The following is a 57,671-nucleotide window of genomic DNA, read 5'->3' as shown; positions in this document are numbered from 1 at the left end:
AATGGACGGCTGCACCGATGCAGGCATTTTGTTCCGAATCTATTTGCCTTTATCCAAGCCGGTGCTCGCGACGGTCAGTTTGTTTTATGCCGTTGGGTATTGGAATACTTTCCAGAGGGCCGTGCTGTTCATCCGTGATCCCAACAAATGGCCGTTGCAAATGAAGCTTCGCGCTTACTTGCAGTCACCGGAGGAGCTTACTGCTGTGAATCTGTTCCTTGGTGATTATGATTTCAATACGACAACATTGAAAGCGGCAACAATACTGTTCGCAACGGTGCCGATTATTTTAGTATACCCGTACTTGCAGAAGTACTTTGTAAAGGGTTCCATGCTAGGCTCGCTGAAGGAGTAAACAGAACCGATATAAAAGCCGCAATACGACTGGCTTCATATATGATGTGCTTAAAAAAGGGAGGATACATGCATGAAGAAACGTTTATTCGGTAAAAAGGGAGCGATTACGGCAGCGGTTTCGCTGCTTGCTGTTACAGTCCTTGCGGGTTGTGCGCAAACTGGTGACAAAACCCCAGTCGCGGAAGGCGGGGCTCAGAACGACAAGCTTGTACAGGTGAAGGTGTTCAAAAGCCATATGGGCGTTGGCACCATTCCGGATGCGAATAACGCGCACGTCAAATATGTAGCGGAGAAAACAGGCGTTGAATATCAACTGACGACTACACCTCCGGGCTCAGAACCAACAGAGTTCCTCAATCTGATGATTGCTTCGAACGATTTGCCTGACATCTTACGTCCGATTGGCGGCATCGAGCAGACGTTGATCAAACAAGGCGGAGCGCTGCCGTTGGAAGATCTTCTTCCGAAGTACGCACCTAATGTATGGAAGAACATTCCCAAGGAGGCATGGGACGTCGTTCGTTCGGCCTCGCCCGATGGCCATATTTATTATGTGCCAAAGGTGTTTCTCGTTCCCGAGCGTGCACCGATGATTCGGAAGGATTGGCTGGATAAGGTCGGACTGCCTATGCCGAAGACAGCAGCTGACTATAAGGAAGTGCTGAAAGCATTTCGGGATAAAGATCCGAACGGCAACGGATTAAAAGACGAGCTGCCGACCTCGGGGCGGGAATTCGGCAAATGGATGGATCACCTGTTTGGCATGTACGGTGTCGCCATGTGGGAAGGAAGTCCGGAGTGGGACCTGTATGACGGCAAAATTCAGTATGCGGGCGTTACCCCTAACATGAAGGCGGCCATCGGTTATATCCGGGAGTTGTATGCAGAGAAGCTGCTCGATAACGAGACGTTCCTTAACAAAGGCGACGTATGGCAGGCCAAAATCAACAATAATCTGGTTGGCAGCTGGTACCATCTCCCGGCGAGTGTGCGCGATCGCTATACAGCGATGCTGAAGGGGGCGCCTGATGCTTATATCGTTGGCATGCCGATGCCTAAAGTAGATGGTTTCCAAGGTTTTGTAACGATGAAAACGATGGGTGAGCCGGAATGGATCATTCCTGCAGCAGCAAAAAATAAAGCCGAAGCATCCCTGAAACTGCTCGACTTCTTCTATGATACAAGCAACGATGAGTTCATCCGGTTTGGGATTGAAGGACTTCAGCATCAAGTCGTGAATGGCAAAAAGGTCCTGCTTCCACCGGAGGACAGCCGACCGCTTGCTCTCGGTATGCGTAACCTGACAACCAAAGAGGATATGGATATTCGCATCAAGGAAACAATTCCAGAGAACATGCAGAAAATGGTGCAAGATATTTTCACCGTCAACACAGCGGATGCCCGCCGAATCGCAGGAGACGGACTGCCGAACACGGTATACGAGGGTTTCCCGGATATTCAATCGCATAAGCTTTTCCAAGAATATTTGACCAAAATCGTGATCGGTGAGTGGCCGATGGCGAAATTCGATGAGTTTGTGGACCGTTGGAACAAATCGGGAGGCGACAAGGTCACGCAGCGCGCCCAAGAATGGTACGCAAAGGTGAAGAAGTAACAACGTATCCGGCGTATGGTGCGCCCGCAGAGGCGGTTTCGCTTCTTGCGGGCACAAACGTGCTGAGAAGATAAATAACAGCAGGCATGGAAGGGGAATGCAACTCATGAAAAAGCGATATGCCATCTGCGGGGTAAGCGGTCGAGCGCTGGGAATGTTCGCCAAGCCCATTACGTCGACATTCTCCGCTAGAAGCGAGCTCGTCGGCTTGTTGGATCGCGACCAAGCTCGCTTCGAGCTATTTCGGACGAGATTCCCGGAGCAGCAGGAGATCCGTACATACGGCGAGCATGAATTTGACCGAATGGTTAAAGAGACGCGCCCGGACGTCATCATTGTCGCTGGGCGTGACGATACACATGCGAAATATATCATAGCGGCCCTTGAGCATGATTTAGACGTGATCACGGAGAAGCCGATGGTGACAACAGGAGAGGACGCAAGGCGCGTGATGGAGGCGGAGTCAGCAAGTAAAGGGACGGTCACCGTTACTTTCAATTACCGATATGCCCCTATTCATACGAAAATTAAGGAAATGCTCCTGGAAGGCAAGTTAGGCAGGATTACTTCGATTGACTTGAATTGGTATCTCGACACCTACCATGGTTCAAGTTATTTTAAACGTTGGAATCGGGTTAGGGAGCTGTCCGGAGGGTTATCTATCCATAAATGCACGCATCATTTCGATCTGGTGAACTGGTGGATTGGACAGCAGCCTGTCGAAGTGTTCGCATATGGCGCCTTGAATTATTATGGAGCTGAAGGGGAAGCGAACCCCAAGAAGGAGGATGGCCGTTTCTGTACGACCTGTGAGCTAACGAACGAATGTGATTATTACTCACGTTGGAACACACGGAGCAAAACTATTCAAGTGCAGGACGATCATCTCGGTTCGCTGGGTGCAGTGAAAAGCAAGTTTCCTTACTCGGACTATCGGCCTGATCAATGTATCTTCGATTCCCAAATTGATATTGAGGATACCTATGCAGCAACGGTCAAATATAACGGTGGCGCACTCCTCAGTTATTCAGTTAACTTCTCCCTGCCATACGAGGGATATCGATTGGCCATTAACGGTACGAAGGGGAGACTTGAATCGGTGGAGTACCATATGCCGAGCCGCACCCCTTTTCCGACGCCGGTGCAGACCATCGATTATTACCCGTTATTTGGCTCTAAGGAAACGATCCATGTCGTGCACCGAGAAGGCGGGCATGGAGGCGGAGATCCGTTATTGCTGGAGGATTTATTTATGGGCGAAGATCTCCGGAGGCCTTATCGGATTCTATCCGGAGCTGTGGATGGCGCATTCTCCGTGGCGACTGGGGAAGCGGTATGGCGCTCTGTGAAGGAACACCGACCGGTTACCATTGAGGAAGTGCTTAGCGGAGGATTCTCTGAGAAGGCTCTCAGTTTAAGCGGGAAAGGAGTGGCAGGACAATGACGACATCGTTAACCCGCTATATAGATTCAGAGGAAAGTATGGCCGCCCAAACGGACGGTACCTACATTCCCCATGTTCTGACCGTAATGGCCCAGCGTTACATCGGCGAGCATCCCCCCCACGGTCCAGTGTACAGAGTGACACGCGCTAGTGAAATCCGCAAGTTGGAAAATCACACATATTCGTTTCCGATTGAACGTATTTTTCCGGAGATGCATACGGGACAGCGGGTATATGCCTGGGCGAAACTGTGGATCGAAGAGCCGCAAGAGTTTATCTTTCTTCTTCGCTGTCTCGGGCCTGTCCGATTGTACCACAATGGGGAGCAGCGCTTTGGCTCTGCCCCTGAGGAGGAAGCGGAAGGGACGCCACCGCTGAAGCTGAAGATTGCGCTGGTGCGGGGCTGGAACCATTTTGTTATGGAGCTTGGCAAACGTGCGGATGGGCGATGCGGAGCGGAATTTGGCTCTGGCAATCGCAAGAATAAGCCCTATACCTTTCTTGCACCTTCACTAGAGCGTGAAGGGGAAGAGGGCTGGATCTATACGTCTCCGATGGATAGTCCGCTTACACAAATGCCAGCTGCGACGATGAGGGAACAGGTAGCAAGTGCGGTGTCTTGGCTGCCAAAGCGTGCAGACAGCAGTGACTGGCAAGGCCGGTTGGAACAACTCTATGGTCTATCCCCGGGTTTGAAGGCGATCTCATGGACGTCCGTCCGAGTTGACCCGGCGATGACCGGTCCTGTAACCGTGTCGGGGGTCGCTTATGGCCCTGTAACCTTCATTTGGAATGGACATAAAGTTTATGAAGCTGCCGGGGCAGGTTCGTTCAGTTTTAATTTAGAAGCGTGCCGGCGAAGTGGAAGCCTCGTGGCATACAGCACTTGCACTGAGGAGAGTTGGGGGTTTCAGCTGTTTGGGGACTTGTCCAATGTCGTGTTGAACTCGCCGGTTAAAGTCCATGGCTATGCAGGAAAGTGGCTGCATCTGGGGCCATTCGCTGCTGACGCCGAGCTGCGAGCCAATGACTATTTGAAGATGGATACGATTGCTGCCGGTTCTTCAGGTGAGGTATTCTGGATGACGAATGAGCCTGAAGCTTTCGTTAGACCCTTTCTGGAGAACGAGCTCTTCGGCCGTTGGAACTATCCGCTTGGCGTAACCTTATTCGGGCTGCTTGAGACAAGCCGTTTGCTAGCGCGCAGCGACATGACGGATTACGTAACTCGCCACGTGGAATTTGCAACGTCAACCTATGCGTACTCCCTTTGGGACCGGAAACAATTTGGAGCAGCAGGATTAAATAATCAGTTATCGCATATTGATAGCCTGGACGACTGTGGGTCCTTTGGAGCGCTCGCCATTCTAGCGAACAGGTTACGGCAGGTGAAGGGAGCGCGTGCGGTTTCAGATGACATCGCCCATTACATCATGAATGTACAGGACCGTCTGGAAGACGGAACACTTTACCGTCGTATCGGCGTATCTCCAAGCATGCATAATACGATGTGGTGCGATGATATGTATATGAGTGTGCCGTTCCTATGCCGTTATAGCGAGCTATCCGGGGATTTGCGATATGTAGAGGAAGCTTCCCGCCAACTGCTGTTATATAAAAAGTATTTATACATGCCTGAGCAGCAAATCATGTCTCATGTGTATGACGTAAGCAGCGGCAAGCCGTCATTGACGACTTGGGGACGGGGGAACGGCTGGGTCTTTTTCTCGCTCTCCGTGCTCTTGCAAGCGCTGCCGAAAGGGCACTCCAGCTACAAGGAGATTCTCCGTTTTTATCGGGAGTTGGCGGAAGGGTATCTCCGGCTGCAGGGCAAAAACGGCTTGTGGCATCAGGTACTGACAGATCCTGAGTCGTACGAGGAAGCATCGTGTACCTCTATGTTCATGTACGGCTTTGCACTCGGTGTGCGGCACGGTTGGTTGCTGGAGCCTCAAGCGTTCACTCGAGCAGTGATGTCCGGCTGGAATGGCTTGTGCGCTCGTGTCATTGATAAGCACGGGAACTTGTACGGCGTATGCAAAGGCTCTAGCTGGTCCTACTCGAATGCGTATTATAAGCATGAGCTTGGCTGGAACCTGAATGACACACACGGGATTGGCATTGTGCTTTTGGCTGGCATCGAAACGAACGCCATGATGAACAGCTTAGGTATGAAAAGCTGAGGTGTTCCAGAGTGAGAATGAGAGGCAACCGCCGGAAAGGATCGTGTCGCGAGGGAACAGATCGCGCTATAATAGTAAGATCTCCTAATAAGGTGGGAACCCTAACGTGACGCAATCCTTGAAGAAGTGGCTGAAATACAATTTAGCCCATACGCAAACCCGGTTTGTCCTCATTTTAACCATTTCGGTGTTTCTAATTATTCTTGCTGTCAGCCTGACATCCTACTATACGTCAAAGTCTGTCCTGCAGGAAGAACTCAGCGAGCCACAGCGCCAGATGCTTCAATTGAATATGAACGTCATTGATGACGCTATCAAAGAGAGTGATAAAGCCGCTATTCAGATTGCTTTGAACGCCAATATTTATAAGTTTCTGACCAGTGAGGTGCAGAATTCGTACGGCAACATATCGGACATTTATCAATTGTTGTCAACCCTAATAGGCAATTCGAAATATATCAAGAGCATCTATGTGTATGACATGACAAAAGGGAGCTTCATTGCGATTCCGCAGGGCTACAGCTCAAGCAAACTGAACTTTGACGATTCGGATTGGATTAACGTGGTGGACGAGTTCGGTGACGGAATGACGGTTATCAAAAAACGTCAGGTGCCGGAAGGCGCGGGTAGAAAAGGCTCCGAAGTTACGCTGTTTCGCAAAATTATGATTCAAGGACAGTTTAAGGGGATTGTCACTGTCAATCTCAAGGATGAGGAATTGTTTGCTAAGCTGAATCCTCCCGTCCTCAATAATTTAAATCGGATGCGCTACATCATCGACGAGCATGAAGAGATCCTGTACGCGGTCTCCAACTATGATTTCGATCAGGAGTCGATTCGGCAGGCACTGGCCCAACTGCGGGAAGATGGCAGCAGTGACATTACTCATCAGAACCGCAAACTGCTGGTTAATCAGCTTGTTTCGCCAGTAACGGGCTGGAAATACGTGTCCATTGTCGTGCAGGACAGTTTGCTGGCCAAGTCCAAGAAGGTGCGCAATGTTGTATTGACCGTTTCCGTGGCTGCACTGGCGCTTGGATGCGCGACGATTTTCTATATCAATGCCGCTGCTTTCCGACCGGTCCGCAGGTTGATGCAGCTGTTTAGCAGCTACGACCGCAAGTCCATGAATCCTGAAGGCATCGATTTGGAGAAGCTGGCCGGTGAACTGCTTAGCAACCATGCCCATCTGTCTCAGCTCGTAAGAGAGACAATGTCGGAGGCGTCATCCAAGCTGCTTTACGATATGTATACGGGGAACTTGACCGGCAAGCGGGATATCGAGGAAAAGTGGCATCGTTACTTTGGCGAATGGTCATCAGAGCCTGTTACGGTAGCGGTCATTTCAATCGACCGATATGAGGATTGGTCGCGGAAGTATACGGGCGACGATCAATCGTTGCTGAAATTCGCCATGGCGAACATTGTCGCCGAGCTGTTCGAGCAAAGATGGCGGGTCGTTTGCGCTGATTTTGGCAAAGACAAGATGGCGATATTGCTGCAACCACTTGAAGCGGGGATCGTGCTTGAGCGCAAGCTGGAGGAAGCGATTGAGGTTGTTTCCAGATTGCTCAAGTTCAGCGTTTCGGTAGGTGTAAGCACCCCTCAAACGGAAGTTGCCCGGCTGCGTCAGGCGATGCTGGAAGCGGAGAATGCGCTGAATTATCGGCTTTATCAAGGATATGGGCAAGTTATTCCGTTTCATGAAGTATCAGGACATGAAGTCAGGGAGACGGTCGTGGATGAAGGAAAGCTGGAAGAGCTTTCGCAATTGATTGAATCGGGGGACGAGACCGGATCGCTGGAAGCAGTTGAACGTCTAATCTCCGATGTTCGAAGCCAATATGGGTATCCATCAGCGGCTATAACCTTTTTACGGGCCGTGCTTGAACGCATAGAGCAGTTATGGCAGGCTGATGACGAATGTGCGGAGGGCAGCGCGTTAGAGAGATACGATACTTTTCATCTAGGGGATATTCAAGAGGATCTCTGTAAGCGGGTTCAGCCGTTGGTTCAGCGGTTCCATAAACTCGTTCAAAGCAAGGATTTTATTACATGCCACCGCATGATTGATTATATGAAGCAGCATTTGAGCGAGACCATCGGGATCCCGGAGATTGCTGACGACGTTGGAATTAGCAGCAGCTTGGCGAGTCAGATTTTCAAGCAAGAAACGGGAGAAACGATCTATAACTATTTAACGCGTCTGCGTTTGGAACGTGCGGCGGACCTGCTGCTGAAGACCGAAAACAAGATTTCGGACATTGCGATCATGGTTGGCTACCAGCATGAGAACAGCTTCATTCGAAGCTTCCGCAAATTCAAGAATATAACCCCGGGTAAGTACCGGGATATGATGAGAACACGTACGGACGCGATGCTGGAATAGACAAGCGGCGTCAGTCGAATCGGATAAGCAAACCTGGGAGGTACTATGGACAGACGGCAAATCATACAACGGCATAATCCCGAATTGAATAAATGGGACCCTTTGTCCCCATTTTCCGTGGGGAACGGTGAATTCGCCTTTAGTGCGGATCTCACCGGATTACAGTCATTCCCGAATCAATATGAGGTACCGCTGGGCACACAGTCCAATTGGGGTTGGCACTATACGGGCGGACGAAATCGATTTACGGATCAGGATGTTGAATACCAAATGTTCGAAACGCATGGCAGACTAGTCGGCTACCCCATGAAACCCGGTAGTACTGCGGAGGCTTATCACTGGCTGAGGATGAACCCGCATCGTCTGCAATTAGGACGAGTTTCTTTTCGCTTTCTGCTGGAATCGGGTGATGTGGCAGAAGCGGCCGATGTGGCGCCGATCAGCCAGCAGCTTAATCTCTGGTCGGGCGTGTTGACTAGTGCGTATGCCATTCAAGGCGTCCCGGTTCATGTTACCACGGCTTGTCATCCTTCCATTGACGCGATTGCTGTGCAAGTGGAATCCGGTTTAATTGCACAAGGCCGACTGCAGGTGTTCATGCGTTTCCCGGCACCCGATATGACGAATACAGGCTGGGCGAAGACGGTATTTCCTGACTGGGATAACGATGATAGGCACAGGACGGAACTGCGCGAAGGCAGCGGCAACGAAGCCCTGTTGGAACGTACGATGGATGAAGATAAATACGAGGTGCGCTGGGCTTGGAGTGCCGGCAGCCTTACACGGACAGGAGCGCATGAGTTCACACTGCTCCCTCCTTCAAAACAAGTTGATTTGATTGAATTTTCTGTAACTTTTACTCCGGAATCTGCACATACAGCGCCGTCATTTGAAGAGACGATTGCAGCAAGCAAGCTGCACTGGGAGACATTTTGGCTCGGCGGGGCGGCAATCGATTTCTCTGGCAGCTCGGATCCCAGAGCTTACGAGCTTGAAAGACGCGTTGTTCTGTCCCAGTTCTTGTGTGCTATGCACAGTGGCGGCTCCTTGCCGCCGCAAGAGACGGGGCTTATGTATAACAGCTGGTTCGGAAAGTCCCACTTGGAGATGCATTGGTGGCATGGAGCGCATTTTCCATTGTGGGGGCGGGAAAATATTCTGCTGAAAAGCATGGATTGGTACAGCCGTATCTTACCGGTTGCTCGCGAACTCGCTCAATCGCAAGGATATGAAGGCGCCCGATGGCCCAAGATGGTCGACTTTGAAGGAAAACCGTGCCCTTCGCCTGTCGCGCCCGGGTTGATCTGGCAGCAGCCGCACCCGATGACGCTTGCGGAGCTATGTTACAAAGCTCAGCCTACAAGGGAGCTGCTGGAACGATTCCGCGATATTGTCTATGAATCGGCGGATTTCATGGTCTCTTATGCTCACTGGGACGAAGCGAAGCAAGTTTACGATTTAGGCCCGCCATTAATCCCGGCGCAGGAGTGCCACTCGCTTGCAGGCAGTAAAAATCCTCCGTACGAGCTTGAGTACTGGAAATATGGCCTGGAGATTGCGATTCGCTGGGCGGAGCTTTTGCAGGAAACACCTCATGCGAAGTGGGTGCAGGTTGCCGGGATGATGGCCAATCCTCCGCAGGCTGAAGGGGTGTATTTGGCCCATGAGCTGTGTCCGGATACCTTTACAGCTAAGAATCATGATCATCCATCGATGCTCGGTGCGCTTGGCATTTTACCTGGCACGATGATTGACCGCGAAGTGATGCTTAATACCCTGTTGAAGGTGAAAGAGGTATGGAAATGGGGTTCCGCCTGGGGCTGGGATTTCCCAATGTGTGCCATGACGGCAGCGAGACTTGGTGAACCGGATCTGGCCGTTGACTTCCTGCTTATGGATGCTGCAAAAAACACGTATTTAACCAATGGCCATAACTATCAGCGACCTGGTTTGTCTGCGTATTTGCCAGGTAACGGAGGTTTATTGACAGCTGTTGCCATGATGGCTGCCGGCTGGGAAGGCGGCTCCAACTTGAATAACCCGGGTTTTCCGCAGGATGGCAGTTGGAAGGTGAGATGGGAAGGATTAAAGCCTTGGTTGTAGGTCAACTTGCAGGTTGAATGAAATGGATAATCAGGAGGAGAGCGTATGGGAAAAGGAACAATATGGCCCTCAGAACGCAAATCGGCAAGGGATCGATTCACTGGCCTTGAAGTGATACAACTGACGGATTACAAGTCACACAGCCATCATTTATATTTTACGGAAAGCGGTTGGTATGACGAGGAACAGCGTCTTATTTTCGTCTCGGATCGTGGCAACAGCACCAATTTGTACAGCATGCATGTGGAGAGCGGGGAGATTACGCAGCTGACTAATTACCCGGGAAATGATCATATCGATGCTTGTTTGCTGCCGGATGGGAGTGCTGTATACATTAAGCTAGGAACACGGATTATTCGCCTGGATTTACTCGGAGATTTGGATGAAAAAGTGGTGTATGAAGCGCCTCAGGGATATCACCTCGGTAATGTAAGCGCCAGCGCCGATGGACAGCATGTCTGTACTTGTGTTCAAGAAGACTTATCGCACCGGATTCGACTGGACCTGGGCAACGGTTATGTGGGTCATCGTGAACTCATGGAAGCTGCTCCACACAGCATGATCATACGCATTGACGCAGTGAATGGTGGCGCGGAAACCATTTATGAAGCACATCGTTTTATTACGCATATCAACGCGTCTCCCAAAGAGCCTTGGCTGATGACATTTTGTCATGAGGGACCTTGGCATTTGGTTGATCACCGCATTTGGGGACTGGATTTGCGCACCGGCAAAGCGTGGAAAATTCGTGAGCGTCTTGAGCCGGAGGAGAAGATCGGGCACGAATTTTTTTATCCCGACGGCGTAACGATTGGCTACCACGGGTTCCGTGCGAACGGAACGAATTTCTTCGGCAGCATCCGGTATAACAATACAGAGCTGGAAGAAACGGAATTTCATTTTGATACGTGGCATGGTTATGCAGACGGTTTGGGGCAAGCCATCGTTGACGGCAAAAGTGCGGTGAAGACGCTGAGCATTTGGCGAAAACAGGACGGGGTTTACGACGGACCTCGCATGCTGTGCGAGTTGCGCTGCAGCTTTCATTCGCAGAAAGTGCATGCCCATCCGCGTTTTGATGCGAAAGGCAAACGTGTGTTATTTACGAGCGATAAAAACGGGTACGGTAATTTGTATTTGGTTCATGTCCCGGAGGACTTTACCGTATTGCCGTTATTCACGCCATAACAAATGAAGCGAGAGGGGGCATAAGCCATGAAGGTTTCCATGCTGGATACGAAAATCGAACGAATGTCCGTCAAGGTCGGCGAAGCGATTTTGTCGCATAGTCAAGACGGTTACCACCCGAAAATGGCCAACCAATGGGGGTATGTCGCAGGAATGGCGCTTGCAGCCATTGATAAGCTGGGGGATTGGACGGGCGAGGCCAAATATCATGACTTCGTCAAGCGGCATATGGATGTGTTTATTCAAGAAGATGGCTCGATACGCGGTTACAAGCTTAACGATTATAACCTTGATCATATTAATAAAGGAAAAAACCTTTTCCGTTTATGGAGGGAAACAGGCGAAGCGAAATATGAGGCTGCGGCGCGGTTGCTGATTACGCAGCTTGTCGGTCAACCCCGCACGAGTGAAGGTGGATTTTGGCATAAAAAAATATATCCCTATCAAATGTGGTTGGACGGCTTGTATATGTCTTCGCCCTATATGGCTGAATATGCCCACACCTTCCAAGACAACAGCTGGTTTGACGAGGCAGCTCATCAGTTGCTGCTGGTCGAGCGGCATACGCGCAATCCGCAGACGGGTTTGCTGCATCATGCCTGGGACGAAACCCAAGAGCAGCGATGGTGCGTTAACGGAATAGGCCGATCGAGACATGTATGGGGACGGGCAATGGGCTGGTATGCCATGGCGCTGGTGGACGCGCTAGAGCATTTTCCAATTGGGCACCCGAAACGCGGGCAGCTCATGGGTATTTTTGAAAGGATGGTAAATAGCGTTGTACGAGCGCAGGATCAAGAAAGCGGCGTTTGGTACCAGGTCATGGATTGCAATGGCCAGCAGGGGAACTATCTGGAGTCGTCGGGCTCCTGCATGCTGACTTATGCAATTGCGAAGGGAATCAGGTTGCAATATTTGGCGGAAATCGACCGAAGCGTGGTAGAACGAGCTTATGAAGGTATTTTGCAGCGTTTCGTGACGGAAGATGAGCAAGGTGTGCACCTGCATCAGATCTGTCATGGTGCGGGCCTTGGCGGCCGTAAATACCGGGACGGCTCTTACGCGTATTATTTAAGCGAAGCGATCGTAAGCGATGTGTTGATGGGGGTTGCTCCGCTGCTGCTTGCCACACTTGAGATGGAGCAGCTGCGCGAGTCGTGTGAGGAATGAGATGCCGGATCAACTGGGAAATGCTAACGAAGATAAGCTGACGATGAGCTACCCGGCCTCCTGGTGGCGGAATATGTGGCGCGAGGCACTGCCTGCCGGCAACGGTGTGCTTGGCGCGTCTGTATTCGGTGGTGTTCAGGAGGAAACGGTGCTGCTCAACCATGCGAAGTTGTGGCATTGGGGACAGCGAGATGAGCTTCCCGATGTCAGCTTCACGCTTGAGCGGACGCGGAAGTTGATGGATGAGGGGCGCTATCAGGAAGCGAGTTGGCAGCTGGCGAATGCCCTGAAGGAGCAGGGGTACGGGACGAAGCTGGCCTCCCGATTTCCACTGGCAGCCATCCGTCTGACGATGCCCAGCAAGCAGGCTTTTCGCGGGTACAGCCGCACGCTTGATATGGATAGCGGCGAAATAACGGTGGCTTGGAAGGATGGGGACTGCCGGTATAAGCGGACGCTGTTCGTTTCCCGTGCCGATAATTGCATCGTGTATGCGATGGACAGAGAAGGGGGGAGCGGCATAACCGGCGAAATCGGTTTGCAGCTTCATCCAAGCGACCGCTGGGCGGACACGCCAGAGTATAAGGAGCTGGAACGCTCCGTGGAAACAGGGGCGGATGAAGCTTATGCGTGGTACTCGGCAGCTAACGATGACGGAACCGATTTTGGCGCTGTGCTGAGGGTTGTGCAGGAAGGTGGACAAACGGATGGCGGACAATCCGCTGGAGCAGAGGGCGCAATCCGTTTCATGGGAGCAAGTCGAGTGCTCGTGCTGGTTAAAGTATTTACACATGGGAAGCGAGCGGAAGACTGGCCTCGTTTAAAGTCGGAGCTTGCTGATCTGCTTCGTGATGAGGAAAAGGACGTTGGCGCTGTTTACGAACACTTGCTGGAACGGCATGTCGCGCTGCATCGGCCGCTTTATTACTCGGCGCAGCTTGTTCTGGGTGATGATGAGCCGGACTCGCGCTCTAACGAGCGGTTGCTGCTGGATGCTTATGAAGGAGAAGCTTCTGAGACCCTTATCCGGAAAATGTGGGCTTACGGCAGATATCTATTCCTTAGCGGCACCTCAACGGCGGAGGAGGCTGAGCCCTTCGGTTTGTATGGATTGTGGGGAGGCGACTATCGTCTGGTCTGGAGCCATAACATGGCAAACGAGAACATCCAGATGATGTATTGGCATGCGCATGTCGGTGGATTAAGCGAGCTGGCCCCTTCGCTATTCCGGTATTACGAGTCGCTGATGGAGGATTTCCGCGATAATGCAAGCAAGCTGTACGGCTGCCGGGGAATCTACATACCAGCAGGCACGACAGCAGGCGTCGGTGTACCCAGTCAGATCGTTCCGGTTATTTTAAACTGGACGGGTGCGGCTGGATGGTTGGCACAACATTATGTTGAGTACGCAAAGTTTACGGAAGAAGCCGGCTTCCTGGAAAAGCGAGCGCTGCCGTTCATGAGAGAAGCCCTACAATTTTATAAAGATTTCCTTATCCTCGACGAGAGTGGCCAATACAAGATCTACCCATCTGTATCACCGGAAAATACACCCCTCAATTACATGCCGAAGGACGGCAAGCCGCTGGCGCATCCGATGCCTACAGCGATAAATGCGACGATGGATATCGCCATTTTGAAGGAATTGTTGCGGCATTTGATAGAGGCGGTTCAAGCGGTTGGGGATCACCGGCAGGAAGTCGAGGAATGGCAGGAGATGTTGGATCGTCTGCCTGCCTATCGGGTGAACAGTGACGGAGCGGTGAGCGAGTGGGTGCATACAGACTTTGAGGACCGGTATGCTCACAGACATTTGTCACATTTGTATCCTGTGTTTCCAGGGCACGAAGTGACTAGGGAGACGGATTCCGCCCTGTTTCAAGCTTTTGAGACGGCAGTGAGAAAACGTGAAATTGGGGCGCAAACCGGTTGGTCGTTTGCACACATGGCTGCGATTTATGCTCGGTTTGGCGAAGGTGACAGCTCGCTGGACTGCCTGGATATGATGTCGAGAGCCAGCCTGCTGCCCAACTTGTTCACACTGCATAATGATTGGCGGGGGATGGGGCTGTCGATGAACATGCCCACGGCGCCCGTGCAGCTCGATGCCAATCTGGGTTGGGTGAACGCTATTCAAGAGATGCTGCTGCAGGTATCGCCGGGAATCATCAAGCTGCTGCCTGCACTGCCCGGAAGATTGAAGCGAGGGAAATTGTCCCACTGGAGATTTCATACGGGCAAAGTCACGTTGCAGTGGGACACTAGAACAGGGATGTTCCGAGCGGAGCTAACTGCTGACCGGGAGACGAATACTGTCGTCAAGCTTCCGGATTGGGTGCGCACCTGCACAGTTACCGGTGAGCACATTCAGAGGTCTCCGCTAGGAGAACATTATTATTTGGTTAAAATGAAGCAGGGAGATCAGTCGGTGATTTTTGAGACTGCGGGATGTTGATTCAATTTGCAATCACCGACGACGGGGGTTTATTAGGATTGCAATGATCCAACCGTTGACACCGGTTTATTCCTACAATAGAATGAATTTATATTCATTATTATGTATTAATATACAGGACGGTGATCGCGTGACTCCTCATTTATTGTCTTTAAAAGAACTCGATAAGAATGCTTTGTTAGCCATCATTCAAAAGGGGATTGAGATCAAGCGCAATCCAACGGATTTTTACCAATCATGCGAAAGAAAAGGGCTATTCATGCTTTTTCAGAAAACTTCGACCCGAACCAATCTTTCTTTCCAGTCTGGCATAAACCAAATGGGCGGTTACGCTGTAACCATGGATTGGGATTCGAGTAATTTTAGCCTATCCCCCATTCAGTATGAAGTTCGTTATGCCTCAAGAAACTGTGACGTTATCATGGCTCGCTTAAAGAAGCATGCTGATTTACTGGAGTTAGCTAAATATTCGAGTGTCCCTGTCATTAACGGATGCTGTGATAAATACCACCCGTGTCAGGCATTAGCTGATTTGATGACGATCTACGAAGTAAAGGGCAGCTTTGATGGCGTAACTTTAACCTATGTAGGGATCCATAATAATGTTGCCAATTCCCTGGTAGCAGGTTGTGTGACATTAGGCATTAAACTTTTCTTAGTAACTCCGATAGTGAATGAAGCTTCATGGGATGAGGAGCTGATGCTTACGGCTTATGCAAGTGGGTGCGTTGAAACCTTGAGCAGTATGGCTGAGGCTATTAGCAGCACGGATTTTGTTTATACGGACACTTGGGTTGATATGGAGCATTTTCATGAAACCGACTATCAGGAGGAGAAAAATAGAAGGATTCGCACCATGATGCCATTTCAAATTAATAAGCAAAATTTAAGAGGTTATTCTCCTTATATCATGCACGATATGCCCATCCATCCTGGATTTGAGATTGAAGAGGATTTGATTGAGTCGGAGCACTCTATTATTTATCAGCAAGCGGAGAATAGAATGCATGTTCAAAAGAGTTTGTTATGGCATTTATTAGAAGCTAAAACGTTGGTGGGTGCCTGACTTTGGAGCACCTGGGGGGACTGTCTTTCCTCAAGGATTTTTCGTAGGCGAGGGGAACTACAGGGCGATATTTATGGCAAATCTGCCACTTGGGCCAGAGAATGGGAACTAGCGGCCGCTATTTCGTTGTTTTGGAGGGAATGCAGTACGTTTGAGACGGAATAGGATCCTGTAGTTCCCCTGAGGCTCTGATTTGCTGCGTTTTGTCTTAAATAAGGGAGCCCAGTTCCCCTAATTGGGGTACCCCGAGTAGGGAATTCATAACAACTGTCGAATCAATAGAGGATCCTATCGAGATGGAGGAGTAGCCATGATTCATACGTTCGACCCTCAGCTTTATTATCATACAATGGGCAATCATCCCCCTGTATTGACGGTGCATGATGGGGATACGGTCATTACCTCGACAGTCGATGCGAGAGGCTGGGACCAAAATGGTGAAAGTGCAGCTGCCCGCGGGAATCCGATGACTGGACCTTTCTATGTAGAAGGGGCGATGCCCGGCGATACGCTAGCGATTCGATTCGAGTCCATAACACCGAACCGAGAGTGGGCGTGGACAACCAATATGCTTGCTCCAACCGTTATTGATCCAGCTGTTGCGGCTACTTTGCCGGCAGCGGATATCGTGCATTGGACAGTGGATCTATCCCAGGGGGTTGCTTATCTGAAGGAACCAACGCCGGGTCTGGCCCAATTGAAGCTGCCTTTGCGGCCTTTTTTAGGTTGTTTTGGTGTAGCGCCCTCCAAAGGACAGTTCATCTCAACGGCTACAAGTGGCGAATACGGCGGAAACATGGACTATAAAGGTCTGGTCGCAGGCACTACAGTCTATTTTCCGGTGTCGACTGAAGGCGCGTTGTTTTATTTGGGAGATGGTCATGCTTTGCAAGGTGATGGCGAAATCATCGGCACAGGTCTCGAAATATCCATGGATGTTCAGTTCACAGTCAGTGTTCAAAAGGGGAAAACGATAAGTTGGCCGCGGGGCGAAACCGACACACATTGGTTTTGTATCGGCAACGCACGGCCGCTTGACCAGGCGCTTCAACATGCAACGACCGAGATGTTACGGTTGCTGCAGGAAGATTGCGGCTTAACCTCATCGGAAGCCAGCTTGTTGATGGGGCAAGCCGTTGAATATGAAATTGCGAACATGTTCAATCCCGCTTACAGTGTAGTCTGCAAATTGCCGAAAGCGGTATTATCGTCATTGGTTTACTGAAAAAAAAGCCCTCAAACCTGGCCGTAAGCTAGGTTTGAGGGCTTTTTTAAATGAACTCTCGTCCACCATCAGTCTCTGTATAAATAGAAATAAGCACGATTGCCGTGTCATCTCCTATATTTCTCACCACATGAGGCGTGCAGGCGTTCCAACTGAACGAATCGCCTTCCCCGAATTCAGCCGCATCTTCACCCTGCTCCGCATGCACTCTTCCTTTGATCACGACATGAACCTCCTCGCCTTCGTGAGCATGAGGCAGCTCCCCCGTTGAGGCACCTACAGGAAATTCTACCAACATCATCCTGACATTTTTTGTAGAGCTCAAATGCTCCACTTTTAAATGGTCGGAACCGCTTGTCGTAATTCTTCGTTCATCCTTGCGGACAATATGCATGCGGTCCTCTTTCTTCAAGAGCAAATAAGCCAAAGGCACCTTTAGAACCTGTGCAATATTTTCAAGTGTAGCAATGGAGGGGGAAGTTTTGTTCGTTTCAAGCTGACTCATGAAGCCTTGTGATAAGCCGGTTTCTTCACAAATTTGGGCAATGGTAATATTCTTACGCTTTCGAATAGCCCGTATCGTTGAGCCGATGTCCATCCCGACAGCACCTCGCATCAAATATTAGTAATACAAAACTTAATTACATATTAGCAAAATTTCTATTGACATGCTAGAGCTCCTTGTATTAAATTACTTATATAAACATTAATTTTATATTACTTATATTTTGATGAAGAGGAGAGAATTAGAATGACAAAGACAGTACTTGTTTCAATGATCATGCGTGTGTTAATGGGAATTATTTTTATCTCCCACGGAATTGCCAAGTTTCAAATGGGACTAAGCAATGTAGAAGGATGGTTCAGTTCAATCGGTATCCCTGGATTTTTGGCTTATGCGGTAGCGGGGCTTGAGCTTGTGGGTGGGATTATGCTCGTTGCAGGATTGTTTACCCGTTATGTATCTGGCTTGTTCGTGGTGATGCTGATCGGCGCAATTATTACCGCGAAGCTTTCCGTTGGACTTCTTGGCAATGCACAGTCGCCAGGTTACGAGCTTGATCTCGGCTTTTTGTTGATTTCGTTATATTTAGTTGTCGCAGACACGTCTCCACTTTCAGTCGACAGATTTATTATGAGAAAACATAGCGCGTAACATACAACAGAGGAGGATTATAATGAATCCGACGTACCCATATGATGTGCATCTACCGGCGAATATAGACACAGACAAGAAATATCCGGTCATCTTTACTTTGCATGGCAAGGGCTCCAACGAGAAAAATATGTTTAGCCTGGTCGCTCCGCTAGCTGACGACTTCATTATTATCGGCATTCGAGGCAATCTGCCTCTTGGTTCCGGTTATCAGTACTATAGTTTGAAAAGTTTAGGTAATCCCATTCGGGAGATGTTTGACGAAGCGATAAAGAACCTTGAAGCATTCATTCAATATGCAACCGAGAAGTATCCGATCGACCAGAACAAGCGTTATTTGCTGGGCTTTAGCCAAGGCGCGATATTATCGATGTCGCTTGCACTTACGATGGGCGATAAGTTGAAGGGGATCGTTGCGTTGAACGGGTACATTCCAGACTTTGTGAAGACAGAGTATGTTCTGAAAAGCGTGAAGGAAGTATCCGTATTTGTCTCGCATGGCGAGTACGATTCTGTTTTTCCTGTTCGGATCGGCCATGAGTCGGCAGCGTATTTCAAAGATCAGACGCCGCGCTTAACGTTTAATTTATATCCTACGGACCATGGCGTATCGGAAGAAAACCAGCTTGATTTTCTAAATTGGCTTAAACAAGATCTTGAATTAATAACTACGAAGGAGCGTGAAGAGGCATGATGCCTTCCTATTTTTTCGCGCATGGCGCGCCGTCCATTGTGCTTGAGGATAACGCATATACACAACTGTTAAAGCATTTTAAGGAGCATGCACCTAAACCTAAAGCGATTGTCCTCTTTTCCGCTCATTGGGAGGAAACCGTGCAGAACGTAAGTGCTGCTGAAACGTATGAAACCATTTATGATTTTGGCGGGTTTCAGGATGAACTTTACCAAATGACGTATCCGGCCAACAGCGACCGCTCTCTGGTTGAACAGATTCAAAAGCTGTTTGAACAGCAAGGTATTCAAAATGTTCGAAATGAAGAGCGAGGTCTGGACCACGGAGCATGGGCTGTATTGAAGCTGCTGTATCCTGATGCGGACATCCCGGTCGTCGCTTTATCCGTGAACAGGAATTTGCCTAACGAGCAGCAATATCAAATCGGCAAGGCATTGGCAGCGCTCAGAGAGCAGGACGTTCTCATTATCGGCAGTGGCGGCACCGTCCACAATTTAAGGAAATTGAATTGGCGGTCTGGTGGTATTGATGAGTGGGCAGAGCAGTTCGACAGCTGGCTCCAAAACAAGCTCGAGGCATGGGACACGGAGGCGCTGTTTCGTTATCGCGAACTTGCTCCTTTCGCCCAGGAAGCCGTGCCGACGAGCGAACACTTTATCCCGTTGCTTCTCGCGATGGGAACCGGCGATTCCAATCGTCAGGCAAAGCTGCTTCATCGCAGCTATCAATATGGCAACTTGAGTTTAAGTTGCTGGCAGTTTAATTAAAGCAGGAAGGCAGTCGACGATAAATCGGCTGCCTTTTCTCAGTTAAGCCGCGCTCCCATCCGGATCAGGTTTTATCGTGAATAGAGCCAAAACAGCAGCAAGCACACAAAAACCGGTAATCGTATAGAACATAAAGTGAGGTGAGATTTTCACAAGGATTGCAGCAAGCGGAGGACCAATCGCCACACCGATAAATCGCATGGAGCTATAAATCGAAGTGATGGTTCCGCGCTCACTCTTATCAATGCCTTCCGTAATCATGGCATCCATACATGGCAAGGTTACACCGATTCCGATTCCTCCCACACTAATTAAACCTATCAGCCAAGAGATGCCGTGCAGCGTACCACTTATGATAAAAGTAACGGCAGCTAATGTGATTCCTCCAAATGTGATCCATTTCATCAGCATTTTATTTCTACCAATTCGTTTACCGGTAATGAATGAGGCTATGCACAAGGCCGCCGAGGGGATTGCTAAAATACAGCCTTTGACGATCCCTTTCACATGGTATTCATCCTCAAGCGTGTCAGACAGATAAAACAACGTTCCGAAGATTGCGAGCATACATATACATCCGATAGCAAAAATGGCCGATAACCATTTCCCGTTATGAATGAAAATTTGTTTCAGATGGGTTCGAAATTGGGTAAAGGTGACCTTTTCGTCCTTCTTTTTAGCTGGCGATTTGACCAGAAATGCCACTAATACAGCGGAAATCACACAAAGAACCGGAATGGCAAGAAAAGGAGCAAACCATACCATTAAAGCAAGAGCCGACCCTAGTATGGGGCTAAGAACTTTGCCAAAGGTATTCGCGGTCTCCACGACGCCCAGACTGCTGCTTACATCACTTTCTTTTTTGAAAATATCACCGACAAGCGGCAGTACGATTGGAAAAGCACCTGCTGCACCTATGCCTTGCAAGAATCGGCCCAGCATGATAACGAAGTAAGGATTTTCGATCCACCAAGCGCCCAATCCACATATTAGCCCGCCAATTCCATTAATGATCAGACTCGGGATAATAATGATCTTCCTGCCAAAGCGATCGGAGAGATAACCGGCGACAGGGATAAGCAGGATGGCTACGGCGGAGTAGATCGTTATCAATAAGCTCACCTGGAGAGACGTTATTCCTAATTTGCTGCGAATGGAAGGCAGCACTGGGATAAGCATTGAATTTCCTAGTGTCATAATAAGTGGTATAGAAGCAATTGATACAAGGTCCCACTTTTTATTTTCCACCTATCACACCTAGCCTTCTTATTTGATTGCTTTTATGAGATGAGTACGACCAACTTACTATTCCCCTATTTATATGCCCAAACCAAAACTCATTTATCCCACTTGTATAATCAGAATAACTATTGTAAAATTATGAGAATTATTGTTATCTGCCCATTGGTCAACCAAAGGCTTCTAGCATAAGGTCATCGTACAAGTTCCATGTGCGGTTGTCCTTAGCCGGGAGCCTTTTCTAATTTCACACACAAGGTGGTATCGTTATGATCAAAAAACAACGTCAACTTCATCTGAACTTGTTCGTTTCCCCGATGGGACACCATGAGGCTGCATGGCGGCATCCGCAGTCGAATCTCGATCAGCTGCTTGATTTCTCTTTGTATCAGCGTCTGGCTGCAAAAGCGGAAGCAGCGAAGCTGGATTCGCTGTTTTTTGCAGATCGCGTAGCGACCAGTCCGAACGCGGCCAAGTATGGGGCGATCGGCGGATATGAACCGCTGACGCTTCTGTCGGCACTTGCCGTGGTCACTCAGCGGATCGGTCTGATCGCGACCGTGTCCACAAGCTTCAACGAGCCGTTCAATCTGGCGAGGCGGTTTGCCTCTCTCGACCATCTTAGCCGCGGCCGCGCCGGTTGGAACATCATTACGTCAGGGACAGATGCGGAAGCGCAAAATTTCAATTATGAGCAAATCCCGGAACACGCTGCGCGTTATGAGCGCGCGCGGGAGTTTTTGGACGTCGCTACGAAGTTGTGGGATAGCTGGGAAGACGATGCCCTTGTCAGAGACAAGGAAGCAGGCATTTTTGCCGATAGCTCGAAGGTGCATGAGCTTAATCATAAAGGGGACCACTTCTCCGTGAAGGGGCCGCTGAACATATCCCGTGGACCGCAGGGGCGACCACTTCTCGTCCAAGCCGGTTCTTCGCAGAATGGCAGGCAGTTCGCTGCGGAATACGCGGAGGCGATTTTCACGGCTCAGCAAACTTTTGAAGAAGCGGAGTCGTTCTATAAAGATATGAAGCAGCGGGCGGTTCAACTGAATCGGTTGCCGGAACATATCGTCATCCTGCCGGGAATTTGCCCGATTATCGGACGCACCGAAGAGGAAGCCAAAGAGAAGGAAGCGAAGCTTGTGGAGCTCTCTAACCCGGCACACAGCTTGTTGATGTTATCCAATCGAATCGGCTTTGATTTGACGGGTTATCCGCTGGATGGCCCTATGCCTCAACTTCCAATACAGGAAGTGAGAGGCCATCAAAGCCGTACCAACTTGATCGTTGAGCTGGCTCATCGAGAAAATCTGACGCTTCGCCAGCTGCTGGAGCGTTTGGCCGGAGGACGGGGTCATCGGACGATAACAGGAACACCTCAACAGATTGCCGATGTGATGGAGCATTGGTTCCAGAATGGAGCCGCCGACGGCTTCAATATTATGCCGCAGCTGATGGCAGGCGGGCTGGAGGATTTCTTGGACCTCGTCGTTCCCGAGCTGCAGCGCAGAGGACTGTTCCGAACGGAGTACACGGGAACGACCCTTCGTGATCATTACGAACTTCCGTATCCGGGCAGTCAGTTTGCGGAAACTCCGGTTTCGACGATGACAGAAACGAATTGGTACAGCGCGTGATAAATGCAAGTTTCAAGCGAAGCAGAATAAAACTTTAGTTAGGAACTACAGTCCGCTATTTCGCTGAATAGCGGAGTTGGGGCCGCCCTCGCCGGAGGATGGGACGACGGGAATGGCATTTGTGAGGGGGTTTTTACATCTCCCTTGTACTTAATTTGTTTAAGAGCACGGTAGCTGCGAATTTGCAAGGGGAAGCGTCAAGCTGACAGTCCGTTATTTCGCTGAATTACGGCCCCTAGTTCCCTAACAAATCTTAAAAAACCATCAGGAAGAATGAATCTGATGGTTCTTTTTTATTTTCTCTTATAGAACTTTTAAATAGATGAATAGAAGAATGCGATATACACTGCGACCATTTGTTGGGATATAGTAATCCTATGAAAATAAATCCGATTATACACATCGGTATTAATGGTAAAAGGGGAGTGACTTCAATGTCCAAGAGACAACTTAAGCTGGGTGCTAATTTGAACGGAGTCGGAAACAGCATATCCTTCTGGCGGCATCCCGAAGTGCCAACCAACGCGAGCGTCAATTTAGCGTTCTATAAAGAGCAGGCTCGCAAAGCTGAGCAGGGGAAATTCGACCTCTTGTTCATCGCCGATGGCTTATTCATTAATGAAAAGTCCAATCCGCACTTTCTAAACCGTTTTGAGCCACTGACACTGCTGTCAGCCTTAAGCGAAGCGACTAGCCATATCGGGCTGGTTGCAACTTTATCTACATCCTATAGTGAGCCATTCACAGTTGCTAGACAGTTTGCTTCCATCGATCATCTTAGCGGAGGCAGAGCGGGCTGGAATGTTGTCACATCACCCTTGGAAGGGTCGGCGCTTAACTTCGGCAAAGGCGAGCATCCGCATCATTCGCTGCGTTACGAGATTGCTGAGGAGCATCTTGAGGTGGTGAAAGGGCTCTGGGACTCCTGGGAGGACGATGCATTCGTCCGAGACAAAGCTAGCGGGGTATTCTTCGATGCCGCCAAGCTTCACACTCTGAATCATAAAGGCAAACACTTTGCGGTTCAAGGTCCGCTGAATGTCGCACGTTCCAAGCAAGGCTACCCCGTTGTTTTCCAAGCGGGATCCTCGGATTCCGGGAAAGATTTAGCAGCCAAGTCGGCGGACGCTGTGTATACGGGACACGAGACTTTCGAGCAAGCGCGAGCTTTTTACCAGGATGTAAAAGGCCGAGCAGCAGCTTATGGTCGCCAGCCGGATGATATTCTGATTTTCCCGGGTATCGGCCCGATTGTTGGGAGAACGGAAGAGGAAGCTGAGCGCAAATATCAGGAAATTGCTGAACTTGTCACGATTGATCAGGCATTAAATTATTTGGGCCGTTATTTTGAGCATTATGACTTCTCTCAGCATGCTCTGGATGAGCCGTTTCCAGAACTCGGCGATTTCGGCAGCAACAGCTTCCGCAGTACGACAGATCGCATTAAGCAGAAAGCCAAGGAGCAGGGGCTCACACTTCGCCAGGTTGCGCTGCGGGCATCCACGCCGAGAAGCAATTTCATCGGGACGCCGGAGAAAGTGGCTGATCTCATCCAGCAATGGTTCGAGGGTGGGGCTGCCGACGGCTTTAACATTCGAACGGTCGTACCGAACGGGCTCGCTGATTTTGTAGATTTGGTTGTGCCAGTGCTGCAGGAGCGCGGGATATTCCGCAAGGAATATGAAAGTGACACGCTGCGAGGCAACTTGGGGTTGCGTGTTCCCGAGAACCGCTACATCCGGCAGGCTGAAGCGGTAAGGGGGAACTAACATGTCAACCGCGATCGATGTATCGGTAAGGGAGGCCAGGCCGGATGAGCGGGAGAAGGCTGTTGCTTTAACCGTGGAGGCATACCGCCAGTATGAGCCGGGCTTTGGTCCTGCGTTCTGGGAACAGTACATAAACAACATTAAGGCGCAGTGGGAGCGTACGGAAAATACGTGGCGTCTTGTCGCCGAACAGGAGGATAAGCTCGTAGGGGCGGCGCTTCTGTACCCGCCTCAAGAGGGTCTGTATGAGAAGCTGAGCGAGACGATTCCGTATCCGGAAATCCGTCTGCTCGGCGTAGATCCTTCTGCGAGAAGCAAAGGCGTTGCTACCTCGCTGATCGCAGAATGTGCCAGGCGTGCCAAGCAAGATGGATTCTCCTATCTTGGCTTGCACACGTCGAGCCGCATGCCGGACGCCGTGCGGCTTTATCTGAGGCTGGGATTCGAACGCGAGCCCCGGTACGATTTCTTTGCAGCTGACCAAACAACGGTGGTCGAAGCTTATCGCTTGGCGCTAACAGTAGTCCAAACTTAATAAATAACTAGGAGGATGTATCTATGAAATTGTTGAAATCGACGAGCGTTATCCTGGCTTCCGCCCTGCTACTCGCAGGCTGCGGAGCTAAAGAAGATAAAACGGCCCAGCCAGCAGCAGGAGGAGCCTCACCAGCAGCTTCACCGGCAGCAGCACCAGCCGCCGCAGCGCCACAGAAGGTGAAAAAAATCGTGGTGGGTACGAGCGGCACCTTTAAAGACGTGACTTTCCTTGATGATAAGGGCGTTTTAACCGGTTATGATATCGAGCTGACGAAGGAGATTGATAAGCGTCTGCCTGACTATGAATTTGAATTTAAAACGATGGAATTCGCAAATATCCTCCTGAGTCTGGAAGCGGGCAAAGTCGATCTGGCCGTAAATCAATATGAAGTGAATAGCGAACGGCAAGCCAAGTTTCTGTTCAACGACGAAGCCTATAACGTATGGCCGAGCAAAGTCGTTGTGAACAAAGACAACAACACGGTGAATTCGATTGAAGATCTTAAGGGTAAAAAAGTGATCACCTCTCCGGGGAGCAATGGCGCTGTTTGGCTGCAGGATTACAATAAGAGCAAAGGAAACCCCTTTGAACTGGTCTTCTCCGGCAGTGGCGGGACGAATGATGTGATTAATCAGATAAAAACAGGCCGTGTAGACGCAACCATATCGACGCCGTTCCAAGTAGCAGGCCGTAATAAGGATGCGGATGCTCAGCAAAAAGTTGTTGGCCCAGTCCTTTACACATCCAAAATTTACTATGTGCTGCGCAAAGACGAAACGGATCTGAAAAGCAAGATCGACGAGGCGATAAAAGAAATCAAAAAAGACGGAACATTAGCAAGCCTCAGCAAAAAATGGTTAGGTGAAGATTTCACCGTGACACAATAATGGGAAAACCGTTTGATTTTTCACTGATTTGGGTGTACTTGCCGAAGCTGCTGTCTTACTTGCACGTCACGTTGTTCATTGTACTGGCCTCCGTTGTATGCGGCATACTGCTTGGCCTCGTTATTGCACTGCCAAGGCTATACCGGGTCCCCCTCCTTAACCGGCTCGTGATTATTTATATTTCTTATACCAGAGGCACGCCTATATTGATCCAACTATTCCTCGTCTATTACGGTGTGCCGGAACTGCTTAAAGCCGTCGGAATTGACGTGAGCGATGTTCAGCCGTTAGTCTTTGTCATTCTGACTTATGCGCTCCATTTCGCAGCCTATTTCTCTGAAATCGTCCGCTCTTCGGTCAACGCCGTAGATCGCGGTCAGGCGGAAGCCGGCTATTCGATCGGCATGAGCGGCTATGCCGTGCTGACGCGAATCGTTTTGCCTCAGGCGTGGAGAGTAGCGCTGCCAAATGTGGCCAATCTGACGATCGGCACACTGAAGGATACCTCGCTTGCCTATACGCTGGGCGTTATGGATCTGGTGGGGCGCGCGGAGATGCTGGGTACGACCTATCATTTCCTTGAGATCTGGATCGCATTGTCGATTATTTACTATATCGTGGTCCTATTCATGGAATTCATGTACCATCGTTTCGAGCGCAGAGTTCAACGCTTTGAACAAGCCGTCACGGCTTTCGATTAGAGGAAAAGGAGGAAGCTGCCATTCACATCGATTTCACGTTTATGTTTGAAGCTTTTAGAGCCATGTTGAAGGCATTGCCGCTAACGCTGGTTATCTCGATTGTCCCCTTGTTTTCCGGGTTCATTGTTGGTGGGATTGTCGCTTTTATCCGAATGTACAGAATCAAATATATTCATCGCGTGGCGCAGTTCTATGTATCCTTCTTCAGGGGCACGCCGCTTCTGCTGCATATTATGCTTGTTTATTTTGCTATTCCCATGATCTTTGATTACCTCGCAGTCCGATATGGCTGGAGTGTGCGCTCGAGCGTAATCCCGCTTATCCTGTTCATTTTCGTGGCGTTCACGTTGAATATCGGCGCCTATATGTCGGAAACAATCCGCTCGGGCATTTTGTCCGTTTCCAAAGGGCAGCTCGAAGCCGGCTACTCGGTTGGCATGACAACCTGGCAGGGAATGAGGCGTATCGTCCTCCCGCAAGCGCTGCACGTAAGCCTGCCGAACTTGCTGAGCAAATTCATTGGCTTGCTGCATGGCTCTTCGCTTGCTTTTATGATATCGCTGCAGGAGTTGAACGGCACTGCACACGTCGTAGCGATGAGGAATTGGAAATACCTTGAAGCCTACATCGCAGCGGCTGTGATTTACTGGATTTTAACCATTCTCGCCGAAAACATCTCCGCTTTATTGGAAAAACGTTTGAATACATACAACCGCAGTGGCGTCGCTTAAGCAAAATCCCGGCTTTTCGCAAAGGTGTATTGAATTATTAAATCGATGTATAGAAGAACTCTATTAGACGAGAGCTTATAAAGGATGTTAAGGTTAGATCAGATTTAATTCTTAGTAATTACATCGGAATTATATGTTTAAAATAGGATCGCGTTGTGAAAGGAGGCACCTCATGATTCATTTATCCAATATTACCAAATCGTTCGGTCGCAACCAGGTGCTCAAAGGCATCAATCTTACGGTTAACAAAGGCGAAGTCGTCGCCATCTTGGGGCCGAGCGGTTCAGGGAAAACGACACTGCTTCGATGCTTGAATTATTTGGAAAAGCCGAATGACGGCGCGATCATGATTGATAATTTTAACGTGGAATGCAAAAAAGCAACTAAAAAGGAGATTCATCAGCTGCGCCAAAAGACGGCGATGGTGTTCCAACAATACAATTTGTTCCGCCACAAAACAGCGCTTGAGAACGTGATGGAAGGATTGCTAATTGTCAAAAAGGTTCCAAAAGAAGAGGCACGGCGAATTAGCGTAGAACTCCTGCAAAAGGTCGGTCTTGGGGAGAAGCTGGATGCTTATCCCTCCCAACTGTCCGGCGGACAGCAGCAGCGAGTTGGCATAGCAAGAGCATTGGCGCTAAATCCTGAAGTTATTTTATTCGATGAGCCGACGTCGGCACTAGATCCTGAACTTGTTGGCGAAGTACTCGCGGTCATCCGGAAGATTGCCAAAGAAGGCATTACGATGATTATTGTTACCCATGAAATGACCTTTGCGCAGGACGTTGCCTCTCACGTGGTTTTTATGGACGAAGGCGCCATTGTCGAGGAAGGGAAGCCGAACGAGCTGTTTAACCGTCCCAAAGAAGAGCGAACCAAACAGTTTCTGAGCCGCATTCGTCCAGAACTCTCATATTCCATCTAGGAGGTACCCCCTATGACGATATCAATAGGCATTTTGGATCAAAGTCCGATCTACCCCGGGAGTACAGCGTCTGAGGCGCTTGCCCAAACCATTCGGTTAGCTCAAAAAGCGGAGGAGCTCGGCTTCCAACGATTTTGGGTGTCGGAGCATCATGACTCCGAATCTCTCGCCGGATCTTCACCGGAAGTGCTGATCTCCCATTTGCTCGCTAAAACAGAACGAATCCGCATCGGATCAGGCGGTATTATGCTTCAGCACTACAGCCCCTATAAAGTTGCTGAGAATTTCAACGTATTGGCTTCTCTTGCACCGGGAAGAGTCGATTTGGGCGTTGGGAGAGCGCCGGGCGGCTTGCCTCGCAGCACACAGGCGCTGCAGCGTGGTGTGACGGAGCCACAGACGCTGACGGAAAAGCTCGTAGAGCTTGAGGCGTACGTGAACAATCAAGTTCCGGAGAATCATCCGCTGCATGGTATTAAAGTATCTCCTGTTGCCGGCACTCCGGCTGATATTTACTTGCTTGGAGCCAGCCTCGATAGTGCACAGCTTGCCGCTTCGTTAGGCCTTCCCTATGTCTTTTCCTTATCGATTAACGGGGACAGATCAGCGGCAATTGAAGCTATACAGGTGTATAAATCTAACTTTCAGAGAAAGTTTAATCGATCACCGCAGGCCATACTTGCTTTGTCCGTCATTGTAGCAGACACAGATCAAGCTGCCCATGAGCTTGCTTTCGAACAGAAGCATTACAAAGTGTATTTGGCCAGCGGCAAGAAAGCGACTGTAGGTACTCTGGAGCAAGCGGAGGAATTCGGCAGACAGGCGAATGAGCCGTACACCATTGAGGAGAAAACGACGGAAGTCACCCGCGGTTCCAAAGAAACAGTTCGTGAACAGTTGGTAGATTTACAACGGCTCACAGGTGTAGAGGAATTCATCGTGACAGCTAGAATCGAGGATTTCGCAGAAAGAGTTCGTTCGTACGAAAGACTGGCAGAAGCGTTAAACGACGTAGAAACAATTGCATAGGACTGCGCAGCAGATGAACTATTCATTTTTTAGGAGGATAAAACGATGAGCCATTCTGACATTCAACCCTATTTTGATACGTATAACCAGTTACTTGGCGCTGTAGAAGGGTTAAGCCAGGAGCAATTAAGCTGGAAAGAGGCCCCTGCTTCGTGGAGCGTAACGGAGGTTTTGACCCATCTGGCCGATCATAGCCTTGTCATTTCCTTCCGTATTCGTGACATTTTAGCGGGGACGACGGTTCGACTGCCTGCTTTTAACCAGGATGCCTGGGTTAGCGGGCAAAAGGCGAATGATGGCGCTGCTGCCGATAATTTGACGATCTTTCATCAATTGCTCCGGTATAACAGCTTATTATTTGAACGTCTAAACGACGAGGATTGGCAAAAAACCGGTATCAATGCGAAAGGCGACACCGTAAGTATTACGAACATTATTCAAGGCTTTACGAAGCATGTGAATAACCATCTTTCCCAAATCGATCGCATTAAACGCTCTTATGCCAGCGCAAATCAGCGAGAGGTGAGCTCGTCATGAGCGAAACCTATCGTCTTGCTGAGTCCAGGGATGCCGAGAGGCTGCTAGAAATCATCTACGATGCGTATATCACGATACGCGAGCTGAAGCTGCAATGGCCCGCAGCACATGCTGATTTGGCATTAATCGAAGAAAATATCGTAAAGAATGCCTGCTACGTTTTGGAAAAGGATGGACAGATTGCCGCAACGCTAACGTTATCCAAGGAGGCTGGCAACAAGTGGAACAGGGAGTACCCGTTTCTCAAATGGTTCGCGGTCCATCCTGATGCGCAGGGCGGCGGACTTGGCACGAAGCTGCTGGCTTGGGTGGAAGAAACTATCATTCGCGATGAACTGGGCGAATCGGCTGTCACTCTTGCCACAGCGGAGAAACATCCATGGCTGCTGGATATGTACGAACGAAAAGGCTATGAACGCATTGATGCTATTGACCGGGGCAATGGCGACGGCACGATGTATTTGCTGCGTAAAATCGTGAATCCTCCCTTGCATGCCGAGGTCATTCGTCGGCATCGCCAAGGAGGTAAAGGATGAAATTCGCTTTATTCAGCTTAGTAATGAATATCCGCAATGCGGTTACGGGGGAAACGCTGACAACGCAAGAGAAGTTCCAGAACATTCTCCAGCAGGCCATTTATGCCGAGAAGCTCGGATTTGACGCCTACGGTATCGGGGAAAGACACGGGCCTCCGTTTCTTTCTTCCTCACCGGCCGTGCTTCTGACGGCTATTGCTGCACACACTTCGCGCATTCGCCTGCTGACGACGGTCGCTGTGCTTAGTGTCCTCGATCCCGTTCGCGTCGCCGAAGATTATGCTACGTTGGATCACCTATCGGGAGGCCGATTGGAGTTGATTATCGGGAAAGGCAATGACCCCCGGCATTATCCGTTATTTGGCATCAAAGAAGAAGAGCAATGGGATTCGCTTGCCGAAAGATACGCGCTGCTCAAACGATTATGGAGCGAAGAAAATGTCAGCTGGGATGGCAAGTATCGGCCCCCATTGCGGGAAGTTACCATTTTGCCTAGACCGCTTCAATCTACGATTCCAATTTGGCATGGCAGCGCCTCGTCGCCGCTCTCCACGGAGCTGGCCGCCCAATATGGCGAACCGATTTTTTCGTCCAATACGTTTCATCCCTTACCGAAGTACAAAGCGTTGATCGATCACTACCGGGAGAGATGGGCTTATTACGGACATGATCCTAAGCGAGCTGTAGTTGGAGCAGGGGCAGGCACATTATATTTGGCTAAAACAACAGAGGAAGCTATTCGGCGATATCGTCCGTATTATGAGGCATTTCATTCTACGGATTCAGCTAAACATAACCAGTCGCCTTTTACTAGTCTGGAGGATAACTTAGCAAACGGGCCTCTGCTAGTGGGCAGTCCTGAGCGTGTTATTGAGAAAATATTGACCTATCAGGCCGCTTACGGCCATCAGGTCATGTCGATAAGTGTAGACGGCCTGACAGAAGCTGAGCAGCGCGAGCAGATGGCGTGGTTTGCTTCTGAGGTTGCACCAGTGCTTCGCAGGGAGATTGCAAGCAGCGTTTGGTCCGCTTAAATCTATTTATTTGACATAGGAGTGTGCGCACGATGAGGAAATTACGTTATATACCAGTCACGTTACTGCTGGCAGTAGCCATTACAGTGATGTCGGCTTGCGCAGGAGCCGGCGGCTCAGGAAGCCCATCGGCTTCGCCTGCAAGCTCGGCTCAAACGGCAGGGAACGGGCAGGCGGTGAGCGGAGGTGAAATTTCATTTGCTCTGGCAACCTCGCCGGATACGCTCGATCCGCATCGCAGCGGTTTAGCCGTTGCCGTTCGAGTATTCCGGACGATCTATGACAGTCTGGTCGTGCAGCTGCCGGACAACACGATTAAACCGTGGCTGGCAACGGAATGGTCCATTTCGCCGGATGGTAAAAGCTACACTTTCAAGCTGCGCAAAGATGTGAAATTTCAGGACGGGACACCTTTTAATGCAGAAGCTGTGAAGTACAGCTATGATCGTATTCTTGATCCAGCCACGAAAGCAGCTAATGCTTCTGCTCTGCTTAAGCCTTACAAATCCTCGGAAGTAATTGACGAGTATACGATTAAGATCAATCTGGAGTCGCCATCCGTAGCTTTCCTGGGTAACTTAAGCCAAGCGATGCTCGGCATCGTATCTCCAACAGCAGCGAAGAAATACGGCGACCAATTCGGTAAAAATCCCGTGGGTACCGGACCTTTCAAATTCGTTAAATGGGAAGACAATTCCGAAATTAAGGTCGAGCGCAATCCGGATTATAACTGGGCGCCTGCGCTGGTTGACAATAAAGGCAAAGCCTATCTGGACGCGATTACGTTCAAAATAATTCCCGAAGAAGCAACACGGCTTGGCAGTGTGCAGAGCGGGCAGGTCACGGCGGCAGAAACGGTGCCACCGCAAAATATCGTGGCGCTGAAAAACGATGCCAAGCTTCAGCTTCTGCAAGTGAATACAAGCGGCTTGCCGTATACGCTCTTTTTTAACCAAAGCAGAGCTCCTTGGAATGATGTAAAGGCACGTCAGGCTGTGCAATCCGCCATTGATGTTGATTCCATTGTCAAAACGTTATACCTGGGCACCTATCAGCGTGCGTGGTCGCCTTTGACACCTACGATTTTCGGTTACGATGCATCGCTTGAAAATAAGATAAAACCGGATCTGGACAAAGCGAACCGCTTGTTTGATGAATTGGGCTGGGTGAAAGGAACAGACGGTGTACGAGAGAAAGACGGCAAAAAGCTGACGCTGCACTATGTAGACGGTTCGCCGAACAGGGAGAAGCGTAATGACATTGCCGCCATCATCCAGCAGCAGCTTAAGAAAGTTGGCGTATCCGTCGAAGTTGAAATTACGAAGGACGTTCAAAGTGTCATTTATACAGCTCAAGCCTATGATCTCTACGGCAACAGCCAAGTGAATTCCGATCCAGTAGCCTTGAATTCGTTCTACCATACAACCGCACCGAACGCCCGCCCATCCCTTTCTCATTTATCGGATCCGGCTATCGATAAGCTGCTCGAACAAGGTGTTGTGGAAGCGGATGAAGCGAAACGTAAGGAAATTTACAAAAATGTACAGAACTATATTATTGACAATGCGGTCATTATTCCGGTTTACATCTTCCCCTACACCGTTGCTGTCTCGAAAAATGTAAGTGGCATCAAATTCGACGCATTAGGCTACCCACTGTTCAATGACGCGTCTATCCTCAAAAAGTAAGGAGGCCGTTCGGATGGTTAACGCAATCATCGTACGATTCATCAGCTCTTTAGGCGTTATTGTGGGTTCTTCGATTTTAGTGTTCTGCGTTCTTTATGTGCTGCCTGGAGATGTTGTAATGAACATCATTGATCCGAGCGCGATGAGTCCTGAAGCGATTGCGAATTTACGTCATCAGCTTGGGGTAGATCGACCGTTTTTGGAGCAGTTTATGACCTATTTCAGCCATGTGCTTATCGGAGATTTTGGTAAATCCTTGGTAAACTCAGAGCCTGTTCTGCCCAAAATCATGATGCACTTCCCGGCGACACTGGCACTAACAGCGGCAGCATCGCTGGTCTCTGTTACAGTTGGTCTTGTACTCGGGGTCTTATCAGCGATTCACCGCAATAAACCCATTGATATCATCGCCAGAATTGTCGGGTTGTTCGGTATTTCCATGCCGACTTTCTGGTCAGGGATTTTACTTATTCTCATCTTTTCCGTGTATCTTGGTTGGCTGCCTGCGCTTGGCTCTAACGGCTGGCAAACGCTGGTTCTGCCGGCCGTGACTTTGGGCATGCTGGGAGCGGGTTTTATTGTTCGCATGGTGAGAAACACCATGTTGGAAGTGCTTGGAGAAGCCTTCATTACAACGCTTCGTGCCAAGGGTTTGCTCGAGCGCTCGGTCATGTACCGTCATGCGCTGCGCAATGCCTTGATCCCAGCCGTTACGATGCTGGGGATTCTTCTTGGAGAGATGTTGGCGGGCACGGTTGTCATTGAGACGGTTTTCTCGCGTCAAGGCATCGGGAGAATTATCGCGGACGCGATTATGGCCAAGGATTTACCGGTCGTGCAGGGGGTTATTTTATTCTCCGCAATGATTTACATCTTGGTGAATCTTCTTGTCGATATCTCTTATGCCTATATAGATCCGAGGGTTAGACGTTTCCAAAATTAAGCTTATGCTTACGAAGTCAGTTTTCTAACGAAAACTTTAAGGAGGATGCCTAAGATGAGGGAAGCAGTCAACGCGAAACCCTTATGGCGGGTCAAACGAACCGGTCTGACCCTTCACCGTAAGAATCTGAATCTGAGCCCTTCACGTTTTATTTTATATGTGTCAACGGTTATCGTTGTCTTTCTTATCATTTGCGCTATTGTGCCCGGGTGGATTGCACCATACGTACCGACCGACATGCAAGCAGATCAAATCTTGCTTCCTCCGGGTGGCGTCCATGTGCTAGGGACGGATTATTTTGGCCGAGATGTGTTCAGTCTCATTGTTTACGGTGCCAGGGAGTCTCTGTTTATCGGTTTTGCTTCTGTTATTGTTGGCGGGCTGCTGGGAGGGCTAATCGGCGCCTACGCGGGATATTTCGGAGGATGGACGGACCGTGTGCTGATGCGACTCAATGATATCGTTATGACAGTTCCCAGCGTGTTGTTGGCGCTAGCGATTGCTGCGGCGCTTGGTCCTGGGCTTTGGAATATCGTTCTCGCTGTTGCTTTAGCGGCAGTTCCTAACTATGCGCGTGTCATGCGCGGGCAGATCCTTAGCGTGAAAAATCGTCCGTTCATTACCGCTTCCCGATCCATCGGGGCGACACAGCTTTCTTTATTCATGAAGCATGTGCTGCCGAATTCGTTATCTCCGCTGCTGGTTATGGCGGCTATAGGCGTGGGAACCTCGATATTGACCGGGGCCGGTCTCAGTTTTCTGGGGCTTGGCGTGCTAAAAGAAATACCTGATTGGGGCGCTCTGCTTTCCCAAGGCAGGGGTTATTTAACCGTAGCTTGGTGGATATGTACGTTTCCGGGTTTGGCCATTACTTTGTTTGTATTGTCTATTAATGTCCTCGGCGATGAACTACGCGATAAGCTTGATCCCAAGAAACGGCCATCATAGGGGGGACAGAGGATGGGTGCATGGTTATCTGTAGATCAACTTGGTGTAGAGTTTGCTGTAAATCGAAATGTGATGCAGGCTATCAGCGATATCAGTTTTTCGATTCAGCCGGGTGAGATTGTTTGTCTGGTCGGTGAATCTGGCAGCGGTAAGTCCGTTACTTCCAAAGCGATCATGCGTTTAATTGAACATGAGAACGGGACGATAACGTCAGGTACGATCAAGCTTGGCGATGTCGATGTCACTACACTTTCGCAGCAAAAACTGCGTTCCTTGCGGGGCAAAAGAATTGCCATGGTTTTTCAAGAACCGATGGCGGCATTTGATCCTGTTTTTACGATCGGCAGCCAAATCACAGAGACAATTAGGCGCCATGATCGTCATATCACTTTCCGAGAGGCAGAAATTGAGGCTGTCCGGCTGCTTCAGCGAGTAGGCATTCCAGAGCCGAAACTTCGACTTAAGCAGTATCCGGGCGAGCTGTCTGGAGGGATGCTCCAACGGGCCATGATCGCGATGGCGTTAAGCGGCAAACCGGAACTGCTGATCGCAGACGAACCGACAACTGCTCTGGACGTCACGATTCAGGCGCAAATTCTGCAGCTCCTGCAAGAGCTGAGGAGCGAGTTCAATATGTCCATCTTGCTGATCACCCACGATCTTGGGGTTGCAGCAGAGATGGCAGACCGGATCATTGTCATGTATGCCGGTCAAATCGTCGAGCAATCGACAGCAGTGGATTTATTCACTCAGCCACGGCATCCGTACACGTTGGGGCTATTACGCTCGATTACAACACTAGACAGTGATCGCGCTCAGCCGCTCTATGCCATCCCCGGTTCGATACCCGGTATGAACAATCTCCCCTCGGGATGCCGTTTTCATCCCCGCTGTGCATATGCAACAGAGCTGTGCGCTCGTGAGGCGCCGGCGTTGGAGGATCGAGGCGGCCGTCAATCGGCTTGCTGGTATGCCGATCAGCTGCCGGAACTGCAAGATGCCCGGGTACCAGAGCAGGTTCTTGAACTTGAAGTTCATGAGCGCTCTACGCTTGATGAAATGAACTCCAAGCAGGATGCTGTGCCGAAGGATGTACCGCTTATTGAACTGCGCCATGTTACGAAACATTATCCAGTGAAGCGCGCTTTCCTTTCAAGGGATCGGCAATGGATTCAAGCTGTCGATGATGTATCCTTCACGATTCGAAAAGGTGAAACATTCGGTCTGGTCGGTGAATCGGGCAGCGGCAAGTCGACGCTTGGGCGGATGCTGCTTCATTTGGAGGAGCCTACCTCCGGTACTGTCTTATTTGAGAATCAGGACCTGGGCGCATTGTCAGGCTCACTACTACGTCAACAACGGAAGAACATGCAGATGATCTTCCAAGATCCGCACGGCTCCGTCGACCCTCGCTGGAAGGTAGGGGATATTATCGGCGAACCGTTCGCGGTTCATGGTGTGCGGAAGGGGAAGGAAAGAAGAGAATCCGTAGAGACACTTCTGCACCTTGTGGGACTTGATGCAAGTGCTTATGACCGCTATCCGCATGAATTCTCCGGCGGACAACGCCAGCGTATCGGCATTGCGAGAGCAATTGCTCTGGGACCTAAATTCCTTTTGGCGGACGAAGCGGTTTCGGCCCTTGATGTGTCCGTGCAAGCGCAGATTATTAATCTGCTGCAACAACTGCGCAAGCAGCTAGATCTTACGATGCTGTTTATCGGTCATGGCCTGCATGTTGTCCGGTATGTCTCTGACCGTATCGGCGTCATGTATTTAGGCAAGCTGATTGAAATTGCGCCCAGCGAGCAATTGTTCCGCCATCCGGCACATCCCTACACAAGGGCGCTGGTGGCTTCCATCCCGGCTCCCGATCCACTTCGGCAGCGCTCGTTCAAAGCCATTGAGGGGGAAATTCCGTCACCGGCCAGTCCCCCGTCAGGCTGCAGGTTCCGCACGAGGTGCCCTGCTGCGACCGCAAGATGTGCTGCGGAAGTTCCGCAATTCCGCGAAGTCAGCCAAGAACATTTTGTGGCTTGCCACGATCCATTATTATAAATGTGTAAATTCCGATTGACATACTTGGTATTTATCGGTAAAGTATAGAATAATTCAATAGCTGTCAACCGGGCAGCCGGAGACCTGTGAAGCCTTGATCTGTATGTTGGTCAGATGGAGTGCTCGGAGGTCTTTTTGTGCTTGGATGCAGACTCATCTTATTCTATTTGATCTGGGGTACCGCGTATGAATATTGAAAATATCGAGGCATTTGTTTATGTGTATCACTACGGCAGTTTTAATAAAGTAGCAGAAGTATTGTTCTTATCGCAACCATCGGTTACTGCCCGTATTCAATCACTCGAACGCGAGCTGGACATTCGGCTGTTCGACCGTTTGGGCAAGCAAGTGCAGCTGACAGAGAAAGGCAGGCAGTTTTTGCCTTATGCGCAGCAGCTGCTGCAGGTGTATCAGAAAGGCAAGCAGCACATCCAGCGCCAGCGAACGGATCCGCAAGAGCTTCGACTGGGCTGCACCGTGTCTGCCTCCAACTATATGCTGCCGGAATTGCTGCCTAAGCTGAAACATCAGTTTCCGGGACTTCAAATCAAATTAACAACAGCGGGGACCGACGAAATCATGTCTAAAGTTCTGAATAAAGAGCTGGATATCGGTTTTGTCCGCAATATTAGCCATCCTAATTTGCATTCGGTCAAATTTTACGAAGATCCTATCCGTTTATATGCCTATGCGGACCATCCGCTTGTTGGTCAAAAAGAGGTGTCTCTTGATTTGATCGTCGACCATCCCTTTGTGTTTTTCGAATGCGGCTCGCTCGATTGGCTGCGAATTCACAGGCTGTTTCAAAGTTTGGATAAACCTCCAGCTATCGAAATCCAAACCGATAACGCAGAGACGGCCAAGAAGCTTGTGTTGAACAAGGCAGGCCTCTGTTTCCTCCCGGGTCTATGCGTCGATAAGGAAGTGCGCGAACAGCTTCTACATCCTGTAGATTTAGCGGGAGTAGCGAGCGTCGCTCTGCAGACGAATTTAATCAGTCTGAATGGCGAGCAGTCGGAGATTCTGCAGTTTTTTCTGGCGAATCGAAGCGGGCACGAAAGATAAACAATCAGGAGGAAACACCATGGCAGAAGTTAGCATCAGCAAGCAACATATATTTCAGCAAAAACTGGTGGATATCCGGCGTCACCTTCATCAGTTTCCGGAATTGTCCCATGAGGAGTTCGAGACAACAGCGTTTATCCGAGCGACGCTGGAGGCTGCGAATATCCGTATTGCTTCGGAGTTCAATCTGGAAACAGGCTTGATTGCCGAGGTCGGCGGGCTGCAAGGGGGGCCAATCGTCGCGCTGCGAGCCGATATCGATGCGCTGCCGATTCAAGAGGAGACAGGACTCAGCTTCGCTTCCAAGTATGGAGGCAAAATGCATGCATGCGGCCATGATTTTCACACCGCTGCTTTGATAGGCGTGGCATTACTTCTAAAAGAGAGGGAGCATGAGCTGGCTGGGAGCGTTCGTTTGGTGTTTCAACCGGCGGAAGAAAAGGCTGCTGGCGCTCAAAAGGTGATCAAAACCGGAGCGCTTAAAGGCGTTCGTGCGATCTACGGCATGCACAATAAGCCAGATCTGCCTGTAGGCACGATCGGTATTCGTCCGGGCGCGCTGATGGCAGCGGCAGACGGTTTTCTCGTCGAACTGGAAGGCGTTGGTTCGCATGCAGCCGTGCCCGAAACTAGCGTAGATCCAGTTGTAGCAGCCGCTTATCTGGTTACGGCGCTCCAGTCGATTGTCAGCCGCAATGTAAGTCCCCTTGAGAGCGCGGTTGTCAGCGTAACGCGACTGCATACGGGGACCGCCTGGAACATCATACCGGAGAAAGCGATTTTGGACGGAACGGTGCGAACGTTCGACGCCGAGGTCCGTACCCGAGTTAAGCAGCGCTTCAGTGATATTGTGACGGGCATCGCTTCGGCTTATGGGGTCAAAGCATCGTTGCGCTGGCTGCAGGGACCGCCGTCCGTGCACAACGATGCGGCGCTTGCCGAAGCGGCTGGCCAGGTGGCTAAGCGGCTTGGCTTTGAGGTCACAACACCAACGCCCTCCCCGGCCGGGGAAGATTTTGCTTTTTACCAGCAGGAAGTACCGGGATTTTTTGCCTTTATGGGAACTTCCGGACCTCAGGAATGGCACCATCCTGCTTTTGATATCGATGAACGGGCTTTGACCGTTTCGGCTTTGTTTTTTACCGAATTGGCGGTCGATGAGCTGAGCCGGTTTGCCGCGGAGAGGTAGGCCCTGGAGGAGGTCAGGCATGAAAAATTCGTTTGAAGTGATCGTTGTCGGAGCCGGATCCATGGGCATGAGCGCAGGTTATTATCTGGCTCGGCGGGGTATCCGCACCTTAATGATCGATTCGTATGATCCCCCGCATGAAAATGGAAGCCATCATGGAGAGCCTAGGTTAATTCGCCATGCCTATAGCGGAGGGAAGTCTTATATAAACTTGGCGTTGGACGCCGACCGCTTATGGAGGGAACTGGAAGCAGCCAGCGGGCATAAGCTGCTTGCTCGCTCTGGCGTGCTCAATATGGCCGATCAATTAAGTGGCAAATTCATAACCAGGTTACCTGGCTGCGCAGAGGCAGGCGTTCAAGTGGAAATGCTGGATGCGGCAGAGGTTCATCGGCGTTGGGCAGGCATCACGCTGCCTGAGTCTTATGAAGCGATGTATGAACCGAATGCCGGATATTTGTTCAGCGAGCAGTGTATTGCCGCTTATCGTAAGCTGGCTTTGGCCGAAGGCGCCATGCTGCTGCCTTATAATCCGGTTCAGCATATCCAGGCGGATGGAGCAGGAGTCCGTGTACGTACACGGGCCGGGGAGTTTTCAGCGGATCAATTGATCATAACCGCTGGAGCTTGGTTTAAGCATTTAGAACCTTTCATTACCTTGCCGATTCGTTCTGTTCGTAAAACGGTGGGTTGGTTTCGGACAAATGCCTCTTTTTATGATGCAGGCACTTTTCCGGGATTTACGCTCGAAACGAAAGAGGGAGGGTATTACGGCTTTCCGAACATTAACGGTGCGGGTATCAAAATCGGCCGCCATGACGGAGGATTGCCTTGGTCTCCAGGGGAGCAGGCTGAGCCATTCGGTCATCTTGAGGAGGACGAAGGGGATTTGCGCCGCACTTTATCCGCTTTCCTGCCACAGTCAGAAGGAGAGCTGCTGCAAGGAGCAGTCTGCAAATACGAGCTAACTCCCGATGAGCATTTCATTATTGATCGGCATCCGCTGTATGCCAATGTTTTGCTGGCTGGAGGGTTCTCAGGGCATGGGTTCAAATTTGCCAGTGCAGTCGGTTCGCTGCTCGCCGATCTTGTTCAACAAGTGTCAACCACAGTGGATCTGAGTACTTTTTCACTGTCGCGTTTTAACCACATTAATTCTTAGGAGGAAGAGACATGAGCAAGAAAAAAATAAAATTAGGTGCCATCCTTCATGGTGTTGGAGGAAATATATCGGGATGGAGACACCCGGATGCCATTACAGATGCCAGTGTGAATTTTGACCTCTATAAAAAATGGACGCTGAAAGCGGAAGAAGGCAAGTTTGACTTCGTATTCATTGCAGACGGTTTGTATATTACCGAGAAATCCATCCCTCATTTTCTAAATCGGTTTGAACCTATCACCATTCTGAGCGCTTTGGCCGGAATTAGCTCCAAAATCGGTCTGGTTGGGACATTATCAACCTCCTATAGTGAACCTTTTACAGTTGCCCGGCAATTCGGCTCTCTGGATGTGATTAGCGGCGGCAGAGCAGGATGGAATGTTGTGACTTCCCCCTTGGAAGGTTCTGCTCTCAACTATGGCAAGCGGGAAGACCAGCATCCGGCTCACGCCGAGCGATATCGGATCGCGAATGAATATTTGGAAGTCACAACAGGACTATGGGATTCCTGGGAAGACGATGCTTTTGTGAGAGACAAAGAGAAAGGCGTATTCTTCGATCCAGCGAAGCTGCACACTTTGAACCATAAGGGCGAGTTTTTCTCCGTCAAAGGTCCGCTTAATGTGGCACGCTCCAAGCAAGGGCAGCCTGTTATTTTCCAGGCAGGTGCGTCGGAGGACGGTAAAAATTTCGCCGCTAAAGTAGCGAATGCCATTTTCACGGGTCAGGAGACTTTGGAGGATGCCAAACAGTATTATGCCGATGTAAAAGGACGTGCGAAAGCATTGGGACGCAATCCCGATGAAATCGTCATTCTTCCGGGCATAGGGCCGATCGTGGGCCGAACTCAGGAAGAAGCGGAGCGTAAGTATCAGGAAATTGCCAATCTCACGTCGATCGACAAAGCGCTTGATTTTCTAGGTCGCTTCTACGAGCATCACGACTTCTCGCAATATCCGCTAGATGAGCCGTTCCCAGAGTTAGGCGATCTTGGCCGCAATAGCTTCCAGAGCGCAACGGACAAAATGAAAGCATGGGCAAAAGCGGAAGGACTAACGCTTCGCCAGGTAGCTCTCCAAGTGGCCACGCCTAAGCCAACCTTCCTGGGAACGCCGGAGGCTATCGCTGATAAGCTGCAGGCATGGTTTGAAGAAGGCGGAGCCGATGGCTTTATTGTAGGCAGCGCCACACCTCAGGGCCTCGAGGACTTCGTTGAACTTGTCGTGCCGATTCTGCAGGAGCGCGGTTTGTTCCGCGAAGAGTATGAAGCGGATACGCTAAGGGGAAACCTAGGGTTACCGATACCGGAAAACCGTTATACGAAACAGAATCAGACCGTTGCGCATAGCTGATTTGAATAGGCAAGGAAAGACCGGGACTCTTAGGAGTTCCGGTTTGTCGTTGTTAGAATGGGGCTGCGGATAGAAATCCGCTTGCGCTGGAGTTTACTCCATGCTTTACAATGCAAGGGTAGTAAAAGAAGAACGAATGAGTTTAGGGAGGAAGATGACCATGGAAAATAACGATCAAGTAACACCTCAAGAACGGGTCCATTCCGGGTTTGGTGCGCAATCAACCGCCGGGGAGGTATTGGAAGGATATAATTTAAGCGGGAAGATCGCCATCGTGACCGGCGGGTACTCAGGCGTCGGACTTGAAACAACCCGCGCGCTAGCCGAAGCAGGTGCGACAGTCATTGTTCCTGCACGTACACCAGAGAAAGCCCGCGTTTCCGTTGCCGGCATTCCTCGGGTTGAACTGGCGGAGTTGGATCTGATTGATCCTGCATCAATAGACGCATTTGCTCAACAGTTTCTGGACTCTGGTCGTCCGCTGGATATCCTGATCAATAACGCAGGCATCATGGCTCCTCCGTATGTTCTTGAGAAACGCGGCTATGAATCCCAATTTGCAACCAACCATTTGGGGCACTTTCAGCTGACGCTGCGTCTTTGGCCGGCCTTGAAACAAGCGGGAAGCGCGCGGGTCGTCTCCGTTTCTTCAACCGGGGTTCGCTTCGGAGGCGTTAATTTTGACGATATTCATTTCAAGCAGCAGGAGTACGATAAATGGAAAGCATACGGTCAGTCCAAATCAGCGAATGCGCTTTTTGCCGTTGCGCTGGACAAGCGGGGGAAGGCGCACGGAGTTCGCGCTTTCTCTGTGCATCCCGGCAGAATTATGACGGATTTGGTTCGCTTTATGTCAGACGAGGAAAAGCTTGCCGCGAATGGGGTATTCAAAACGGCGGAGCAAGGAGCCGCTACGAGTGTATGGTGTGCGACTAGTACACAATTGAACGGGAAAGGCGGTGTCTACTGCCTGGATGTCGATATTGCCGAAGTTGTACCGGCCAACGCTCCGCAAGGGCTGAGCCAAGTGATAGAAGGTGTATTTCCTTGGGCGATCGATCCGGATTTGGCTGAGCGGCTATGGCAGGTTAGTGAAGAGATGACCAACATAAAGTTCAAGGCCTGAGCGTAGGGGGCATCCAATTATTTGGAAAGAAGGAGAAGAATGGGGCCGACTTTTTCAATTGCTGATATCTCCGATAGGACCGGACTCAGTTATGATACGATACGTTATTATGAGAAAATTGAATTAATGCCTACAATTAGGCGCAGTAAAACGGGGCAGAGGGAATACGATCAGGAAGATTTGAGCCGAATTATTTTCGTAACGAAGCTAAAAAGAACCAACATGCCGCTGAAAGAAATTGAAAGATACATGACCCTGGCAGCCAATCATGAGTATGAGAGCTGCTACCGCATCCTTAAGGAGCATCAACTCAAAATTGAGGCGCACATAAATGAAATGCAAGAAGCTCTGTCTGTCATGAATTTTAAACTGTCACATTATGAGGATCTTATTGAGCATCATTCCAAGCCTCGTGGATAGATTAAATTACTTAGTAGATAACGCCGATTACTCCAGCTATTTTGCGCGTCTGAGCCACTTTTGCTTTACTAACTGGACTTTCTACCGCTAATTTCAGCAAATCCGTCGATTTTCGACCGTCAGCAACGATTTGGATGGAGTTTCTCCAGCTATCTCCTTCCTTGCACCGGATTTGCTACGATTAGCGGTAGTTTTTCCATTTTTAAGGGAGCACCTGTGTATCCAGAGTCAGGAAGTATCATTAACGCTGCCAATAATCATTAGCTCAGAAAAACGGGCGATATGATCAAATGATTGTTTCGGAACCGCATTCGAAACTGATAAGCTGTAGTTGTTCCAAAATAATCCAAATAGATTCGGTGATGTGAGGGGGGATAAAACAACTTGTAAGCGATTTCAGTCTTTTATGACAATAAAACGTGGGAGGAATTCATTTGAGAAAAAGTGTTGCAAAGGTATCGAATTATGTTTTATTGTTTGCTCTTGTAATCTCTTTAATCGGAACGGGACTAGCATCTAAGGTGGTGCAAGCTTCCAGTATTTCAATTACAAATAGTGGAGGGTGGAATGAGACGTCCTTCGTTGAGTGGTCACCTGTAAGCAATGCCCAAGGGTATAATGTGTTTGTTAAGCCAGCAGCTGCAGCAGATTCACAATATCAACAAATTGATACGCAACTAATCCGTAAGTACGCTGCTTATTGGAGAGCTGATGCGGTAGGGCTTGCAGCTGGAAATTATATCATGAAAGTTGAAGCCGTCTTGTCAGATGGTTCCAAAGAAAGCATTGTTTCAAATGCGATATCCGTAGCCCCGCACGACAGATCTGGTTTTGCTTTTGCAGATAACTCACCGTTTGGTACGGGTTCAGGTGCTTATAATGAGGATGGTACGCTTAAAAATGGTGCTCAAGTTCTTTATGTCACATCTGCAACTGCGAAAACGGTAACCCTTGGTGTGAAAATCAATAGCGCTGGTGATTTGCAAACAGGTGTTGGATTAGGTTCGATTCTGGCGCTAAGGCAAAAAGGCTACGATAAAACACCGCTTGCCATCCGGTTTATTGGAAAAGTTACAGCGGCTGACATGAGTGGTCAACTAAATAGCAGTGGATTTCTTGAAGTAAAAGGGAAAGCAAATTATTCGGAAATGAATATCACATTAGAAGGTATCGGAAAAGATGCCTACGCGTATGGATGGGGAGTGCTGCTTAGGTACGTCGGCAATGTAGAAGTTAGAAACTTAGGCATCATGTTATTCCCTGACGATGGTCTTTCACTTGATACAGGTAATGCCAATGTGTGGCTGCATAATAATGATATTTTCTATGGAACAGCAGGAGGAGACGCCGACCAAGCAAAAGGCGATGGATCCACGGACATTAAAAAATCATCAACGTATATTACAGTCGCTTATAATCATTACTGGGATTCTGGCAAAGCTGCTCTTGTCGGTTTGAGTGAGTCGTCCGAATTTTTTGTAACCTTCCACCATAACTGGTTTGATCATTCAGACTCTCGCCATCCGCGGATCAGAACGGGAACGGTTCATATTTATAATAACTTTTTTGACGGCGTCTCCAAATATGGTGTCGGCGCTACAACAGGAAGCTCTGCATTTGTAGAATCAAACTATTACAGGCATACCAAAAATCCAATGCTCATTTCCTTACAAGGAACGGATATGCATGATGGGGAAGGCACATTCTCTGGGGAACCTGGAGGTATGATTAAAGCCTACGACAACCTTATCCTTGATCCTGGAAGTATCATTTATGCGAATTCCGATAGTGGAACAGCCACGGCAAGTGCTACACAATTCGATGCTTACTTAGCGTCAACAAGAAATCAAACCGTTCCAAACACATTCAAAACAGTATCAGGCGGAACCACTTATAATAATTTTGACACTACGATTGATACGGGTGTGATTGCCTCTAACATTGATGCTGTAGGCACTGTTGAGCAAGTTGTTACGACAGAAGCCGGCCGCCTAGGTAGTGGAGATTTTACATGGGAGTTCAATGATTCCGTTGATGACACGTCTTCTGTCCTGAATACAGCACTGATGTCTAAAATACAAAGTTACACGACCCAGCTTGTATCTGTAGGTGGTAATTCAACTGGATCAACACCGACGCCAACACCGACACCACCGACGGCAACACCAACGCCAACACCTCCGACATCAACGCCAACACCAACACCGCCGGTACAAACACCACCGCCTACATCGACAATCGTTCATAACTTCACGACAGATGGAAAAACAAGCAGCTTTTTCAATATCCAAGGGAACCTCTCCACTTCAAAGGGAACCGTGGTATACAATGGTTTAACACTAACACAATGTTTAAAAATGGAGTCTGCTACAAGTATTGGGTTCACTTCAACAACAGCTGCAAAATTAACTTTAGTTTTGAATACAGCCGACGGAACCAAGATCAAAATAGACGGAACAAGCTACGCGAGTGCAAATGGCACTGTCAGCGTATCGCTTGCGCCTGGCGCACACACCATTACAAAGGATGACGTTACTAATCTTTATTACATGAAGTTAGAATAGAAATAGATAGCTGCACTCTCGTTCAGGAACTATGATCCCGTCATAGTTCCTTTTTTTTGTGGTAAAATATAGGCTAAGGAGTGATGGAAATGGCGAGAGTATTATTTATTAACGGCGGCTCAGAGGGACATATCAATCCAACTATTGGAGTGGTGCAAGAACTGATTTCACGTGGAGAAGAGGTTGTGTACTTTTGTATCGAGGCTTATCGGGAGCGCCTAGAGAAAACGGGAGCTGTCGTACGTACATTTGACGATCAGAAATTTATAAAAGCCTTTATCTCCGGCGGGCGTGACTATTTGCTCGAGAGAATCAACGGTCTTTTGCTTACGGCAGATATAGTGATTCCGAGTGTTCTTGAACAAATTGAAAATGAGCATTTTGATTACATCATCCATGATTCCATGTTTGGTTGTGGCCATTTGCTTGCTCAAATTCTGAAGCTTCCTGCAATCAACTCTTGTACTTCATTTGCACAGACGAAAGGCTCATTTGATAAATTAGTGGAACAAATTTCTGCGAAAATCCCACCAGAAACAAGTAAATCTATCGATGATAAATTTCAAAGTTTAACGGCAAAATTGAAGGAACAATATGCTGTGGAGATCCCTTCACGTTATGAAGTGTTTTGTAATCCTGCGCCTCTTACAATTGTTTATACAACAAGGGAGTTTCAGCCTTATGGCGCAGCGTTTGACCCTACCTACAAATTCGTAGGTCCTTCCATCGCTTCACGGGTGCCGCAAGAGAACTTTGACCTTGCAGCAATCGTGGGGAAAGAACCCATTTACATTTCACTGGGGACTGTTTTTAACCAAGCCATAGATTTCTATAAGCTTTGTTTTGAGGCATTGGTAAACACGGGTCACACGGTTGTTATGTCTATTGGTAACAGGACGCAAATGGCTGATTTAGGGGAGATCCCTCCAAATTTCATCGTGAAAAATTATGTTCCACAAACACAGTTGCTGCCCCATACCAAATTATTTATTACTCATGGTGGAATGAATAGTACCCATGAAGGTCTCTATTACGGGGTTCCGCTAATTGTCATCCCGCAAAGCGCAGATCAGCCGATGGTTGCCGCGCAAGTCGCCAATATCGGAGCCGGCATGCAATTGCAAATGCAAAGCTTGACCGCGAATCAACTGCGGGAAGCTGTGGATCATGTGTTAAGTGAACCTTCTTACAAGATTGCTGTTGCAAATACAAGGGAATCCTTACGACAATCAGGCGGGTATCGGCAAGCTGTTGATGAGATTTTTAAATATAGAAGTCAGAATGAATGATCGAGGAACGTTAGCAAAATATCAAACCGGAGGCTGCTGCGTGAAGCCTTTTGTGCACGGAGCGATTGAAATAGACTATTTAACTTTTTTTAGAATAGGATATTAAAAAATGAAAGGAAGGTCGAGATCGCATGAAAATGAGCGGGAATACGATACTTATCACAGGAGGGACATCCGGCATCGGCTTCGAATTTGCCGAGCAGCTGATGAAGCTGGGGAATACCGTCATTATAACGGGGCGGGATCAAGCGAGGTTGGATGCAGCGAAGAAAAAGCTTCCAACGGTACATACGATACAAAGTGATGCTGGAGATCCTAAGGCGATTGCAGCTTTGTTTGAAACGGTGGTGAAGCAATTTCCTGAGCTTAATGTTCTAATCAACAACGCAGGATTCATGCGCAGGCTTAATCTACATGATCAAGACGTCGATCTGGAGGATATAAACCGTGAGATCGAAACGAATTTAAGCGGTCCGATCCGGATGGTGAAGCAATTTCTTTCACATTTGAAAATGAAAGAGTCGGCTGCGATCCTGAACGTATCGTCGGGCCTCGCCTTCGTCCCGCTGCCAATCTCGCCGGTGTATTGCGCTGCAAAAGCAGGAATTCACTCTTTTACACAGTCGCTGAGAGTTCAGCTCAAAAACACAAGGGTAAAAGTGTTTGAACTTGCGCCTCCTTTGACAGCTACTCCGCTCGTAGACTCGTTCGATCCGGCGGATCTGGCGGGTTCGAAAGCGATGAATGTGTCCGTCATGGTGGGCGCTGCTATTCGGGGCATGGAGCAGGATAACTTTGAAATCCGGCCTGGGCAGAGCAACGCTTTGAAGCTCATGAATCGGATCGCGCCAAAGTTTATATTCAGCCAGCTCAGCAAATCGGCGGACAAGATGCTAAGTGAGATGAACTAAAAGAGAAGTTCATTATCAAACAGGGCAAATTGTGTATATAGCCAAGTTGAGAAAAAGACGCGATTGTGTGGCAGTAAAGTTTAATTATAGGAATTAACTCACTTGTTGTTCCATTACGCAAAAGCTATTTTAAGAGTATAGCGTGCAATAAACAATGAGAGAGGAAGATCGATTGATGAAGATTATCGTCACAGGAGCGACAGGTCAGTTGGGCAATCTCGTTATACAACATCTGCTAAAAAAAATACCTGCAAGTCAGATTATCGCGGTTGTTCGTAATCTCGAAAAAGCGGCTGCACTTGCAGCTCTTGGCATTGAAGTTCGTCTGGCGGACTATAATGTCCCGGAATCCCTTCACAATGCTTTTAGACTGGGGACGAAGCTGCTGTTCATTTCAAGTTCAGAATCCGATGATACGCTGCGCGTCGTTCAACATGCGAATGTCGTCAAAGCAGCCAGAGATCAAAAAATGCAACATATTGCCTATACAAGCTTCGCTTTTGCGGAAGATAATCCATTTGCTCGTGTTCATTTGGCTACTGAGAACGCTATACATACTACTCGGATTCCTTACACTTTTTTACGGAACGGCGGTTATACGGAATTTTTTATCAACTCGTCCCTTAAAACAGTTATAGAGAATGGTACGATTCTCACTAATACCAATAATAGGAAAGTGAACTCGGTTAGTCGCAGTGACTTGGCTCTGGCAGCAGCAACCGTTCTGATAGAGGAAGGACATGAAAATAAGACATATAATCTCGTATCGAACACTCCGTGGAGTTTTGATGATTTGGCTGAAATACTCTCGGAAATATCCGGCAAAAGCGTGATTCATCAGTCGGTTTCTTATGAAGAGGAGAAAAGCTTGCTTGTTCAGGCCGGGCTGCCGAAATCTGCTGCGGAAACAACCGCTTTTATTTATCGTACCATTGCAGAAGGACAAATGGAGCGAACGACCGATGATCTGCAACAGTTGATTGGGTTCCAAACGCCTATTAAGGAACTCGTTGAAAAAGCTTTGCAGTAGTAGAACCAAATAAATGCGGAAAAAACAACCTCGAATAACAACCCACGATTAGGTTAAAAATAAATTTGGTGGAATCATGCACTAATCGTGTACAAGGATGGAATTCGAGAAATGAACAAAAAGAATATGGAAAACGATGACTTTTTTGATGAGGCTTCTATCATTCAAGGGTTTGATATTGAGCTTAGTGAATCGAATGCGCTGCGTATAGACAGATTGGTTGACGAGTATGAAAAAAGCATCCTGAATCGAGTCGATGAAGAGTATTCGGAAAATACAACGATTTCCGATCGGCTTGCGGATAGCATTGCCAAGTTCGGTGGAAGCTGGACTTTCATCGGTTGCTTTGGTGCATTGCTAATCGTCTGGATGATTTGGAATACGCTTCCTTTCATCAAGCCTCTTCACTTTGACGAGCCTCCATTTATCCTGCTGAACTTGTGCTTATCTTTTCTTGCAGCCTTTCAAGCGCCCATCATTATGATGAGTCAGAATCGACAAAGTGCCAGAGATAAACATGAGTCGGTTATCGATTTCGCCATTAATTATAAAGCAGAGCAAGAAATTGATGATATTCAAAAACATCTGCATCGTATGGAGGAAGATGATTTAAATACGTTAGAACAGTTTAATGGCGAGTTGTTGGAGATTAAAAAGCTTCTTGCTTCAATTGAATCTAGACTTTCTAGACTTGATATAAAGAAAGATGAATGAATCTGCAAAAGTACTAAATTGCAGTGATAGCGAACAATGAAAAAGCGTAAGGGACGCACCATGTCCTTTACGCTTTTTGACGTTATATGCGGCCTAACCGGACCATTCGTTCACGGCTATGGTCATGGGAGGCTTTGACAATGCGGCGAACTTCTGCCCAATCCTTGGCGGCAGTAGCTTCATAGAGCGCTTGGTTCACACGGTTGCCGGAATAGTGGGGTTCATGCGGCGTGATTTTAAAATTAATGGTGGCATAGAGCACGATTTTATCAATATAAAGCTCCATCATCTTGAGCATGGCACTATTGTTCAGAATGCTGATGAAATAGTACGCAAATTGTAAGGTGTATTTGACATAGAGGTAGTAAGCGTCTCGCTCTGTCGCCTCCAATTGCAGATCGAGGCATTCCTTGAGCTTCTTGAGGTCCGGCACCTCGCCGTGGGTTTCAAAATGCTCCAAGGCCAGCTGCTGAAATGCATACAGAATCTCCATGATATCCATCGCTTCTTTGAGGGAGGGCTCCTTGACCAGGACGCCGCGCTTCTTCAGAGAAACGACCAGTCCGTCGTGCTCCAGTTGAGTAATGGCGCTGCGCACCGGCGTTCGGCTCATGTTGAGGGAATCGGCCAGTTCATTTTCAGATAAGAGTGTGCCAAGCATGAACTCTCCCAGCATGATTTGTCTATGAATAAAGTCATAGGCGGTTTGAATCAAGGATACGGAAGCCATATGCTTGCTAGTCCTCTCGCACGATGTTTTGGGGGTAGACCCGCGTGTCTACCATGTATCATATGCGATCAAAAGAAGATTTCGCAAGTAAAGGTTTCTTTACATTGGAGTTTTGAATTTTTATTCATATTTATGTATAATAATTCTCTGTTGAAACAACGGAGAAGGAGCTTATTGAGATGAAAATAAGTAAACATAATGCGGAACATTATATGTGGGGAGATCAATGTGACGGATGGCATTTAGTTAAAAAGAATGAGTTGAGCGTCATTCATGAAAGGATGCCTGCAGATACAGCAGAAGTCAAACATTATCATCAGCAATCCCGTCAATTTTTCTTCGTTCTCTCGGGTATTGCAACCATGGAAATCGAGGGGGAAGAAGTTGTCCTGCATCCGCAAGAAGGAGTCGAAGTTCCTCCCTTAGTCCCTCATCAAATGTTTAATAAATCCAATGAGGACGTTGAATTTTTAGTCATTTCACAACCAATTAGCAAGGGCGACCGGATAGTCGTCGATTAAGTTAAATTTATTTTAAACAATCTTTCCACTTTCCTTTTATTGGGATTACCTGCATACTTAATTTGAACCTTTGCACAAATGATATTCCTTATGAAGAGGGGAGTGGGAATGTGAATATCAGCGCAAATGTCATCAAAGAGCAATGGAATCAATGGTCTGATACTTGGTATCGAAAGTACAGATCAGATGAAGTCATTGCGAAAATAATGAAGTCTCCCGAGTCGGCTTTTCCGAGCAAGACGTATGCCATGATTCAGGAAGCTATGCCAGATATGAGTGGCAAGCGGGTTTTGGTTCCTTCAAGTGGCGATAATCATGCTGTTTTTGCTTTTCATTTAATGGGTGCAAAAGTGACGTCATGTGATATTTCGGAGAAACAAGTAGAGAATGCTTATGAAGTTGCGAAAAATAATAATTGGGATATTGAATTCATTTGCGACGATACGATGAAATTAGCTGAGATTAGTCATAATGAATATGACTTTGTATACACATCAAACGGCGTTCATATTTGGATAAACGATTTGAAATCCATGTACAAGAACATTCATAGGGTACTTAAGCAAAATGGGACCTACATCATGTTCGATATACATCCGTTTATGCGTCCTTTTGGAATCACGGCGAGTAAGTCGTTAACGGTTGAAAAACCATACGATGTGATTGGCCCTTTTGGAGAGATACCAACATATAAGTGGCGAATGCAAGATATTATGAATGCTATGATATCTTCAAATCTTAACATTAGTCATATAGAGGAAATGTATGCTGATCATGGTTCGTTTTGGGTAGATGATTCATCCGATGATGGGGAACAATTATCAGAACAAGAGCTTGAAGACTACTGCAATTGGAGTAAAAATCCTCTAGCAGCTATTCCTCAATGGCTATCTATTAAAGCAACGAAAGTGTAGTTGATTAACACACAAAAACCGCGTCCTAAAAGGCGCGGTTTTCGTGTTCGGCCCGCTGGAAGGCTACACGATGCATCCTATATAGTATGATCAATTGCATAGTGCACTTGAACGACGCCGCTGCCGAGCGATTTAAAGTTCAATAATTCCACTTCCTTGTATTGGTATTTCTCCGTATCGATTAATAGATTAAGCCCTTTGCCTTCGAGTACCGGTGCGATATTGAATATGAGTTCATCGACAAGCCCTTGACTCAGGAAAGCATTGTGAAGGTCCGCACCTCCCGAAATGAGGGCAGTTGGATAGCCTTTATCCCGCAGGTAGCTTAAGGCGTCGCTTGGCGAGCCAACAACCGTCACACCGGGAATTTCTTTTACGCTCCCCGATACAACGACGATATCCATTTCGGCAAAATCGCCGCCACTGCCGCTTGCCTGCATCCCTTCAAACGTACGTCTTCCGACAATGAAATTTCCTGCTTTTCTAGCGTGTGCTGCAAAATCGCCGAGTGCTTCCTCTTTTGGCGGGTGATTCGAACTCGATTGCGCGTAGTTGCCGTTACCAGTTAATGTTGCCCATAGAATTGTTTTCATTGTATAACCTCCTGTATTTGTTGCGCTGTCCGTTTAAGGACTCTGCGAATGGATGCGGTCACCCGGTCTGGCCGATCTTCCTGCACATAGTGAGAGGCGTCGACTAACGACTCGGTTTCATTCATTTTCAAATAACTCTGCCATCTGGCCATTTCTACAGGTGGAAAACCCGCGCTATCTTTCGTCCCCCACAGAATCTGAGTTGGCAAATGGGATAGAACCGGAAGTTTTTTCTCGATCTCCTCAAGCCAAGGACGTGCCATTCGGATCTGCCTCGGGAATACCCATGTAGGTTTCCGTGATTTTGGCGTTGGGAATGGATCGGTATAGGCCTTTCTCAAGGTATTCGTAACTTTCTCGGTATGATGGATCCCATGTGGAACAATTTTCTTAGCGAAAAAGTTATGCCTTGTCTGCAGCCAATAGCCGATTGGCCATCCCCCCATCGCTAACGAGAATAGCTTCATCGCGGGGAGTGTTGCCGGCCATGCCCATGTATTCATAAGGACAATTCCGCGCAGATTCTCATGGTGTTTGACGGCGTAATTGAACCCGATCGGACCTCCCCAATCTTGCACGACTAGTACGAAGTCTCTGAGATCTAAGCGCCGGATGAATTCGGTGACCGCCTCCGAATGCTCCTGAGGTGTGTAGCCATAGCCGGAAGGAGCCCGTGACATCCCGAGTCCTGGGTAATCCAGTGCAATTAGCCGACATTCACCGCTCAACTCTTTGATGACATTCCGGTAAAGATACGACCAGGTGGGATTTCCGTGTAGAAGAAGAATGACGGGGCCTTGCCCCTCGTCAACGTAATGAATCATGCCATCGCGATACGGCATCCAGTTGTCCTTGAACGGATACTCCGATGTATCTACAACAAATGGTCTTTGCATATGTGCCTCCAATCAGCCTTTTCAGGCAAAGTTTAAATGGTATGGAGTAAATAGCTGAATATTCTGATTATTAAAATGGTACAAAGCCTTGATCCTATCGCTTAATTGCCCTGGTTGCGCGCACCACGCAGGGGTTGAAATCGATATGAAGTAGAAACTTATATTCCTGCTCTTCAATAAGACTACAGTACTGTGGTACATTTGAAAAGTAGTTACAAAAAGGTGCAATAGTTTCACAAAATGAACTATGGAGGAAACGTGCATGTTGGATCGTTCTTGTATCGAAGCGATTGATCCTTTGCTCGAAATCTTGGATGGTAAATGGACACTTCCTCTTTTGTTGGAGTTGTTCGTCGGCACCAGGCGATTCGGAGAGTTGCGGCGAAGGTTGCACCCGATTAGCCCGAAGACATTAACAGATCGACTGAGGGTATTAGAGGAAAAAGGCATTATTACGCGCACGCTATACCCCGGGGTTCCCCTACATGTAGAATATGAGCTAACGGAGCGCGGGTGGGAACTGCAGCCTATTTTTGCAGCTATGTGGGCTTGGGTTCAGGAAAATGACTTAAACGCAAACAAAAAGAACCAGCTTTAAGACGCTGGTTCTTTTTGTTTGCGTTCATTATGTTTTTCTCCCCAAGCACACATGACTTCTGCTACAGGGACCAATGTTCGGCCATATTCACTAAGCGAATATTCTACTTTTGGAGGGACGGTAGGGTATACCGTTCTTTGGATCACGCCTTCGTGTTCTAAATCACGAAGATGTTGTGTGAGCATTTTTTGGGAGACATCCGGAATTAGCTTTTCCAGATCGTTATACCGCCTGGTTGATTCAACTAAATGCCATAAGATCGTCGGTTTCCACTTTCCACCTAAAACATGAATGACCGTCTCGATGGGACACTCGCGTTGATGAATCATTGATATATCACACCCTTACTTTTAAGTATGTGGCGTACTTTAAAGTGCGTTCTTAACAGAATAATAGTCCCGCAGTACAATAAAGTCAATTAAATAAATTGGAAAAAGGAGACAAAAAAATGAGCGCATCGAATTGGGGATTAAAGTCAGTATCGTTTTGGTTAGTGGGGGTTGTTACGCTGTTGATGTTTTTTTTAGGAGTAAAAGGTTTTATCACACCGGAAGCGGCGATTCGAGATTTTGGCCTCCCTCTGCATGACGTTTCTGATAAATATCTTGTTCATATTAAAGCAGATCGTGACCTGTTTATTGGTATCTTCCTGCTAGCCTTAATGGTACTTCGGATGAGAAAAGCAATGCTCGTTGTCATGCTAACTTCTATAGTAATGCCTATTATCGATGCCCTATTGGTGATAACAATTGCCGCAGATAAAACTCCTTCTTGGATCCATATTGTTACAGCCGTATACGGACTTGTCGTAGGTTGGATGTTATATCGAGAAGAGCAGCGTGCCCGGATCGCGAATACGGAAACAATGATAAGTACGAAAACCACAACTATTAAAACAATATCCTCATTAGAAGTTTAAATATAAAGTAGGGGGCCATACATGTATATTTACCTGTTGTTCGTCCATATTATTTCCGCCATAACAGCTATGGCTGCAGTCATCTGCTACCCTTTAATTATGAGCAGCGCCAGAACAACAGGTCAAGCCAAGTTCGCGCTCGCACTGTTGGAGAAGACGGCGATCCTCCCGAAGCTAGGTGGCACATTGCTGCTGCTTACAGGTTTGGCCCTTGGCTTTCTTGAAACCTCTTTGTTTAAAGAGCTGTGGTATTTGCTCTCGATTGTCATCTTCCTAGTCATTCTCGTCATCTTTGCCGGACTCATTCCGGCGGGCATTAAGCAGCAGCTTACACTGCTGCAGAAGACGCAGGGCGATAATTTGCCTGATGCGTACAGGCAAAGTCGCAGGCGATCTGCCTGGTTGGAAGTGATTGCAAATCTTGCTGCATTCATAGTCATTTTGCTAATGGTGTTTAAACCGTAGTGATAAAAAAGAAGAACAGGCTGCTGTCTTTACAGATAAGCGACTTGTTCTTCTTTTTCATTGTAGTGAGCGAAAAGTCAGTAAGGGGAACTAGAGTCCGCTAGGGGAGTTTACAGCCTCCCCCTGTATTTAGCTTGTTTGACGATGAAAACAGCCGTCCTCTAGGTGCCATAGCACCTTATCAAAATGTGCAGCTTGCCCCAGGTGCACCATTTAGTTTTTATTACAAAAGAAGTCCCGAGGAATGGCTAAAGGTCTGCCAATATACAGTATGGACCGAAGTACGTTATAAACGCGATGAGTGCCACCGGGTAATCAGGAACGTGGTATCAAATTGATACCTGGCTTGGACCAAAATGGATTATCAAACCAGCGCTTATGGAGGATGTCCACGCCGAACCGATAGATTATCAACTTAAGTTAACAGGGTCCGAGACAGTCTACTCAGTACCATTACAGAACTTGCACATCCTACATTTTTCTAAAACGAAATATAACCGCAGGCGGGATATCATACCAATCGAACTTATTGTTTGCCTGTTCATCCTTCTCGAAGCTTGGCTCATGCAAACCATCTAGAACAAAACCCGAGCTGAAAAATAAATTCATATAATAGGATAAAGGCCTATGAAATAGGAGATGAGGAACAGGTTGACCTTTTATGCCTATTGTTTGGCTAGGCTCTGGAGTTAAATAGGTTGAGATTTGGACACTATTTCTTGTAACAATCTCCCCGTTACGGTCTTCGGATTCATGTATTTTTCTTGTAGTTGGCGTTTGGAAACACGGATGCGGTATGGAGAATACGAAGATCCCGCTCTTTTTTAATAGCTGTGAAAGCGCCTTTGTTAAACAGGTTAGATCCGCAATATCCATTAGAGCCATATTAGCCACAGCACCATCATACTTTTCTATTCCGAGGGTTAGTAATGACTGATAGTTTGTTGCATCAACCACTTGATAATCTATGCGATTTATATAGGTAGTTGACCTTATTTTTGCTCGCTCGATCATGTTAGGACTATAGTCAAAAGCAACAACCTCAGCGCCTAAATCAGCCAACCTTCGTGAGAAGTTTCCATTACCACATGCAATATCCAGCAGGATCTGACCTTCTTTTACTTCAAGAAGTTCTTCCGTCTTTGGTCTGATAATTTCACGATGGAATCGATTGCTATGTTCACCCATGTAATCATCCCAAAACGCCGCAATCTCGTCCCATCTGGACTGAGAATCGTCCGTCATTTCATTCCATTGGCTCAGAATATCCACGTCCCTTCCACTACTGTTATAGGCTTATCCAACACTCATAATACCATATGCTGGTATAAATTTCTGTTACTTCTATACCCCAATAACAAATAAAGCCCAAACATGGTACGCCTGGGCTTACATTTGCGTTTCCGATCAGTCACGTCCCGCCTCGTACAGCTTCCGAGCCAGCATGGCAGGCCTTGTGCGCGTATCCGTAAAATGGTCTCCGTCCCCGACGATCAAACGGAACACACCGAGCCGCGAGGACATATGCGGATTCCAGCCGAAGCCTTCTCCTTGTGGCAATACGTTGTCTTGATAGAAATAGACGTAACTTTTGGGCGTAGGCAGTGTATAGAACACTTTGAGATCTAATTTCTCGAAAAGCGGTTTCGCCGGTTCAGGACGGACACTTGTATAGAAATGTTTGGCTTGCTCCAAAGTTGCTGTATTGACGAACAAATCCCGAAACAGCGGAAATGGAAGCAGAATGGTGTCGTCCTTCGATCCGGCTCTGAGCTGCTCGAAACCCTGCCTCGTTGGAGGCGGCAACTCATCCGCTAGCGACCCGCCGTCTTTCAGAACAAATGCGTCCCAGAAGACGAGGCGTTTGATGCGATCTGGTATTTGTTCAGCAACCTTCTGGATGACAGTGCCACCGAAGCTGTGTCCTACGAGAACGATGTCGCGCAAGTTCAGCCTCATTATATAATCGACGACAGACTTCGTGATCATCGCATGCGTGACATTTTTGTTCGGATCTGTGCCGTGACCCGCGTATTCCGGCGCATGGACGGTATGCCCCTGACTGCGCAGTACGGCAGCAACGCCGTCCCAGAAATGAGCGTCGGCCCAGGATCCATGCACAAGCACGAAGGAAAGCCGCTGCTCAGGCAGACGACTGACTCCGTCAGATTCAACGGCGCTACGCCACGAGAGCCACTCGC

53 protein-coding genes (2 of these 53 running past the window's edge) are annotated in these 57,671 nt (G+C 48.5%); 45 read left to right on the top strand and 8 right to left on the bottom strand.

Annotated features, from left to right (window positions below; genetic code table 11):
* From RQP52_RS12120 to RQP52_RS12070, 11 genes are all read left to right on the top strand, one after another.
* Positions 1 to 355, top strand: partial view of a carbohydrate ABC transporter permease gene (locus RQP52_RS12120; RefSeq protein WP_315951743.1) — the end only. It extends 515 nt beyond the left edge of the window; the window shows 355 of its 870 coding nt (coding positions 516-870); its start codon lies beyond the left edge, outside the window; it ends in the stop codon at positions 353 to 355.
* Between the two features lie 72 nt (positions 356 to 427).
* Positions 428 to 1,972, top strand: coding sequence for an extracellular solute-binding protein (locus RQP52_RS12115; RefSeq protein WP_315951742.1), 1,545 nt, complete (start codon positions 428 to 430; stop codon positions 1,970 to 1,972).
* A gap of 106 nt (positions 1,973 to 2,078) precedes the next feature.
* Complete coding sequence (locus tag RQP52_RS12110) at positions 2,079 to 3,416, top strand: Gfo/Idh/MocA family protein (RefSeq protein WP_315951741.1); 1,338 nt, start codon at positions 2,079 to 2,081, stop codon at positions 3,414 to 3,416.
* On the top strand, positions 3,413 to 5,599 hold the full coding sequence (locus RQP52_RS12105; protein WP_315951739.1) for a glycoside hydrolase family 88/105 protein: 2,187 nt from the start codon (positions 3,413 to 3,415) through the stop codon (positions 5,597 to 5,599). The genes RQP52_RS12110 and RQP52_RS12105 overlap by 4 nt, the downstream gene beginning before the upstream one ends.
* A gap of 106 nt (positions 5,600 to 5,705) precedes the next feature.
* Positions 5,706 to 7,988: a helix-turn-helix domain-containing protein gene (locus RQP52_RS12100; RefSeq protein ID WP_315951737.1), complete on the top strand. Its 2,283-nt coding sequence runs from the start codon at positions 5,706 to 5,708 to the stop codon at positions 7,986 to 7,988.
* 45 nt (positions 7,989 to 8,033) lie between these two features.
* The gene (locus RQP52_RS12095; protein ID WP_315951735.1) at positions 8,034 to 10,091 is read left to right on the top strand and encodes a glycoside hydrolase family 65; all 2,058 of its coding nucleotides are present in this window, start codon (positions 8,034 to 8,036) and stop codon (positions 10,089 to 10,091) included.
* Between the two features lie 45 nt (positions 10,092 to 10,136).
* Positions 10,137 to 11,279 (top strand): oligogalacturonate lyase family protein, encoded by a 1,143-nt coding sequence (locus RQP52_RS12090; protein WP_315951733.1) that lies wholly within the window; start codon positions 10,137 to 10,139, stop codon positions 11,277 to 11,279.
* Between the two features lie 27 nt (positions 11,280 to 11,306).
* On the top strand, positions 11,307 to 12,449 hold the full coding sequence (locus tag RQP52_RS12085; protein WP_315951732.1) for a glycoside hydrolase family 88/105 protein: 1,143 nt from the start codon (positions 11,307 to 11,309) through the stop codon (positions 12,447 to 12,449).
* Position 12,450: 1 nt separating this feature from the next.
* The gene (locus RQP52_RS12080) at positions 12,451 to 14,904 is read left to right on the top strand and encodes a glycosyl hydrolase family 95 catalytic domain-containing protein (protein ID WP_315951730.1); all 2,454 of its coding nucleotides are present in this window, start codon (positions 12,451 to 12,453) and stop codon (positions 14,902 to 14,904) included.
* Between the two features lie 82 nt (positions 14,905 to 14,986).
* Entirely contained in the window at positions 14,987 to 15,970 is a 984-nt protein-coding gene (locus RQP52_RS12075) for an ornithine carbamoyltransferase (protein WP_315951729.1), read from the top strand.
* 310 nt (positions 15,971 to 16,280) lie between these two features.
* Positions 16,281 to 17,195, top strand: coding sequence for an acetamidase/formamidase family protein (locus RQP52_RS12070; RefSeq protein ID WP_315951727.1), 915 nt, complete (start codon positions 16,281 to 16,283; stop codon positions 17,193 to 17,195).
* Positions 17,196 to 17,241: 46 nt separating this feature from the next.
* Here the strand turns inward: RQP52_RS12070 and RQP52_RS12065 are convergent, their stop codons facing one another.
* Positions 17,242 to 17,793: a helix-turn-helix domain-containing protein gene (locus RQP52_RS12065; protein ID WP_315951724.1), complete on the bottom strand. Its 552-nt coding sequence runs from the start codon at positions 17,791 to 17,793 to the stop codon at positions 17,242 to 17,244.
* Positions 17,794 to 17,946: 153 nt separating this feature from the next.
* Here RQP52_RS12065 and RQP52_RS12060 point away from each other — a divergent pair, with 153 nt between their 5' ends.
* The 3 genes from RQP52_RS12060 to RQP52_RS12050 are packed head-to-tail and all read left to right on the top strand — an operon-like array spanning position 17,947 to position 19,812.
* A complete protein-coding gene (locus RQP52_RS12060) occupies positions 17,947 to 18,351 on the top strand; it encodes a DoxX family protein (RefSeq protein ID WP_315951723.1) in 405 nt (134 codons plus the stop codon).
* A gap of 22 nt (positions 18,352 to 18,373) precedes the next feature.
* Positions 18,374 to 19,045: an alpha/beta hydrolase gene (locus RQP52_RS12055; protein WP_315951721.1), complete on the top strand. Its 672-nt coding sequence runs from the start codon at positions 18,374 to 18,376 to the stop codon at positions 19,043 to 19,045.
* On the top strand, positions 19,042 to 19,812 hold the full coding sequence (locus tag RQP52_RS12050) for a DODA-type extradiol aromatic ring-opening family dioxygenase (RefSeq protein ID WP_315951720.1): 771 nt from the start codon (positions 19,042 to 19,044) through the stop codon (positions 19,810 to 19,812). The genes RQP52_RS12055 and RQP52_RS12050 overlap by 4 nt, the downstream gene beginning before the upstream one ends.
* 42 nt (positions 19,813 to 19,854) lie before the next feature.
* On the opposite strand, the gene RQP52_RS12045 is transcribed toward RQP52_RS12050, so the two are convergent.
* Positions 19,855 to 21,009, bottom strand: coding sequence for an MFS transporter (locus RQP52_RS12045; protein ID WP_315951718.1), 1,155 nt, complete (start codon positions 21,007 to 21,009; stop codon positions 19,855 to 19,857).
* Between the two features lie 311 nt (positions 21,010 to 21,320).
* Here RQP52_RS12045 and RQP52_RS12040 point away from each other — a divergent pair, with 311 nt between their 5' ends.
* From RQP52_RS12040 to RQP52_RS11915, 26 genes are all read left to right on the top strand, one after another.
* Entirely contained in the window at positions 21,321 to 22,688 is a 1,368-nt protein-coding gene (locus RQP52_RS12040; protein WP_315951716.1) for an LLM class flavin-dependent oxidoreductase, read from the top strand.
* A 434-nt stretch (positions 22,689 to 23,122) separates the two neighbouring features.
* Positions 23,123 to 24,457 carry an LLM class flavin-dependent oxidoreductase gene (locus RQP52_RS12035; protein WP_315951714.1) on the top strand — a complete coding sequence of 445 codons (1,335 nt, stop codon included), beginning with the start codon at positions 23,123 to 23,125 and terminating at the stop codon, positions 24,455 to 24,457.
* A gap of 1 nt (position 24,458) precedes the next feature.
* A complete protein-coding gene (locus RQP52_RS12030) occupies positions 24,459 to 24,992 on the top strand; it encodes a GNAT family N-acetyltransferase (RefSeq protein ID WP_315951712.1) in 534 nt (177 codons plus the stop codon).
* 23 nt (positions 24,993 to 25,015) lie between these two features.
* Positions 25,016 to 25,882, top strand: a complete 867-nt coding sequence (locus tag RQP52_RS12025; protein ID WP_315951710.1) for a transporter substrate-binding domain-containing protein — start codon at positions 25,016 to 25,018, stop codon at positions 25,880 to 25,882.
* The gene (locus tag RQP52_RS12020; RefSeq protein WP_315951707.1) at positions 25,882 to 26,583 is read left to right on the top strand and encodes an amino acid ABC transporter permease; all 702 of its coding nucleotides are present in this window, start codon (positions 25,882 to 25,884) and stop codon (positions 26,581 to 26,583) included. Before RQP52_RS12025 ends, RQP52_RS12020 begins: the two co-directional genes overlap by 1 nt.
* A 20-nt stretch (positions 26,584 to 26,603) precedes the next feature.
* Positions 26,604 to 27,314, top strand: coding sequence for an amino acid ABC transporter permease (locus RQP52_RS12015; protein WP_315952233.1), 711 nt, complete (start codon positions 26,604 to 26,606; stop codon positions 27,312 to 27,314).
* Positions 27,315 to 27,486: 172 nt separating this feature from the next.
* Positions 27,487 to 28,239 carry an amino acid ABC transporter ATP-binding protein gene (locus RQP52_RS12010; RefSeq protein ID WP_315951706.1) on the top strand — a complete coding sequence of 251 codons (753 nt, stop codon included), beginning with the start codon at positions 27,487 to 27,489 and terminating at the stop codon, positions 28,237 to 28,239.
* Positions 28,240 to 28,251: 12 nt separating this feature from the next.
* The gene (locus RQP52_RS12005; RefSeq protein ID WP_315951704.1) at positions 28,252 to 29,268 is read left to right on the top strand and encodes an LLM class flavin-dependent oxidoreductase; all 1,017 of its coding nucleotides are present in this window, start codon (positions 28,252 to 28,254) and stop codon (positions 29,266 to 29,268) included.
* A 45-nt stretch (positions 29,269 to 29,313) separates the two neighbouring features.
* Positions 29,314 to 29,805, top strand: a complete 492-nt coding sequence (locus RQP52_RS12000) for a DinB family protein (RefSeq protein WP_315951702.1) — start codon at positions 29,314 to 29,316, stop codon at positions 29,803 to 29,805.
* Positions 29,802 to 30,341 carry a GNAT family N-acetyltransferase gene (locus RQP52_RS11995; RefSeq protein WP_315951700.1) on the top strand — a complete coding sequence of 180 codons (540 nt, stop codon included), beginning with the start codon at positions 29,802 to 29,804 and terminating at the stop codon, positions 30,339 to 30,341. The genes RQP52_RS12000 and RQP52_RS11995 overlap by 4 nt, the downstream gene beginning before the upstream one ends.
* On the top strand, positions 30,338 to 31,375 hold the full coding sequence (locus tag RQP52_RS11990; protein WP_315951698.1) for an LLM class flavin-dependent oxidoreductase: 1,038 nt from the start codon (positions 30,338 to 30,340) through the stop codon (positions 31,373 to 31,375). The genes RQP52_RS11995 and RQP52_RS11990 overlap by 4 nt, the downstream gene beginning before the upstream one ends.
* A 32-nt stretch (positions 31,376 to 31,407) precedes the next feature.
* On the top strand, positions 31,408 to 33,063 hold the full coding sequence (locus tag RQP52_RS11985; RefSeq protein WP_315951695.1) for an ABC transporter substrate-binding protein: 1,656 nt from the start codon (positions 31,408 to 31,410) through the stop codon (positions 33,061 to 33,063).
* A gap of 13 nt (positions 33,064 to 33,076) precedes the next feature.
* The gene (locus tag RQP52_RS11980; RefSeq protein WP_315951693.1) at positions 33,077 to 34,006 is read left to right on the top strand and encodes an ABC transporter permease; all 930 of its coding nucleotides are present in this window, start codon (positions 33,077 to 33,079) and stop codon (positions 34,004 to 34,006) included.
* A gap of 54 nt (positions 34,007 to 34,060) precedes the next feature.
* Positions 34,061 to 34,954 carry an ABC transporter permease gene (locus RQP52_RS11975; RefSeq protein WP_315951692.1) on the top strand — a complete coding sequence of 298 codons (894 nt, stop codon included), beginning with the start codon at positions 34,061 to 34,063 and terminating at the stop codon, positions 34,952 to 34,954.
* A gap of 12 nt (positions 34,955 to 34,966) precedes the next feature.
* Positions 34,967 to 37,012: an ABC transporter ATP-binding protein gene (locus RQP52_RS11970; protein ID WP_315951690.1), complete on the top strand. Its 2,046-nt coding sequence runs from the start codon at positions 34,967 to 34,969 to the stop codon at positions 37,010 to 37,012.
* Positions 37,013 to 37,198: 186 nt separating this feature from the next.
* On the top strand, positions 37,199 to 38,077 hold the full coding sequence (locus tag RQP52_RS11965; protein WP_315951688.1) for a LysR family transcriptional regulator: 879 nt from the start codon (positions 37,199 to 37,201) through the stop codon (positions 38,075 to 38,077).
* A 19-nt stretch (positions 38,078 to 38,096) separates the two neighbouring features.
* The gene (locus tag RQP52_RS11960) at positions 38,097 to 39,266 is read left to right on the top strand and encodes an amidohydrolase (RefSeq protein ID WP_315951686.1); all 1,170 of its coding nucleotides are present in this window, start codon (positions 38,097 to 38,099) and stop codon (positions 39,264 to 39,266) included.
* A 19-nt stretch (positions 39,267 to 39,285) separates the two neighbouring features.
* Positions 39,286 to 40,428 (top strand): N-methyl-L-tryptophan oxidase, encoded by a 1,143-nt coding sequence (gene solA, locus RQP52_RS11955; RefSeq protein ID WP_315951684.1) that lies wholly within the window; start codon positions 39,286 to 39,288, stop codon positions 40,426 to 40,428.
* Between the two features lie 11 nt (positions 40,429 to 40,439).
* Positions 40,440 to 41,780: an LLM class flavin-dependent oxidoreductase gene (locus RQP52_RS11950; protein ID WP_315951682.1), complete on the top strand. Its 1,341-nt coding sequence runs from the start codon at positions 40,440 to 40,442 to the stop codon at positions 41,778 to 41,780.
* A gap of 160 nt (positions 41,781 to 41,940) precedes the next feature.
* Positions 41,941 to 42,906 (top strand): oxidoreductase, encoded by a 966-nt coding sequence (locus tag RQP52_RS11945; RefSeq protein ID WP_315951680.1) that lies wholly within the window; start codon positions 41,941 to 41,943, stop codon positions 42,904 to 42,906.
* A gap of 21 nt (positions 42,907 to 42,927) precedes the next feature.
* The gene (locus RQP52_RS11940; protein ID WP_315951679.1) at positions 42,928 to 43,326 is read left to right on the top strand and encodes a MerR family transcriptional regulator; all 399 of its coding nucleotides are present in this window, start codon (positions 42,928 to 42,930) and stop codon (positions 43,324 to 43,326) included.
* 434 nt (positions 43,327 to 43,760) lie between these two features.
* The gene (locus RQP52_RS11935; protein ID WP_315951678.1) at positions 43,761 to 45,890 is read left to right on the top strand and encodes a pectate lyase family protein; all 2,130 of its coding nucleotides are present in this window, start codon (positions 43,761 to 43,763) and stop codon (positions 45,888 to 45,890) included.
* Positions 45,891 to 45,979: 89 nt separating this feature from the next.
* Positions 45,980 to 47,179 (top strand): macrolide family glycosyltransferase, encoded by a 1,200-nt coding sequence (locus tag RQP52_RS11930; RefSeq protein ID WP_315951677.1) that lies wholly within the window; start codon positions 45,980 to 45,982, stop codon positions 47,177 to 47,179.
* Between the two features lie 131 nt (positions 47,180 to 47,310).
* Positions 47,311 to 48,090 carry an SDR family oxidoreductase gene (locus tag RQP52_RS11925; protein ID WP_315951676.1) on the top strand — a complete coding sequence of 260 codons (780 nt, stop codon included), beginning with the start codon at positions 47,311 to 47,313 and terminating at the stop codon, positions 48,088 to 48,090.
* A 175-nt stretch (positions 48,091 to 48,265) separates the two neighbouring features.
* Positions 48,266 to 49,120: an SDR family oxidoreductase gene (locus RQP52_RS11920; protein ID WP_315952232.1), complete on the top strand. Its 855-nt coding sequence runs from the start codon at positions 48,266 to 48,268 to the stop codon at positions 49,118 to 49,120.
* Positions 49,121 to 49,231: 111 nt separating this feature from the next.
* The gene (locus tag RQP52_RS11915; RefSeq protein ID WP_315951675.1) at positions 49,232 to 49,834 is read left to right on the top strand and encodes a DUF1003 domain-containing protein; all 603 of its coding nucleotides are present in this window, start codon (positions 49,232 to 49,234) and stop codon (positions 49,832 to 49,834) included.
* 82 nt (positions 49,835 to 49,916) lie between these two features.
* Here RQP52_RS11915 and RQP52_RS11910 read toward each other — a convergent pair whose 3' ends face one another.
* Positions 49,917 to 50,549, bottom strand: coding sequence for a GntR family transcriptional regulator (locus RQP52_RS11910; protein WP_315951674.1), 633 nt, complete (start codon positions 50,547 to 50,549; stop codon positions 49,917 to 49,919).
* Positions 50,550 to 50,743: 194 nt separating this feature from the next.
* On the opposite strand from RQP52_RS11910, the gene RQP52_RS11905 reads away from it, so the two are divergent.
* Together RQP52_RS11905 and RQP52_RS11900 are read left to right on the top strand one after the other, a co-directional pair.
* A complete protein-coding gene (locus RQP52_RS11905; RefSeq protein WP_315951673.1) occupies positions 50,744 to 51,085 on the top strand; it encodes a cupin domain-containing protein in 342 nt (113 codons plus the stop codon).
* A gap of 110 nt (positions 51,086 to 51,195) precedes the next feature.
* Positions 51,196 to 51,999: a class I SAM-dependent methyltransferase gene (locus tag RQP52_RS11900; RefSeq protein ID WP_315951672.1), complete on the top strand. Its 804-nt coding sequence runs from the start codon at positions 51,196 to 51,198 to the stop codon at positions 51,997 to 51,999.
* A 77-nt stretch (positions 52,000 to 52,076) separates the two neighbouring features.
* On the opposite strand, the gene RQP52_RS11895 is transcribed toward RQP52_RS11900, so the two are convergent.
* A complete protein-coding gene (locus RQP52_RS11895) occupies positions 52,077 to 52,592 on the bottom strand; it encodes a dihydrofolate reductase family protein (RefSeq protein ID WP_315951671.1) in 516 nt (171 codons plus the stop codon).
* A complete protein-coding gene (locus RQP52_RS11890; protein ID WP_315951670.1) occupies positions 52,589 to 53,488 on the bottom strand; it encodes an alpha/beta fold hydrolase in 900 nt (299 codons plus the stop codon). Before RQP52_RS11890 ends, RQP52_RS11895 begins: the two co-directional genes overlap by 4 nt.
* A 262-nt stretch (positions 53,489 to 53,750) precedes the next feature.
* Between RQP52_RS11890 and RQP52_RS11885 the strand changes: the two genes are divergently transcribed.
* Positions 53,751 to 54,086 carry a winged helix-turn-helix transcriptional regulator gene (locus tag RQP52_RS11885; RefSeq protein WP_315951669.1) on the top strand — a complete coding sequence of 112 codons (336 nt, stop codon included), beginning with the start codon at positions 53,751 to 53,753 and terminating at the stop codon, positions 54,084 to 54,086.
* On the opposite strand, the gene RQP52_RS11880 is transcribed toward RQP52_RS11885, so the two are convergent.
* Complete coding sequence (locus tag RQP52_RS11880) at positions 54,083 to 54,415, bottom strand: winged helix-turn-helix transcriptional regulator (protein ID WP_315951668.1); 333 nt, start codon at positions 54,413 to 54,415, stop codon at positions 54,083 to 54,085. The two genes, RQP52_RS11885 and RQP52_RS11880, sit on opposite strands and share 4 nt — an antisense overlap.
* A 119-nt stretch (positions 54,416 to 54,534) precedes the next feature.
* Between RQP52_RS11880 and RQP52_RS11875 the strand changes: the two genes are divergently transcribed.
* The gene (locus RQP52_RS11875; protein WP_315951667.1) at positions 54,535 to 55,005 is read left to right on the top strand and encodes a DUF4267 domain-containing protein; all 471 of its coding nucleotides are present in this window, start codon (positions 54,535 to 54,537) and stop codon (positions 55,003 to 55,005) included.
* 21 nt (positions 55,006 to 55,026) lie between these two features.
* Positions 55,027 to 55,470, top strand: a complete 444-nt coding sequence (locus RQP52_RS11870; protein WP_315951666.1) for a DUF2269 family protein — start codon at positions 55,027 to 55,029, stop codon at positions 55,468 to 55,470.
* Between the two features lie 471 nt (positions 55,471 to 55,941).
* On the opposite strand, the gene RQP52_RS11865 is transcribed toward RQP52_RS11870, so the two are convergent.
* Positions 55,942 to 56,715: a class I SAM-dependent methyltransferase gene (locus tag RQP52_RS11865; RefSeq protein ID WP_315951665.1), complete on the bottom strand. Its 774-nt coding sequence runs from the start codon at positions 56,713 to 56,715 to the stop codon at positions 55,942 to 55,944.
* Between the two features lie 162 nt (positions 56,716 to 56,877).
* Positions 56,878 to 57,671, bottom strand: the 3' portion of a protein-coding gene (locus RQP52_RS11860; RefSeq protein ID WP_315951664.1) for an alpha/beta fold hydrolase. Its footprint extends 52 nt past the window's final position; 794 of the gene's 846 nt are visible here — the last part of the coding sequence; the start codon falls outside the window, past its right edge; its stop codon occupies positions 56,878 to 56,880.

Origin of the sequence: Paenibacillus violae (assembly GCF_032461945.1) — a bacterium.
Taxonomy (GTDB): Bacteria; Bacillota; Bacilli; order Paenibacillales; family NBRC-103111; genus Paenibacillus_E; species Paenibacillus_E violae.
Note: the sequence above shows the minus strand (reverse complement) of the source record. Positions and strands in the feature narration are given on the sequence as shown.

What these genes read in the sequence shown, in the direction of transcription:
- RQP52_RS12080 (WP_315951730.1), top strand. Translation starts at nt 12,451, where the DNA reads ATGCCGGATCAACTGGGAAATGCTAACGAAGATAAGCTGACGATGAGC.
- RQP52_RS11895 (WP_315951671.1), bottom strand. Translation starts at nt 52,592, where the DNA reads ATGAAAACAATTCTATGGGCAACATTAACTGGTAACGGCAACTACGCG.
- RQP52_RS12110 (WP_315951741.1), top strand. Translation starts at nt 2,079, where the DNA reads ATGAAAAAGCGATATGCCATCTGCGGGGTAAGCGGTCGAGCGCTGGGA.
- RQP52_RS12075 (WP_315951729.1), top strand. Translation starts at nt 14,987, where the DNA reads ATGAATTTATATTCATTATTATGTATTAATATACAGGACGGTGATCGC.
- RQP52_RS11970 (WP_315951690.1), top strand. Translation starts at nt 34,967, where the DNA reads ATGGGTGCATGGTTATCTGTAGATCAACTTGGTGTAGAGTTTGCTGTA.
- RQP52_RS12065 (WP_315951724.1), bottom strand. Translation starts at nt 17,793, where the DNA reads ATGGACATCGGCTCAACGATACGGGCTATTCGAAAGCGTAAGAATATT.
- RQP52_RS11975 (WP_315951692.1), top strand. Translation starts at nt 34,061, where the DNA reads ATGAGGGAAGCAGTCAACGCGAAACCCTTATGGCGGGTCAAACGAACC.
- RQP52_RS12045 (WP_315951718.1), bottom strand. Translation starts at nt 21,009, where the DNA reads ATGACACTAGGAAATTCAATGCTTATCCCAGTGCTGCCTTCCATTCGC.
- RQP52_RS11960 (WP_315951686.1), top strand. Translation starts at nt 38,097, where the DNA reads ATGGCAGAAGTTAGCATCAGCAAGCAACATATATTTCAGCAAAAACTG.
- RQP52_RS12020 (WP_315951707.1), top strand. Translation starts at nt 25,882, where the DNA reads ATGGGAAAACCGTTTGATTTTTCACTGATTTGGGTGTACTTGCCGAAG.
- RQP52_RS11905 (WP_315951673.1), top strand. Translation starts at nt 50,744, where the DNA reads ATGAAAATAAGTAAACATAATGCGGAACATTATATGTGGGGAGATCAA.
- RQP52_RS11950 (WP_315951682.1), top strand. Translation starts at nt 40,440, where the DNA reads ATGAGCAAGAAAAAAATAAAATTAGGTGCCATCCTTCATGGTGTTGGA.
- RQP52_RS11965 (WP_315951688.1), top strand. Translation starts at nt 37,199, where the DNA reads ATGAATATTGAAAATATCGAGGCATTTGTTTATGTGTATCACTACGGC.
- RQP52_RS11995 (WP_315951700.1), top strand. Translation starts at nt 29,802, where the DNA reads ATGAGCGAAACCTATCGTCTTGCTGAGTCCAGGGATGCCGAGAGGCTG.
- RQP52_RS12000 (WP_315951702.1), top strand. Translation starts at nt 29,314, where the DNA reads ATGAGCCATTCTGACATTCAACCCTATTTTGATACGTATAACCAGTTA.
- RQP52_RS11885 (WP_315951669.1), top strand. Translation starts at nt 53,751, where the DNA reads ATGTTGGATCGTTCTTGTATCGAAGCGATTGATCCTTTGCTCGAAATC.
- RQP52_RS11880 (WP_315951668.1), bottom strand. Translation starts at nt 54,415, where the DNA reads ATGATTCATCAACGCGAGTGTCCCATCGAGACGGTCATTCATGTTTTA.
- solA (WP_315951684.1), top strand. Translation starts at nt 39,286, where the DNA reads ATGAAAAATTCGTTTGAAGTGATCGTTGTCGGAGCCGGATCCATGGGC.
- RQP52_RS11925 (WP_315951676.1), top strand. Translation starts at nt 47,311, where the DNA reads ATGAAAATGAGCGGGAATACGATACTTATCACAGGAGGGACATCCGGC.
- RQP52_RS12005 (WP_315951704.1), top strand. Translation starts at nt 28,252, where the DNA reads ATGACGATATCAATAGGCATTTTGGATCAAAGTCCGATCTACCCCGGG.
- RQP52_RS12115 (WP_315951742.1), top strand. Translation starts at nt 428, where the DNA reads ATGAAGAAACGTTTATTCGGTAAAAAGGGAGCGATTACGGCAGCGGTT.
- RQP52_RS12025 (WP_315951710.1), top strand. Translation starts at nt 25,016, where the DNA reads ATGAAATTGTTGAAATCGACGAGCGTTATCCTGGCTTCCGCCCTGCTA.
- RQP52_RS11985 (WP_315951695.1), top strand. Translation starts at nt 31,408, where the DNA reads ATGAGGAAATTACGTTATATACCAGTCACGTTACTGCTGGCAGTAGCC.
- RQP52_RS11930 (WP_315951677.1), top strand. Translation starts at nt 45,980, where the DNA reads ATGGCGAGAGTATTATTTATTAACGGCGGCTCAGAGGGACATATCAAT.
- RQP52_RS11865 (WP_315951665.1), bottom strand. Translation starts at nt 56,715, where the DNA reads ATGACGGACGATTCTCAGTCCAGATGGGACGAGATTGCGGCGTTTTGG.
- RQP52_RS11920 (WP_315952232.1), top strand. Translation starts at nt 48,266, where the DNA reads ATGAAGATTATCGTCACAGGAGCGACAGGTCAGTTGGGCAATCTCGTT.
- RQP52_RS11875 (WP_315951667.1), top strand. Translation starts at nt 54,535, where the DNA reads ATGAGCGCATCGAATTGGGGATTAAAGTCAGTATCGTTTTGGTTAGTG.
- RQP52_RS11915 (WP_315951675.1), top strand. Translation starts at nt 49,232, where the DNA reads ATGAACAAAAAGAATATGGAAAACGATGACTTTTTTGATGAGGCTTCT.
- RQP52_RS12055 (WP_315951721.1), top strand. Translation starts at nt 18,374, where the DNA reads ATGAATCCGACGTACCCATATGATGTGCATCTACCGGCGAATATAGAC.
- RQP52_RS12030 (WP_315951712.1), top strand. Translation starts at nt 24,459, where the DNA reads ATGTCAACCGCGATCGATGTATCGGTAAGGGAGGCCAGGCCGGATGAG.
- RQP52_RS12010 (WP_315951706.1), top strand. Translation starts at nt 27,487, where the DNA reads ATGATTCATTTATCCAATATTACCAAATCGTTCGGTCGCAACCAGGTG.
- RQP52_RS11870 (WP_315951666.1), top strand. Translation starts at nt 55,027, where the DNA reads ATGTATATTTACCTGTTGTTCGTCCATATTATTTCCGCCATAACAGCT.
- RQP52_RS12060 (WP_315951723.1), top strand. Translation starts at nt 17,947, where the DNA reads ATGACAAAGACAGTACTTGTTTCAATGATCATGCGTGTGTTAATGGGA.
- RQP52_RS12085 (WP_315951732.1), top strand. Translation starts at nt 11,307, where the DNA reads ATGAAGGTTTCCATGCTGGATACGAAAATCGAACGAATGTCCGTCAAG.
- RQP52_RS12070 (WP_315951727.1), top strand. Translation starts at nt 16,281, where the DNA reads ATGATTCATACGTTCGACCCTCAGCTTTATTATCATACAATGGGCAAT.
- RQP52_RS11980 (WP_315951693.1), top strand. Translation starts at nt 33,077, where the DNA reads ATGGTTAACGCAATCATCGTACGATTCATCAGCTCTTTAGGCGTTATT.
- RQP52_RS11890 (WP_315951670.1), bottom strand. Translation starts at nt 53,488, where the DNA reads ATGCAAAGACCATTTGTTGTAGATACATCGGAGTATCCGTTCAAGGAC.
- RQP52_RS12035 (WP_315951714.1), top strand. Translation starts at nt 23,123, where the DNA reads ATGTCCAAGAGACAACTTAAGCTGGGTGCTAATTTGAACGGAGTCGGA.
- RQP52_RS12040 (WP_315951716.1), top strand. Translation starts at nt 21,321, where the DNA reads ATGATCAAAAAACAACGTCAACTTCATCTGAACTTGTTCGTTTCCCCG.
- RQP52_RS11990 (WP_315951698.1), top strand. Translation starts at nt 30,338, where the DNA reads ATGAAATTCGCTTTATTCAGCTTAGTAATGAATATCCGCAATGCGGTT.
- RQP52_RS11945 (WP_315951680.1), top strand. Translation starts at nt 41,941, where the DNA reads ATGGAAAATAACGATCAAGTAACACCTCAAGAACGGGTCCATTCCGGG.
- RQP52_RS12105 (WP_315951739.1), top strand. Translation starts at nt 3,413, where the DNA reads ATGACGACATCGTTAACCCGCTATATAGATTCAGAGGAAAGTATGGCC.
- RQP52_RS12050 (WP_315951720.1), top strand. Translation starts at nt 19,042, where the DNA reads ATGATGCCTTCCTATTTTTTCGCGCATGGCGCGCCGTCCATTGTGCTT.
- RQP52_RS12095 (WP_315951735.1), top strand. Translation starts at nt 8,034, where the DNA reads ATGGACAGACGGCAAATCATACAACGGCATAATCCCGAATTGAATAAA.
- RQP52_RS12090 (WP_315951733.1), top strand. Translation starts at nt 10,137, where the DNA reads ATGGGAAAAGGAACAATATGGCCCTCAGAACGCAAATCGGCAAGGGAT.